We start from the raw sequence: 45,157 nt of genomic DNA on the forward strand, positions 1-45,157 counted from the left end.
CCATCCTGCCGCTGCTGCGCAATGCGATCAAAATCATCCTGGTGGTGATCTGCGCTATCACCACCATGGCTAACCTTGGGATCAACGTTGCGCCCTTTCTGGCCGGTGCCGGTGTCGTGGGGCTGGCCATCGGTTTCGGTTCCCAGCAACTGGTGCAGGACGTGATCACCGGGTTGTTCATCATCATCGAAGACACGTTGTCGATTGGCGATTGGGTGGTGCTCGACTCCGGCCACGCCGGCACTGTCGAAGGCCTGACCATCCGCACCTTGCGCCTGCGCGACGGCAAGGGGTTTGTACACTCGGTGCCGTTCGGTCAGATCAAGGCCGTGACCAATCAATCGCGGCAATTCGCCTATGCGTTCTTTTCAGTGCAATTCACTTACGACACCGATGTCGACAAGGCTATCGAGTTGATCCGCGAGGCCGGGGATTCCATCCGCGACGACGCATTCCTCAAGTACAACCTGCAAGGGCCGCTGGATGTGTTTGGTGTCGACAAGATGGACCTTAACGGCGTGGTGTTGACGGCACAGTTCCGCACCGTGTCGGGTGGGCAATACGCAGTGAGTCGGGCGTTCAACCAGCGTTTGAAAAAGCTTGTGGATAACAGTCCGTGGGTGCATTTCGCGCAGACTTATCCACAGCAGGTGTTGATGCCTAGACAGGCTGTTGAGTCGCCGCAAAGCGATGGGCTTGCATCGGAGCATTCATCGGTGTTCCTGCCGGATCAGCCGAGGACTCAATGATTTGTGTTGGGGCTGATGGCCTCATCGCGAGCAAGCTCGCTCCCACAGGGGAATGCGATCAAATGTGGGAGCGAGCTTGCTCGCGATGGGGCCGGCCCAGACAACATCAATGCCTGATCAGTTTGTTGTGTAATTCAGCACTGGCTTGCTGATCCAACTCCAGCCAGAAAGTCTGCTTGCCGGCGATCTCGGCAGCGGCGGGCAATCCATCGCGATACACCAATCGATTACTCGCTAACGCCGGCACCTTCGCACCGGGTAAAAGCGTCCCCGCGAGGTTCAGCGGATCAACCCCGCACACGGCAATCAAACTCCCGTCATGCGGCCGTCGCCGCACCTCGCGCAGTAATGGAATGGCCTCGGGCAACGCAAACTGTTCCCCGGCCAAACCACTGACAAACCGCCCACCGCGAATCTCGCCTCGAGCTTCCAGCCGATGGAACGTGCGCAGCAATTCCCGCCAGCTCGGCAACCAATCCGCTTCACGTTCAAGCAAGCGCCAGAACACCACGCCGTAGCGCCGGAGCAAGGTCATCGCGATATGTTCAAGGGTGTCGGTCGGCGTCGGGGCCGGTCGTTTGTTATCCACAACCGGAGCTTGCGCCCCGCGTCGCAGCAAGGCCCAGCGCCCGGCATCGTCCATCCCGCCGACAAACGCTCCGCGCCCGCGTCGGCTGCTGCGATTCTGTCGCTTGCTGGCCGGAGTGATCAGGGCTCGCAGACCGGCGAAGCTGTCGGCGTTCACTAGCCCGGCGCCTACGAGTTCCTGCAAGGCGATTTCCAGTTCCGAGCGCAGCAGGTGGGCTTCGTGAGTCAGTTCATCGAAAAACAGCGCGCCGTGTTGGCTCAGGGCTTCGTAGACTTTTTGCGTTTTGGGCGAGAGTTCGCTGACCGGCGTTTGCTCGGTCAACCCGCTCCACAACCCGACCTGACTGCGCGGCAATAGCAGAATCGGTGTGCTGCGCAATGCCGTGCTGGCGCTCTTGTTGCGCGCGGTCAGGCGAGTCCAGACCAGTTTGCCGCTGCGACACAGGTCATCCAGCCAATTCGCTGAATAGTCTTTTATTCGCGCCGGCAAAATATCGCTGTCCCAGGCTGAAGCGGCGGCGGGGTAGCCTTCGAACTGACCGACTATCGCGGGCAATACTGCGCTGCCCTGACCCTGGGTCGCGGCGGACAGATGCTGCCAGTCGAACAGGAAACGCATGAAATCCTGTAACGCCACGGGCTCGATTTCCCGCCGCAGACGCTTGACGGTGTAGCGGTGAATCCGCGCCAGCAGATGCCGCTCGCACCATTCTTCCTCCGCCGTGCCGGGCGTGAATTGGCCACGCAGCACATAGCCTTCGCGTTCCAGTTGCGCCAACGCCTGGGTGACTTGAGTCGCCGCCAATCCGAGCGGTTTGGCAATCGCGTTCAGCGGCAGCGGACCGAACGCGCTGAGCCGCGCACGAATCACTTCCAGCACCGCTTCGTCGGGCGCCCAGACTTCATCGAACCCGGGCAACGCCTCCAACGGTGGCTGCAAAATCGCCTGTGGATAAATCGCCTGCAAGCAAGTCAACCGCTCCAGTGCCAACCATAGCGCTTGCCCAGCATTGACTTGCAAGCGGCTGGCGCGACCGCTGTCGGCCAGGGCGTTCAGCCAATCGAGCCAGTCTGGATGGGCCTTGGCCTCGACGTCGCTGATGCACGCGAGGCTCATCAACGCCTCATGCATTTCATCGACGCCAGTCGGCGTTGGCCAGGCTTCCTCGCGCACGGCTTGAATCGCGTCCGCATCCAGCGCGCCGAGGTCGTCGGTGGACTGCGGATCGCTCCAGCGGCGGTTGAGTACTGCTTGAGTGCGGCGTTCTTCCAGCGGCGCATCGTCGAGAAAGGTGTAGGGTCGGGCACTGAGAATTTCCGCGGCCAGCGGTGAGGGTGCCGGCAGGTCGCGGCTGATCAAGCGGATGTCGCCACGTTCCATGCGCCGCAACAACGCCAGCCAGCCTTCGCTGTCCATGGCTTCGTGCAGGCAGTCGTCGAGGGTTTGTTCCACCAGTGGATGGTCGGGAATTTCCCGTTCGCCGGCGAGGTTTTCCACGCAGGCCATCTGGTCGGGAAACACGCTGGCGATCAGGTCTTCGCTTTTCATCCGCTGGATCTGCGGCGGGACTTTGCGTCCGCCACTGTAGCGCGGCAGCGCCAGAGCGACCCCGGCATTCCAGCGCCAGCGCACACCGAACAGCGGCGCATCGAGCACGGCTTGAATCAGGGTGTGCTCGGCGCTGTTGCTGTGCAAATAGCGCCAGACATCATCGAGTTCAAAACTGTGGCTGGCCGACAGCGACAGGACGATGGCGTCTTCGCTGGCGGCAGCCTGCAATTCGAAGTTGAAGGTGCGGCAGAAACGCTTGCGCAGGGCCAGGCCCCAGGCACGGTTGATGCGGCTGCCGAACGGCGTGTGAATGATCAATTGCGTGCCGCCGGACTCGTCGAAAAATCGCTCCATCAGCAGTGTGTCTTGTGACGGCAGGGCGCCCAATGTCAGGCGCGCACGGGCCAGGTAATCGACCAATTGTTCGGCACTGGCCAGGTTCAGACCGAGGGTGTCGGTCAGCCAGTCGATTGCGGGCTGCAAGTGACCGGGGGTGGCGCCGAGTAGCTCATCGAGTTGCGCTTGCAGGCGGGCCACGGCAAACGACAGTTCAGCGCTGCGCCCCGGCGCTTCGCCGAGCCAGAAGGGAATGGTCGGCGGTTGGCCCTGAGCATCTTCGACCCGGACCTTGCCGGTTTCGACCCGCAGAATTCGGTAGGAGGTGTTGCCCAATTGGAAGACATCCCCGGCGATGCTTTCCACCGCAAAGTCTTCGTTGACGCTGCCGATGTTCAGCCCTTGGGGTTCGAGTAAAACGCTGTAATCGGCGTTGTCCGGGATCGTCCCGCCGCTGGTCACAGCGGTCAGTTTGGCGCCCCGGCGACCGCGCAGGGTGCGGGTCACGGCGTCGCGGTGCAGGTAAGCGCTGCGGATGCCCAGGCGACCGTTGTAGCCTTCGGCGAGCATCTGCAGCAGCGCTTGATAGTGTTTTTCGTCGAGTTCGCTGTAGGGCGAGGCGTTGCGGAACACCTCCAGCAGCGCCTGCTCCTGCCATTCCTGGCAGCTGACCTCGGCGATGATTTGTTGCGCGAGGACATCCAGCGGTGCCTTCGGAATCTGCAAAGTGTCGAGTTCGCCGCGCCGCACACAATCGAGCAGGGCGGCGCATTCGATCAGGTCGTCGCGGGTGGTGGCGAACAAACGGCCCTTGGGTGTGCCGCCGACCTGGTGCCCGGAGCGGCCGACCCGTTGCAGAAACCCGGCGATCGAGCGTGGCGAGGCAATCTGGCAGACCAGGTCGACATCGCCGATATCGATCCCCAGTTCCAGGGACGCCGTGGCAATCAGCACTTGCAGTTCGCCGCGCTTGAGACGCTGTTCGGCGTCGAGACGAAACTCCTTGGCCAGACTGCCGTGGTGGGCGGCCACCGCCTCCTTGCCGAGACGCTCGCTCAAGTGACGGCTCAGGCGTTCGGCGAGGCGTCGGGTGTTGACGAAAATCAGCGTGGTGCGGTGTTCGCGGGCGAGGGCGGCGAGGCGGTCGTAGACCAGCTCCCAGATGTCGTTGGCCATCACCGCCGACAACGGCACGGGCGGTACTTCGATGTCCAGATCCCTCGGGCGGGCGTGGCCGATGTCGATGATTTCGCACGCGCGATCACGGCCAACCAGAAACTGCGAGACGGCTTCGATGGGTTTTTGCGTGGCAGACAGGCCGATTCGCATCAGCGGTTGCGCGCACAACGCTTGCAGTCGCTCAAGGCTCAGGGCCAGGTGACTGCCGCGTTTGCTGGCGGCGATCGCGTGAATTTCGTCGACGATCACCGTGCGGGCAGTGCTGAGCATTTGTCGGCCGGAGTCGGAACCGAGCAATACGTAAAGGGATTCCGGGGTGGTCACCAGAATGTGTGGGGCGGTCTTGCGCATCGCCGAGCGGTCTTTTTGCGGTGTGTCGCCGGTGCGCACGGCGGTGTTGATCTGCAATTGCGGCAAGCCCATCGCGCTTAACTGCTCGGTTATGCCGGCCAGCGGGTCTTGCAGGTTGATCTGGATGTCGTTGGACAGGGCTTTTAGCGGCGAAACGTAGACCACCAGGGTTTCATCCGGCAGATGGCCGCCGTTGGCCATTGCGCGGTGGACCAGGTCGTCGATGACCGCGAGGAACGCGGTGAGGGTCTTGCCGGAGCCCGTGGGTGCGGCGACCAGGGTCGAACGGTGCTGGCGGATCAACGGCCACGCCCGGGCCTGGGCGGCGGTGACCGTCGGGAAGGTGCTGCTGAACCAGGCGCTGACGGCGGGGTGGAAGCCTGCCAGGGCGCTGTCCGTCGGGATTGGCAGATTCATGGAACAATTTATGCGGGCGGGGTGAGGAAGATGCAAGTACCGCTGGAGATCTCTATTGATCCTTATGGCCCCTTCGCGGGCAAGCCCGCTCCCACATTGGATTTGTGTACGCCGCAGATCCCTTGTGGGAGCGGGCTTGCTCGCGAAGGGGCCGGAACAGGCAGCACAGATCCAAGGTATCTACACTTTACGGATGACGGTTGCGCACTAAACCCGCAAAATGCAACGATTCCGGCAACTATCGACGGCATCGCCCGCGAGCGGTGTCGATAAAGCCATTGTTTCAATCAGACTGGGCCTGCTGACTCTATGCGAATGCGCCTTATGTTACTGGGCGGCGGAAATGCCCTTGGGCAGGCGCTGATTCGCCTCGGTGCGGAGGAAGACATCGGCTTCCTCGCCCCCCGCCCACCGCAAGACGGCTGGGACGCCGCGACCCTGACGCAACTGCTCGACGACACCCGTCCAGACGCGTTGATCAACCTCGCCTATTACTTCGACTGGTTTCAGGCGGAGACGGTCAGCGAACAACGTCTGGCCGGGCAGGAGCGGGCGATCGAGCGTCTGGCCGAACTGTGCCAGCATCACAACATCGTGCTGCTGCAACCGTCGAGCTATCGCGTGTTCGATGGCTCCCGGGCGACGGCCTACAGCGAAAAAGACGAACCGGTGCCCTTGGGCCTGCGCGGTCAGGCCTTGTGGCGAATTGAACAAAGCGTCCGCGCCACCTGCCCGCAACACGTGTTGCTACGATTCGGCTGGCTGCTGGATGACAGCCCCGACGGCACCCTCGGTCGTTTCCTCGGTCGCGCCGAACTACCTGAAGAGTTGCTGATGGCTGATGACCGCCGGGGCAATCCGACGCCGGTGGATGACGCTGCGCGGGTGATCATCTCGGTCCTCAAGCAACTCGATTGCTCGGCGCCGCTGTGGGGCACCTACCATTACGCCGGGCATGAGGCGACCACGCCGCTGGCGCTTGGGCAGGCGATCCTCACCGAAGCACGCGCCCTGCACCCGCTGGCCATCGAAGCGCCGACCGCCCAGGCTCACGCCGCCCGGCCCGACGCCGCCGAAGAACCGCAACACGCGGTGCTGGCCTGCAAGAAAATTCTGCACACTTTCGGGATCAAGCCCCGCGCCTGGCGTGCGGCACTCCCGGGCTTACTGGATAGGTTTTATCGCCATGGCTGACGGCCCTGTTTTAATCACCGGCGGCGCCGGTTTCATTGGCTCGCACCTCACCGATGCCTTACTCGCCAAGGGCCATTCGGTGCGCATTCTCGATGACCTCTCCACCGGCAAACGCAGCAACTTGCCGCTTGACAATCCTGGCGTCGAACTGATCGTGGGTGATGTCGCCGATGCCGCGCTGGTCGCGCAGGCGATGGTCGGTTGCAGCGCTGTGGCGCACCTGGCCGCAGTGGCGTCGGTGCAGGCGTCGGTGGATGATCCGGTGAAGACTCACCAGAGCAATTTCATTGGCTCGCTGAATGTCTGCGAAGCCATGCGCCAGACCGGCGTCAAGCGGGTGCTGTACGCGTCCAGCGCAGCGGTCTACGGCAACAATGGCGAAGGCGAGTCGATCGACGAAGACACGCCCAAGGCACCGTTGACGCCCTATGCTTCGGACAAATTGGCGAGCGAACATTACTTCGATTTTTACCGTCGCCAGCATGGTCTGGAGCCGGTGATTTTCCGCTTCTTCAACATCTTCGGCCCACGCCAGGATCCGTCCTCGCCGTATTCCGGGGTGATCAGCATTTTCAGCGAGCGCGCGCAGAAGGGCCTGCCGATCACTGTGTTCGGTGACGGTGAGCAGACTCGCGACTTCGTCTACGTCGAAGACCTGGTCGACTTGTTGGTGCAAGCGATCGAGAAACCGCAGGTCGAAGTCGGCGCGGTTAACGTCGGCTGGAACCAGGCCACGACCCTCAAGCAAATGCTTGAAGCCCTTGAAGCGGTGGTCGGTCAATTGCCGCCGGTGAGCTATGGCCCGGCGCGCGCCGGTGACATCCGCCACTCGCGAGCGAACAATCAGCGTCTGCTGGAGCGCTTTACCTACCCGGAGCAGACACCGATGCGTGTCGGCCTGGCGCGGTTGTTGGGACGCTGAATTTTTCGCGGCCCATGAAAAAGGCGCCTTTCGAGGTAATGCCGGTCAGTTAAGGAACGACACAATCCGTAGCAGCTGGCGAAGCCTGCGTTCGGCTGCGCAGCAGTCGTAAAACCTGAGTTTGCGGTCTTCCTGAAACACCGCATCGTCTGATTTCACGACTGCTTTGCAGCCGAACGCAGGCTTCGCCAGCTGCTACGGATCGCGTTTTGGCTTAACTGACCGGCATTAGCCTTTCGAGGCGCCTTTTTTTGTGCGGAAATTTTAGAACTTGTAACCCAGGCCAACCATGTAGATGAACGGGTCTACGTCCACATCGACCTTGGCGCGAGTGCCCTGCGCCACTGCGTTATTTTGCACTGTCGCGGTGGTGTCGATGTCGATGTAGCGCACTTGGGCGTTGATCATGATGTTGTCGGTCAGCATGTAGTCGGCGCCGACCTGGAACGCCATGCCCCAGGAGTTATCCGCCTTGAAGTTGCTGAAGCCGTTGGCGCTGGCTTCGCTGCCAACGTGCTCGTCGTAGATCCAGGTGTAGTTGATACCGGCGCCGACATACGGCTGGAACGCGGACTTCGCGTCCAGTGGGTAGTACACAACGCTCAGTGTCGGTGGCAGGTGTTTCAGCGTACCGAGTTTGCCGTTGGCTGCGCCCAGGGCGGTGCCTTTGATCTTCACGTCATGCTCGAACGGCGAGGCCGCCAGCAGCTCGATCCCCCAGTGGCTGTTGAGCATGTAAGCGAAGTTCAGACCCAGTTGCGTGTCGCTGCTCATGGTGGCCTTGCCACCCAGATCGGCACCCTTCAGCGGACCTTGATCAACCTTGACGCTGGAGCTGTCGGCTTTCGGGTTGACGGTGATTGCACCGGCACGAACGATGATATCGCCGGCTTCGTGGGCGTAGGCTAGCGGTGCTGCGAGCGCGAGGGCAAACAGCGAAGCGCTGAGCAATGACTTGTGCATGGAGAGCTCCAAAGGACGTTAAAAATTTCGATGTCCAATGGTACGGAGGTGTCTGATACGGTCTTTTGACTCAGCTCAATGAAACAGCGATGGCCCCAAAAGATCGCAGCCTTCGGCAGCTCCTACATTGACCGCGTGCAAACCCGATCCTGTAGGAGCTGCCGAAGGCTGCGATCTTGGCGATATCAACGGTAAGAAAAATGACCGGGTTCACTCTGGCAATTCATACACATAAATCTTGTCCGCCTCCATCTGATACCCGGCATCCGCCAACTCGCTGGTCGACGCTTTAACCTGCAATGCCCCTTCGATCCAGTACGGCTGATACAACTCGTCGAGCTTCACGCCCACCTCGCTTTTGACGTGCACGATCTGGTTCGACGGCGGTGGCGGCACGTGGATGCAGGCGCCGAAATATGGCACCAGCAGAAACTCGGTGGTGCGACCTTCTTCACTCACTTCCAGCGGCACGATGTAACCCGGTAAACGAATGTTCTGACCGTCGAGGCTTTTCACCACCGGTGCATTAGGCATGTCTTGCTTGGCCGCTGGCGCCGATTCGGCGGCCAACGCGCTGCCCATCTGTGACAGGTCGTGCAGCGGCGTCATGTTCGGCACTTCCGGTGCGGCGTCCGGCGGGATCATTTCTGACCAGGTCAGGTCTTTCGGCTCGGCCGCCCACAGGGGCAAGGCGACCAGCATCAACAGCGCAAGCACAGCGCGGGGCATGTTTAACGTCCTCATAAACGGATCGACAGGCCATCGGCCAGGGATTGGCGATACGCGCGCCAGGCCGGCACGCTGCCCATCAGCAACGCGGCGATCAGGATGCCACCGAGCAGCGTCCATTCATATTCGCTCGGCCAGGCCAGTGGCAGGTACAAGCCGTAATTCGCTTGCACATAACCCTGAGCCGCCGCTATGCCCACATACAGCAGCGCCACACCGGCAATCACGCCCGACAGTGCCAGGGCAAACGCCTCCAGCACCAACAACGTCGCGATGTGCCACGGTCGGGCACCCACCGAACGCAGAATCGCCATCTCCCGGCGTCGTTCGTTGAGGCTGGTGAGGATCGCCGTGAGCATGCCGATCAACCCGGTCAGCACCACGAACAGTGAGACCACGAACAAGGCTTTTTCCGCCGTGCTCATCAAACTCCACAGTTCTTGTAGCGCCACGCCCGGCAGGATCGCCAGCATCGGTTCATCCCGAAATTCATTGATCTCACGCTGTAGTGCGAAGGTCGAAATCTTGCTGTTGAGGCCGAGCATGAACGCGGTGATCGCTTGCGGCGTCAGGTCCATGTTACGTGCCTGATCGGCACTGATCCGACCGTTGCCGCGCGCCGGCACGCCGTTGTGCCAGTCGATGTGAATCGCTTCCATGCCACCGAGGCTGATGTGCAACGTGCGGTCCACCGGGGTGCCGGTGCGTTTGAGAATGCCGACCACGGTGAACGGCTTGTCGTCGTGCTTGACCAGGCTGATCACTGCCACACCGTGGGCCAGCACCAGTTTGTCGCCGAGTTTGTAGTGCAGCGCATCGGCCACTTCGGCACCGAGTACCACTTCAAACGGATCAGTGGCGAAGGCGCGGCCGTCGGCCAGTTCCAGGTGTTGCTGATGACCGTATTGGTAATGCTCGAAGTACGCCTCGGTGGTGCCCATCACCCGGTAACCCCGATGGGAATCGCCCAGGGACATGGGGATCGCCCACTTCACTTTCGGGTTGTTGGCAAAGTGCTCGAAGCTGTCCCAACGGATGTTGTTGGTGGCGTTGCCGATGCGAAACACCGAGTACAGCAACAGGTTTACCGAGCCGGAACGTGCGCCGACGATCAGGTCGGTGCCGCTGATGGTGCTGGCGAAACTGGCCTTGGCTTCGGTGCGCACCCGTTCCACCGCGAGCAGCAGGCAGACCGACAGAGCAATGGCGAACGCGGTGAGGATCGCGGTGAAGCGGCGGTTAGCCAGGCTGGCCATGGCTAGACGAAACAAATACATCTCAGACCTCGGACGGGGTGGCGGCGCGATTGAGATCGGCCAGCGACAGGTGGCGATCGAACAGCGGCGCGAGGCTTTGGTCATGGCTGACGAATAATAGGCTCGATCCGGCTTCGCGGCATTCGGCGAACAGCAAGCGAATGAAGTTCTCGCGGGCGTCGTAATCCAGGGCCGAGGTCGGTTCGTCGGCGATCACCAATTCAGGCTGACCGATCAATGCGCGCGCAGCGGCAACCCGTTGTTGCTGGCCGATGGACAGTGAATCGGCGCGGCGGCTGAGCAGGTTTTGATCCTTCAGACCCAAGTGGGCGAGGAGGGTGGCCGCCGCCTGATCGACACTGCCGTGACGCAGGATCGCCCGTTCAGCGCGCAGCTTGGAGAAGTGGCAGGGCAACTCGACGTTCTCGCGCACCGAGAGAAACGGCAGCAAGTTGAACTGCTGGAAGATGTAGCCGGTGTGATCGACCCGGAAGCGGTCGCGAGCACCGGCCGAGAGTTCGGTCAGCTCCTGGCCCAGCAATCGGATGCTGCCGCGATTGGGCTTCTGCACACCGCCGAGCAAGCCGAGCAGGGTGGTCTTTCCACTGCCGCTGGGGCCTTTGAGGAACAGGGTTTCGCCAGGTTCCAGGCGAAACACCGGGATATCCAGCAGCGGCGGATGACCGGGCCAGCTGAAGCCCAGGTCGGACAGTTCGATGAGTGCTTGGGTCATGTGAAACCGGTCAGGTGAGTGGTGGCCCCCTGTGGGAGCGGGCTTGCTCGCGAAGAGGACGTGTCAGTCGACATTGATGTTGCCTGACACACCGCATTCGCGAGCAAGCCCGCTCCCACATTGGTTTTGCGGTGGGTCAGAATTTCAGGGCGGCAGCCTTGGCCGTCACTTCAACCCCTTGCTGGCCGCTCGGGCTGATCAGTTGTACCTGAATCTTCTGGGTCGCCGGGAAGGTGTTGAAGATGTTCGCCAGGTCCAGGTTTTTCAGCGCGCCCGGTGCCGAGCAACTGAATTGGTAATGAGCGTGGATTTCGCTGTGGTCGTGGTGATGCTCGCCCTTGGCCTCTTCGTCGTGATCATCATCGGCATCCGGCTTGTCGCCGAACAACGGGCTCTCCAGTTCCTGAGTCGCAACCACGCAACCAGCGGCTTTCGGCAGGTTGAACAATACCAGCGGTTTCTCAAGCTGCGCACGAACGGCGGCGACTTTGGCCTTGTCGGCGTCGGTGGTGGCGGCGTGTTCGAAACCCACTAGGTTCATCGCCGGGCTTTCCAGTTCCAGCTCCAGGGTCTGACCGTCCAGTGCTGCGTTCAGGCGACCGACACCATGTTCGTGGGCGCCGAGGCTGCCGTGCTCATGATCATGTTCATCGGCAGCGTGGGCGACAGCGAGCGGCAACAGGGCAAACGGCAGAGCGAGAAGCAGACGGCGCATGGCGGGTCTCCGAAAAGTAAAATGAAGAGTTTGTTATGTAATCTTATAACGTAAGTGGCGAGAGTTTGACCGCCTGCTTGGCGTTGCACAAGTCCCATGGGAGCATGCAAGTCAGAAATGTGCAGGAGCAGACTTATGTTGCGTATACGCGGAAGCATCGGCGACTGGCCGGTGGATTTGAGGCTGGAGATGGATGACGGCGACTGGGCGCGGCTCGGTGCGCAGTTGCAGGTGGTGAAACCGGAGGCCAGTGCAGCGCCGGCAAAACCGATCAATCAGGATGATGCGCTGTGGCAGATCGCCAAGGATTTGCTGCGCAAGGCCGGGCAATTGAGCGGGCCGGATTTGCTGGATCAGTTGGAAGGATTGACCGGCAGTGCGGCGTCGGCCAAGCGGTTGCTGGTGCGTTTGCGCCATTGCTCGGATGTGAAGGTGATGAGCGGCGGAGATACGCCGCTCTACAGATGGATCGAGTAAAACGCAAAGATCGCAGCCTCGCTTCGCTCGACAGCTCCTACAGGGAAACAACATCCCATGTAGGAGCTGTCGAGCGAAGCGAGGCTGCGATCTTTTGATCTTTCAATAAAGAGCAGCAAACAACTTGCGGCGGTACGTGGTCACCAGCGGGTGATCGTTGCCCAGCAGTTCGAACACCTGCAGCAAGGTCTTGTGCGGCAAGCCTTCGCTGTAGCTGCGATTGCGCACGAACAGCTTGAGCAACGCATCCAGCGCCGCATCGTACTGCTGACGGGCCAGTTGCTGGATCGCCAGCTGATAAACCGCTTCATCGTCCTGCGGATTTTTCGCCAGGCGCGCTTTCAGATCCGCCGCATCCGGCAAATCCTTGGCCTGGCCGAGAAACTGGATCTGCGCCTTGGCGCCGGCCAGGGCGGCCTTGTGCTCATCGCTCTTGACCGCGTCGAGTACGGTTTGCGCTTCACCCAGCTCTCCACGTTCGGTGAGGCAGCGGGCGTAGAGAATCAGCGCCTTGGCATTGGTGTTGTCTTCGCCCAGCAGCACTTTCAGTGTGGCTTCGGCGTCGGCGAAGCGGTTGTCATCAAACAGCGCCTGAGCCTGTTCGAACGGGTCGGCAGCCGCCGGTGGCGGCATTTGCACGTGAGGTTCGAGCATCGCGCGCACGGCGGATTCCGGCTGTGCACCGGCAAAACCATCCACCGGCTGACCGTCCTTGAACAGCACCACCGTCGGCAGGCTGCGAATGCCAAAGCGCGAAACGATGTCCGGCTCGACGTCGCAGTTGACCTTGGCCAGCAGCAACTCGCCCTGATAGCTCTCGGCGATGGTTTGCAGCATCGGCATCAACGCCTTGCAGGGCGCACACCATTCGGCCCAGAAATCCACCAGCACCGGTTTGTGGAAAGAGTTCTCGATCACCGACTGCTCGAAATCGGCAGTCGTGGCGTCGAAGATGTACGGCGTTTCCTGACTCATGGGGGATCTCGTAAAAGCGTGAATGGGGCAACTATAAGGCTTGGTGGGGGCTGGCCGGAAGCGGTGTGGTCGTTGGAGATGTGTTGGCTGACAGGGCGCCTTCGCGAGCAAGCCCGCTCCCACAGGGGAATGCAGTCAACTGTGGGAGCGAGCTTGCTCGCGATGCTTTTAGCCGCGCCGCGCGTGGTAGAGGCTCACATGCCGAAACTCTTCGGGCTCGGCCAGATCGGGCAAGGTCATCGCTTCCAGCATCTCGATGCGTCTATACAACGGGTGGCGAAAATCCCTCACGCGCGAATCGGCCACCAGGGCTTCCTGGCCGCGACTCAAGAATTCATCGAGCAACGGCAGATTCGCCCGGTCGTACAGAACGTCGGCCACCAGAATCAGATCAAACCGATCCGCTTCGGCGAAAAAATCCGTCGAGTAGTTGAGGTGTACGTCATTGAGTTCGGCATTCGCCCGGCACGCCGCAATCGCCAGCGGGTCGAGGTCACAGGCCACCACTTCCAGCGCTCCGGCCTTCACCGCCGCAATCCCCGCCACCCCGGAACCGGCGCCGAAATCCAGCACCCGTTTGCCCTCGACCCAGTGTGGGTTCTGGGCGAGATAACGGGCGACCGCCAGCCCACTGGCCCAGCAAAAACTCCAATAAGGCGGCTCATGGAGAATCCGCCGGGTTTCTTCCGGGCTGAACGCGCGGTCCATGTTGTCGCCGTCGATCAGCCAAAGCTTCAGGTCGGTATCGGGTAATTCACAGGCAACCAGCTGCGCATCACCGAGCAGTTCCCCTAACGCCTGTTGCAGGTCAAACGGTGCAGTCATGGCGCTTTGACGAATTGCAGCTGACCCAGCACTTGCGTCGTTGGCTGGCTGATGACTTGCGACGGCAGATGCAAAATCAGCTGGCCGGACTGGCTGACGCGGCCCCGCAGTTCAACGCGGGCACCGACCGGGAAGGATTCCGGGTTGAAACGCAGGTGAAACGGCAGAATCTGATTGGTACCGATCAGGCTGGAACTGGCCAGCAATTGTTGCGGGCGGCCCTTTTCGTCGATCACCAGCAGCGCCAGTTCGACTTCGGCGCCGGCCGGCACGCCTTGCAGGGTGCCGCTCAATTCACGCTGATACGCGGGCAGCGGGCCGAGGTTGGCCGATTCCTTGGCTTTCTTCTGAGCCTGTTGTGGCGCGGGGCCTGGCGTCGGCGGCTGGGGCTTGGGCGCATCGCTGCTGCAGGCCACCAGCAGGCTGAAAAGACTGAGCAAAACGAGCGGTCTTAGGGACATTTTCGGCTCCAGCAAGGTGAAATCCATGGATCTAGCTCTATAGCCCGTCTGTATACCGCAAACCCTATGGCTTGTCTTGCCACGGGGATGCGCTACCATGGCCCTCCCTTTTTTTGTTGCCTGCCACCATGCACTGTCCCTTCTGCGGTGCCAACGACACCAAGGTCATCGACTCGCGTCTGGTCGCCGAGGGCGAACAGGTGCGCCGCCGGCGTGAATGCCTGGCCTGCGGCGAGCGTTTCACGACGTTCGAGACGGCCGAGCTGGTGTTGCCGCGCCTGATCAAAACCGACGGCAGTCGCCAGCCGTTCGACGAAGAAAAACTCCGCGCCGGCATGCAGCGTGCGCTGGAGAAGCGCCCGGTGAGTGTCGAGCGCCTGGAATCGTCGTTGGTGCACATCAAACACAAACTGCGCGCCACCGGTGAGCGAGAGGTCAAATCCCTTGTCGTCGGTGAACTGGTGATGGCCGAGCTGCAAAAGCTCGACGAAGTCGCCTACATTCGTTTCGCCTCCGTGTATCGGCGCTTCCAGGACCTCAACGAGTTCCGCGAAGAGATCGATCGCCTGGCCAGAGAGCCGGTGAAAGAATGACCACCTCTGTAGAACTTGCCATCCTCGACGCCCATTACATGGCCCGTGCCCTGGAACTGGCGCGCAAAGGTCATTACACGACACACCCCAACCCTCGGGTTGGCTGCGTGATCGTGCGTGACGGGCAGATTGTCGGCGAAGGCTGGCATGTGCGCACCGGCGAACCCCACGCGGAAGTCCACGCCCTGCGCGCCGCCGGCGATAAGGCCCGAGGCGCAACCGCTTACGTGACCCTCGAACCTTGCAGCCACCACGGACGTACGCCGCCTTGTGCGGATGCGCTGGTACATGCCGGTGTGGCTCGGGTCGTCGCGGCGATGCAAGACCCGAACCCGTCGGTTGCCGGTCGTGGCATGCAGCGCCTCGCCCAGGCCGGTATCGCTACCGAAAGCGGCGTGCTGGAAGGCGAAGCGCGAAAGCTCAATGAAGGTTTCCTCAAGCGCATGGAGCACGGCTTGCCATTCGTGCGGGTCAAGTTGGCCATGAGCCTCGACGGTCGCACGGCGATGGAAAGCGGCGAAAGCCAATGGATCACAGGTACAGCGGCGCGTTCGGCGGTGCAACGCCTGCGCGCTCAGGCTAGCGTGGTGCTGACCGGTGCCGACACGGTGCTGGCAGACAACGCCCGTCTCACTGTGCGTGCGGATGAACTAGGCCTGGATCCTGAGCAAACGGCCCTGGCCATGAGCCGTCCGCCGCTACGTGTGTTGATCGACGGTCGCCTGCGAGTGCCGCTGGACGCGCCGTTCTTCAAGGCTGGCCCGGCGCTGGTCGCCACGTGCATGGCGATCGAGGAGCAATACGCCAACGGTCCGGAATGCCTGATCGTGGCGGGCGAGGATGGCTTGGTCGACCTGCGCAAACTGCTGGTCGAACTCGCCGCCCGTGGGGTCAACGAAGTGTTGGTCGAAGCGGGGCCGCGTCTGGCCGGGGCTTTCGCTCAGCAAGGGCTGGTGGACGAGTTTCAGATTTTCATCGCTGGCAAGTTTTTAGGTTCGTCTGCGCGCCCGCTGCTGGATTGGCCGCTCGCGCAAATGAAGGATGCGCCTGAACTCAAAATCACCGAAATTCGCGCGGTTGGCGATGACTGGCGAGTCATCGCCATTCCTTCGCCAGCGGCGAGCGTATAATTCCGGGCCTGCGCCACGCGACGGCCCTGTTCTCGAGGAGGACTCCATGTTTACCGGCATCATCGAATCCATCGGCAGTATTCGTGCATTGACCCCAAAAGGCGGAGATGTGCGGGTACACGTAGAAACCGGCAAGCTCGATCTGAGCGACGTCAAACTGGGCGACAGCATCGCGGTCAACGGCGTGTGCCTGACAGCGGTTGAATTGCCAGGCAACGGCTTTGCGGCGGACGTCAGCCGCGAAACCCTCGACTGCACTGCCATGAATGATCTGAAAAGCGGCAGCCCGGTGAACCTGGAAAAAGCCCTGACCCCGACCACTCGCCTCGGCGGGCATCTGGTCAGCGGCCATGTCGATGGCGTGGGCGAAGTGGTTGCCCGTACCGAGAATGCTCGCGCTGTGGAGTTTCGCATCCGCGCTCCAAAAGAGCTGGCCAAGTACATCGCCCATAAAGGCTCGATCACCGTCGACGGCACCAGCCTGACCGTGAACGCGGTCGATGGCGCCGAGTTCTTGCTGACGATCATTCCGCACACCCTGAGCGAAACCATCATGGCGTCTTACCAGCCAGGTCGCCGGGTGAATCTTGAAGTTGACTTGCTGGCACGTTATCTGGAGCGCCTGCTTATGGGCGACAAGGCCGCAGAGCCAAGCGACTCTTCGCAAAGGCCAGGTAACATCACCGAAAGCTTTCTGGCCCAAAACGGCTACCTCAAATCCTGAAGCTCAAATTTCGAAAGAAGGGGGGTGCCTTGTGGCGCTCAATAGCATCGAAGAACTGGTTGAAGATATCCGCCAAGGCAAGATGGTCATCCTCATGGATGACGAAGACCGCGAGAACGAAGGCGACCTGATCATGGCCGCCGAGTGCTGCCAGCCTGAACACATCAACTTCATGGCCAAGCACGCCCGTGGCCTGATCTGCATGCCGATGAGCCGCGAGCGCTGCGAACTGCTGAAGCTGCCCTTGATGGCGCCGCGCAACGGTTCCGGCTTCGGCACCAAGTTCACCGTGTCCATCGAAGCGGCCACTGGCGTGACCACCGGCATTTCTGCCGCCGACCGTGCGCGTACCGTGCAGGCCGCTGCCGCAAAAGACGCCAAGGCTGAAGACATCGTTAGCCCCGGCCACATCTTCCCGTTGATGGCCCAGGCTGGCGGCACCCTGGCCCGTGCCGGCCACACCGAAGCGGCGTGCGACCTGGCGCGCATGGCCGGTTTCGAACCGAGCGGCGTGATCTGCGAAGTGATGAACGACGACGGCACCATGTCCCGCCGGGCGGAACTGGAAGCGTTTGCTGCCGAACACAACATCAAGATCGGCACCATCGCCGACCTGATTCACTACCGGATGATCCACGAACGTACCGTTCAGCGGATTGCCGAGCAGCCGCTGGACAGCGAACTGGGCCAATTCAACCTGGTGACCTATCGTGATTCCGTGGAAGGCGACGTGCACATGGCCCTGACTCTGGGCACCGTGTGCGCCGAAGAGCCGACCCTGGTTCGGGTGCACAACATGGACCCGCTACGCGACCTGTTGATGGTCAAGCAGCCTGGCCGCTGGAGCCTGCGCGCCGCGATGGCTGCGGTTGCCGAGGCGGGCAGTGGCGTGGTGCTGTTGCTCGGTCACCCGCTCGATGGCGACGTGTTGCTGGCGCATATCCGTGAAACCGCGGAGCACGTACCGGCGAAAAAACCGACCACCTACAGCATCGTTGGTGCCGGTTCGCAGATCCTTCGGGACCTGGGCGTGCGCAAAATGCGCCTGATGAGTGCGCCAATGAAATTTAATGCGATATCCGGTTTCGATCTGGAAGTTGTAGAATACGTGCCCTCCGAATAATGACCGGTTGTTTCCAGTCCTTGATTCGCGGTTAACACATCACTGAGGGACGCGTAGAAAACGCGTCCCGGCTCTTTAAGAGATCTAACGAATGACCCTGAAGACCATCGAAGGTACCTTCATCGCCCCTAAAGGCCGCTACGCTTTGGTAGTAGGCCGTTTCAACAGCTTCGTCGTTGAAAGCCTGGTCAGCGGTGCAGTTGATGCCCTGGTTCGCCACGGCGTGAGCGAAAGCGACATCACCATCATCCGCGCACCTGGCGCCTTCGAAATCCCGCTGGTTGCGCAGAAAGTCGCTCAGAAGGGCGAATACGCGGCAATCATCGCCCTGGGTGCGGTCATTCGTGGCGGTACTCCGCACTTCGAATACGTGGCTGGCGAATGCACCAAGGGCCTGGCCCAGGTGTCCATGGAGTTCGGCGTTCCAGTCGCATTTGGCGTGCTGACCGTTGATTCCATCGAGCAAGCCATCGAACGTTCCGGCACCAAGGCCGGTAACAAAGGTGCTGAAGCTGCCCTGTCCGCTCTGGAAATGGTCAGCCTGCTGGCGCAGTTGGAGGCCAAGTGATTAGCGACGAAAGCGATCGTTTCAACCCGCGCGATCCAAAGCCTGCGGATGCCGGCAAGCCATCGAAAAGCGTCAAGCGTCGCGAAGCCCGTCAGCTTGCGACTCAGGCGCTGTACCAATGGCACATGGCCAAGCAGTCGCTGAACGAGATCGAAGCGCAGTTCCGGGTCGATAACGATTTCAGCGATGTCGATGCCGCTTACTTTCACGACATCCTGCACGGCGTTCCGGCTCACAAGCCTGAGATCGACGCTGCACTGACGCCGTGCCTGGACATCACCATCGAAGAGCTGGACCCGGTTGAACTGGCCGTTCTGCGCCTGTCTACCTGGGAACTGCTCAAGCGCGTCGACGTGCCGTACCGCGTTGTGATCAACGAAGGTATCGAGCTGGCGAAAGTCTTCGGTTCCACCGACGGCCACAAGTTCGTCAACGGTGTACTCGACAAGCTGGCCCCGCGTCTGCGTGAAGCCGAAGTGAAGGCGTTCAAGCGCTAATCGGCGCTTGCAGTGTCCTGTCTCGCCGATACGTTCGTTTTTTAGCGAGTGGCTGGTGTTGCCAGACAAGGCGCCGCGACGAGTCATAGCGTGCTATGGCGAGGAGCGGCAACGCAGTATGGCGACACCAGACGCCGCTTAAAAATGAACAGTATTGGTGAGAGAGGACACCCCTATGGGTGAGTTTGAGCTGATCCGCAATTTCTTCGCCACCGCGCCTTGTGCGCAGGGCGGCGAAGGCGTTGCCCTTGGGATCGGCGATGACTGCGCCTTGCTGGCTGTTCCCCCCGGGGAGCAGTTGGCCATTTCCACCGACACACTGGTTGCCGGTGTGCATTTCGCAGATCCTTGCGACCCGTTTCTGCTCGGTCAGCGCTCGCTGGCCGTGGCCGTCAGCGATTTGGCTGCCATGGGCGCCACTCCCGTTGCCTTTACCCTTGCCCTGACTTTGCCGACGGTGACCGCCGATTGGCTGGACGCCTACGCCCGTGGTTTGAACCTCATGGCGCAGAACTGTGGTGTGGCGCTGGTGGGCGGTGATACCACCCGTGGACCATTGAGCCTGACGATGACCGTATTCGGTCGTGTGCCGGCAGGTTTGGCGTTGACCCGAAGCGGTGCGCAGCCAGGCGATTTGCTGTGCGTTGGCGGTGAACTTGGTAACGCGGCGGGGGCATTGCCGCTAGTACTCGGTCAGCGGACGGCTGAAGCCGCCATCGCCGATCCGCTGCTGGCACATTACTGGTCGCCGCAACCGCAACTCGCGTTGGGCCAGGCGCTGCGCGGCAAAGCCACCTCGGCGCTGGACATCTCCGACGGCCTGCTCGCGGACTGCGGGCATATTGCCCTCGCGTCACAGGTCGGCATTCAGGTTCAACGGGACACGCTGCCATTGTCGAAAGCTTTAGTGGCCTTCCTCGGTCAATCGGGTGCCGAAAAAGCGGCCCTGAGCGGCGGTGATGATTACGTGCTGGCCTTTACCTTGCCGTCCGTCGAGTTGCCGCAATTGTTGAGCGACGGCTGGCCGATCCATGTGGTCGGCCGTGTTGTGACGGGGCAGGGCGTGGTGCTGCTGGACGCCGACGGACAAGACATCACCCCGCAAGCCCGGGGCTATCAACATTTTCGGGAGACACCGTGACAGATCATCCCAAACAGGTCCCGGCGGAATTCGTACCGCCCTCGGTCTGGCGCAATCCGTGGCATTTCCTGGCGTTCGGCTTCGGCTCGGGCACCTTGCCAAAAGCACCGGGCACCTGGGGTTCGTTAGTTGCGCTACCCTTTATCCCGTTGTGGCAGATGCTGCCCGATTGGGGTTACTGGCTGATGCTCGGCATCACCATGCTGTTCGGCTTCTGGCTGTGCGGCAAGGTTGCCGACGATTTGCGGGTACACGACCACGAAGGCATCGTCTGGGATGAAATGGTCGGGATGTGGATCACCTTGTGGCTGGTGCCGGAAGGTTGGTACTGGCTGCTGGCGGGGTTTTTGATGTTCCGCTTCTTCGACATCCTCAAGCCGTGGCCGATTCGCTGGATCGACCGGCATGTGCATGGCGGCGTCGGGATCATGCTCGATGACGTATTGGCCGGGGTGTTTGCGTGGTTGGCGATGCAGGGGCTGGTATGGATTTTTGCCTGACGGGCAAAACAGGGGACTAGGGATGGCTCGACGCTGGTTGGCTGTGATGATTTTCGCGATGTTTTGCTCGCTCGCCCAGGCGGGTGACGGGGCGACGACGCCGTCGGTGATTCATCTGGCCAGCGAAGACTGGGAAGACTACACCGCCGCCGATGGCCACGGTCTGGGCTGGGACGTGTTGCGGGAAGTCTTCGAGCCGGCGGGGGTCAAGCTGGACATCCGTAGCGAACCCTACGTCCGCTCCATGGGCCTGGCCCAGCGCGGCGAAGTGGATGCCTGTGTCGGCTCCTATCTTGATGAGTCCAGCGATCTGCTCTATCCGCGCTGGAACTTCGATACCGATCACATCTATGCCCTGGGGCTGGCCAGCAACCCCGCACCGACCCCGGAAACCCTGGGAAACTATCGACTGGCCTGGGTCCGCGGTTACGACTATCAGGATTACCTGCCCAACATACGCCGCTATAACGAAGTCATGCGGCGCACCGGGATTTTGTCGATGTTGACCCACAACCGCGCCGACTTTTACATCGACGCGCTGACCGAGGTTGACTACGTCATCAGGCGGGCCAAGGATCCGTCGCAGTTCCGTCGCACCCACATAGCAGAATTGCCGCTGTATCTGTGCTTTGCCAAGACTCCCAAGGCCCGGACACTGATGGCGCTGTTTGATCAACGCATGGAACAACTGGTGAAAAGCGGCCAGCTGAAACCGATCTTCGAGCGCTGGAAACAACCCTATCCATTCGATTCAAACTGAACACGGTCAATGTAGGAGCTGCCGAAGGCTGCGATCTTTTGATCTTTGTGCCTTCAAAGGCACCGCACATCAAGATCAAAAGATCGCAGCCTTCGGCAGCTCCTACATTGATCGCAGGGGACCTGATATCTAACTTTTTGATTGTTATGCCCCATAATTCAGCCTAAGCGTCTGTCGGAACGTGCTGTTACAATGCCGCGTCTGCGAATCTCCAGTACTTATTGATCAGGAGCACACCGGTGCCTGTCGTTTTTGTCGCCGCTTCCAAGCTGCCAACGCCTTTTGCGCAATTCACCATGCACGGCTTTCTCGATGAAGAAAACGGGCGCGAGCACGTTGTGCTGAGCCTGGGTGAGTTCGTCGACGGTGCCCCGGTACTCGGCCGGTTGCATTCCGAATGCCTGACCGGCGATGCCTTGTTCAGCCAGCGTTGCGACTGCGGCTCGCAACTCGAGGCTGCCTTGCAGGCCATCGCCCGTGAAGGCCGTGGCGTGTTGCTGTACTTGCGTCAGGAAGGTCGTGGCATTGGCCTGCTGAACAAGATCCGCGCCTATGAATTGCAGGATGGCGGCGCCGATACCGTTGAAGCCAACGAACGTCTGGGCTTTGCCGCCGACCAACGTGACTACGCCATGTGCCTGCCGATGCTGGAGCACTTGGGCGTGAAGTCCCTGCGTCTGATGACCAATAACCCACGCAAGGTCAAAGCCTTGACCGACATGGGCATCGTGGTCGCCGAGCGCGTGCCGCTGCACACCGGCCACAATCCGCACAACAAACTCTACTTGGCCACCAAGGCCAGCAAGCTCGACCACATGATGGGCAACGAGCATCAGGGTGAGGCTGACCGGGCGTGACCCGCGGTCAGGTTCGGCGGCGACTGTCCGTCAATTGGTGGCAATACCTGGCGCTGGCCTTGGTGCCGCTGTTCGTGATCAACGGCGTGTTTGGCCAGAGCGAGGCGATCCTGCCGGTGCTGGCGATGCCGTTGTTCATCGCGGGCGTGGCGTCGATGTTTGTCAGCCTGAAATTCTTTGGCGGCTACAAACACGCGTTGATAGCCACTCAAAAAGCCCTCGATACCCCTGAAGAACCGGCTGCCTGGATCGCCCTGGCCGCCAAGCGTCGCACGGCATTCCTGGCTGCCGGCCTACCGGCCTGGATCGGCGCGCTGGCGGTATTTGTCGGCCTCGAAGCCGTGCCGTTGATGCTGCTGGCGCTGTCGACCCTGGTGCTGTTCTACCTCTACCGTATCCCGCGTCAACTCGGCTGATGCGACCCGTCTGGCTGGCGGTTTTGCTGCTGGCCGTCAGTGGCCCGGCGGCTGCGGTCGAACGCGTTGTCAGCCTCGCGCCATCGCTCTCTGAAATCGTTGTTGAGCTGGGTTCTGCTGACCTGCTGGTGGGTGTGCTGGATGCCGGTGAGCGTCCTGCCGAGCTCAAAGACCTTCCTTCGGTTGGCCGCTATGGCCAGCTGGACATGGAACAGTTGCTCAGTCTCAAACCCGATTTACTGCTGCTCTGGCCCGGCAGCGTTGGCCCGGCTCAGCGTGAACAGCTCAAGCGGTTGAACATCCCCACCTACATTGCTGAACCCCACAACCTCGAACAACTCACTTCGCAGATTGAAGCGATTGCCTCACAGCTCGGCCGTCCGGGGCGTGGCGCTTCATTGGCTGAAAATTTGCGTCAACGGCTGGGTTCTCTGCGCCAGCGTTATCGTCGGGATGTGCCATTGCGGGTGTTTTATCAGGTCTGGGATCGACCGCTGTACACCGTTGGTGGCGGGCAGATCATCAGCGATGCGCTTGAAGTGTGCGGGGCGCGCAATGTGTTTGCCGACCTGACCCTGCCGGCGCCGCAGGTCAGTATTGAGGCGGTATTGCAGCGTAATCCAGACGTGATTCTGGCCAGCGATCAGGCGCAACTCGATGCGTGGAAAGCCTGGCCGCAGGTTGCCGCAGTGGCGCAGGGGAAATTGCTGTTGGTGACGGATAAAGGGCTGGAGCGGCCGAGTGGGCAGATGATCGAGGCGACGGCGAAGTTGTGCCATGTGATCGCGCCTGATCGCTGATACCGAGGTGTAGCCATCGCGAGCAAGCTCGCTCCCACATTGGATCTCTGTGCGACACACCCCCCCTGTGGGAGCGGGCTTGCTCGCGAAGAGGCCAGTTCAAATACCACAGTTTTCAGATCAGAGCTCCGGCATCCAGGTCACCCCAAACATCCACGCCCGACCCTCCTCGCGATACCCATACTGACTGCCATCATGGCTGTACAGCGCCCGGCTATAACCCTTGTCCAACAGGTTATCGACCTTCAACGCAAGCTTGATCTCACGATTCAATTCCCAGCTACTGCGCAACCCCAGCAACGCATACCCGCCCAACGGCTGCTGATTGTTCTCATCGTCATAGCTGCTGCTCACCGCCTGCCAGCTGGCGCCGAGCCCTAGCCGGTCGAACTGCCGATCCAGATCCAGACTCAAGGTCCGCCGCGCGCGACGAGCCAGGGTGTGCCCACTGTCACGATCCCGCGGGTCGATGATCGCCACGCCGAGGTTGCTCTGCCAGCCGAACAGTTCCTGTTTTAAAGCCGCTTCGAAACCATTGATCCGTGCCGAAGCCACGTTCTGCGGCCGTGAGTTGCTACCGAAAATAATCGCGTCTTCCAGGTCCGTACGGTAAAGCGAAGCTTCCAGGCGAGCGGTGTCGGTCAGCTGACTGCGCCATTGCAGCTCATAGCTTTTCGAGGTCTCGGGTTTCAGATCCGGATTACTGAAGTCGGGGTAATACAGATCATTGAACGTCGGCGCGCGGAACCCTTCACTGTAGGTCAGCAGCACATCGTTATCCGGATTCAGCGGCAGGGTGAAGGTGCCGCTCCAGCTGTTCTGGCCGCCGAACTGTTGGTTCTGATCGCGGCGCAGGCCCAGCTCGGTGGAGAAGCTTTCTGCCTGGTAATGATGCTGAATGAACGCCGCACGGTTCCAGCGGCTGTCCTCGTCGAATGGCGTGCTGCTGTTGATCCGGTCCTCGTACCAGTCGCCGCCGAGGATCAGACTGTTGCGCTCGTCGAGGGTCAGGTCGTTCTGCCAGTTCACCGAGTCGCGATACGTGTTGAACACACTGCGTTCGTCACTGAGCTTGTCCAAAGTCTTTTCGCGGTTTTCGCTGTGGCCGAACTCGACGCGGGTTTTCCACAGGTCACTGATACGCGCATCGACATAATTGCTGACGCTGCTCACCGCAAAGTCGCTGTAGGGCTGCTGCTGGACTGAGCCGAACGTGTCCATGTCGAAGCGGCCGAACGGATTGTCGAACTCGCTTTTGCCACGGTTATCCAGCAGGTTGGCGCCGATTTCGATGTCATCGGTGAGGGCGTGACTCAGGCTCAAACTCATCGATTTGTTGCGGTATTCGTCATGATCGCCGTCGCTGGGATACGACTCGCGGGTGCGATTGATTCCGGCGGTTTCATCGAGGCTGGCGCCGAGGTTGAATCGGGTCTGCTCGTCACCTCCGGACAGCCCGAGGCTGCGCTCCCAAGTCTGGTTGCTGCCAAAGCCCACGTGCATTCGCGGTTGCAAGCCTTGCTCGTCGCCGCGACGAGTGAAAATCTGGATCACCCCGCCAATCGCATCGCTGCCATAAATCACCGAGCGGGAACCGCGCAGCACTTCCACGCGCTCGACCTGTTCGATGTTGATGTGTTGCAGGTTGCTGTCGCCGGAGGTGGCGTTGCCGATGCGCTGGCCGTCGACCAGCACCAGGCTTTGGGCCGACTTGGTGCCGCGAATGTAAATCCCCGGCAGGCTGCCGCGCCCGCCGGTTTGTCCGACCTGCACACCCGGCACACGACGCAGCAAGTCAGTGACACTGCCCGGTTGCAGACGATCGATGTCTTCGCGGGTGAACACGGTATTGGCGGCGCTGCTGTCATTGCGCGCTTCGACCTGACGGTTGGCGCTGATCAGCACGTCGGGAAGTTTCAGGGCCTGGTCGCGCTCGAAGGTGTCGGCCAGCAGTTGACCGGCCGGCAGCAGGGTCAGCGTCAGGGCGAGGCGGGAGAGTTTCATGGATGATCCGGGGCGAATTCAGACACGACGCATGCCCCCTGTAGGAGCTGCCGAAGGCTGCGATCTTTTGATTTTGCTTTTTTCAGATTTGAAGCCGCCGAAGGTCAAGATCAAAAGATCGCAGCCTTCGGCAGCTCCTACATGGGGATCGCGTTTAGAGGCTCAGCAGTTGCAGACGCTCACGAACCGAAGCTTCGATCCCGGCCTCATCCAGCCCGCACTCGGCCAGCATTTGCGCAGGCTTGGCGTGCTCGACGTAACTGTCCGGCAAGCCCAGGTGCAGCATCGACTTGAGGATGTTTTCGCGAGCGAGAAATTCGCTGACTGCGCCACCGGCACCGCCCATGATCGCGTTCTCTTCGATGGTCACCAGCAGCTCGTGGCTGCCGGCGATATCGCGAACCAGTGCTTCATCGAGCGGTTTGACGAAACGCATGTCGACCACGGTGGCATCCAGCGTCTCGGCGACTTTTAGCGCCTCGGCCAGTTGCACGCCGAACACCAGCAGGGCGACGTTGCTGCCCTGACGGCGAACCACACCCTTGCCGATTTCGATCGGCTCGAGGTTTTTCTCGATCGTCGCGTTCGGGCCAGTGCCGCGCGGATAACGCACCGCCGCCGGGCCGTTAAACAGGTGGCCGGTGGTGAGCATTTTGCGCAGTTCGTTTTCGTCGCTCGGGGTCATCACCAGCATGCCGGGGATGCAGCGCAGGAACGACAGGTCGAAGCTACCCGCGTGAGTCGGGCCGTCCTCGCCCACCAGACCGGCACGGTCGATGGCGAACAGCACGTCGAGGTTTTGCACCGCGACGTCATGAATCAATTGGTCGTAGCCACGTTGAAGGAACGTCGAATAAATCGCCACCACCGGTTTCGCGCCTTCGCAGGCCATGCCGGCAGCAAGGGTCACTGCGTGTTGTTCGGCAATCGCCACATCGAAATAGCGAAGCGGGAAACGCTCGCTGAAGGCCACCAGGTCGGAGCCTTCTTTCATCGCCGGAGTGATCCCGACGAGACGCGGATCGGACGCGGCCATGTCACACAGCCATTCACCGAACACGCCGGAATACTTCGGTCCGCCAGCTTTCTTCGGCGCGGCGGCCGGCGCGTCCAGCGGGTCGAGTTTGGTGATCGCGTGGTAACCGATCGGGTCGACTTCTGCCGGAGCGAAGCCTTTGCCTTTCTTGGTGACGACGTGCAGGAACTGCGGGCCTTTCAGATCGCGCATGTTGCGCAGAGTGGCGATCAGGGTCGGCAGGTCGTGGCCATCGATCGGGCCGATATAGTTCCAGCCCAGCTCTTCGAACAGCGTGCCGGGAACCAGCATGCCTTTTGCGTACTCTTCGGTACGACGGGCGATTTCCCAGGCGCCGGGCAGGCGCGACAGGACCTTTTTGCTGCCTTCACGCATGCTCGCGTAAGTGCGGCTGGAAAGGATCTTCGCCAGATAGTTCGATAGCCCGCCGACGTTGCGCGAGATCGACATGTCGTTGTCGTTGAGGATCACCAGCATGTTGGCGTTCACTTCCGGCGCATGGTTCAGCGCCTCGAAGGCCATGCCGGCAGTCAATGCGCCGTCGCCGATCACGGCAATGGCCTTGCGATCACTGTTCTGCAGGCGGGCGGCAATGGCCATGCCCAGCGCTGCGCTGATCGACGTACTGGAGTGGCCGACGCCAAAGGTGTCGTACTCGCTCTCGGAACGACGCGGGAAAGCCGCGACGCCGTCCTTTTGGCGCAGGGTGCCCATGCGCTCGCGACGGCCGGTGAGGATTTTGTGCGGATAGGCCTGATGACCCACGTCCCACACCAGCCGGTCGTCCGGGGTGTCGAAGACGTAATGCAGCGCGATGGTCAGCTCGATGACGCCCAGGCCGGCACCGAAATGCCCGCCGGTCTGACCGACCGTGTAGAGCAATTCCAGGCGCAACTCATCGGCCAGGGTTTCCAGCTCGGCTTCGCCTAACCGGCGCAGGCCGTCCGGCGTGTTGGCACGGTCGAGCAGGGGCGTGGTCGGGCGCTTGCGGGGAATCTCATGAAACGTCGTGGGCATCAGGCGAATCGTTATAGGTATAAAAGATGCGGCAGTTTACCTGATGCATCGCCCCCTGCCCACGCGTAGGTCTTTTTTGGCGGATACGCCGTCAGCTGCGCCGATCGACGATATAACGGGCCAGATCGCGCAACGGCTCGGCTGCCGCGTCAAACGGTCGCAGCGCATGCAGGGCCTGATCGCGCAGCTCCAGGGCGTAGGCCTTGGCTGCATCGAGTCCGAGCAGGGCCGGATAGGTCGGCTTGTCGCGTGCGATGTCGGCCCCTTGGCGTTTACCGAGGGTTTCGGTATCGCTTTCGACGTCGAGAATGTCGTCCTGCACCTGGAACGCCAGGCCGATGGCCTGTGCATAAGTCTGCAAGGACTTGAGTTCGTCTTTCTCGGCACGGCCACTGGCCAGGGCGCCGAGTTTGACGCTGACCTCGATCAGCGCGCCGGTCTTGTGCCGGTGCATGTATTCCAGGGCTTTTTGATCGAGTTTCAGACCGACCGAACCAAGGTCGATGGCCTGACCTCCGACCATGCCGGCCGGGCCTGCGGCCAATGCGAGAGCACTGACCATTTGCAGGCGGATTTCAGCGTCCGAGGTGCTCAGGCGAGGGTCGAGCAGGGCGCTGAAGGCCAGACTCTGCAAACCGTCACCGGCCAGAATCGCGCAGGCTTCATCGAATTTTTTGTGAGTGGTCGGCTGGCCGCGACGCAGATCGTCGTCGTCCATCGCCGGCAAATCGTCATGCACCAGGGAATAAGCGTGAATCAGCTCCACCGCGCAAGCGGCACCGTTGGCCTGCTCAGCCTTGCCACCCAGCGCTTCGCACGCGGCGTAGGCCAGCAGCGGGCGGACCCGTTTGCCGCCATTCATCACGCTGTAGCGCATGGCCTCGTACAGACGCGCGAGCTCAGGGCTCGGTGCGTTGAACAGGGTTTCCAGTGCAGCGTTGACGCGGGCCTGGCTGGTCGCCGAATACGCTGCAATCATTCTGGTTGATCCGCTTCGAAGGGTTCCTCGGCCAGCTCGCCATCACGCTCGAGCAGCACCTGAACCTTTTGCTCGGCCTGGGCCAGCGCCGCCTGGCAATCGCGGGTCAGACCGATGCCCTGCTCGAAAGCCGTCAGCGAGTCTTCCAGCGACAATTCGCCGTTCTCCAGACGCTCCACCAGCGTTTGCAGGTCAGCGAGAGATTGTTCGAAATCCAGTGCAGCTTTTTTGCGGGCCATGGCGGCTATTTCCGGTTGACGTTAAACCGGCGCGACACTAGCAGACATGGGGGGTATGGGCAAATGAGCAGCCCGTAAAAGCCCTGCTGCGACGTCGGAAAAACCGGACTCAGGATGCTGCGTCATCGGGATAACTGATCCGGTACCGAGTACTGCGCCCTCCGCCGGGCAGGCGTTCCAGGCAGCCCTTCTCCAGCAGTTCGGCCAGATGACGGGTCGCGGTGGCTTTCGAAACCTTGGCGACTGCCTGGTATTGAGCCGCGCTGATGCCCGCCTCGAAACCTCGTTCCCCACCATCAAGCAGGCGATTCAGTACCTTTATCTGGTCAACCGACAGCGATGACATCCTGTGCGCCTGCCAGAAACGCGCCTTGCCCAGCACGCTTTCGATCCGGGCCATGGCTTGCTGCAAGCTGCGCAGCAGGGTTTGCAGAAACCATTCCAGCCACTCGGTGATATCCAGCGTGGCTTTCTGGCAGGTTTCGAGCACTCGATAATAGCCGGACCGGTCTTCGAGAATGCTCGCCGACATGGCATAGAAACGGATGGCTTGATCTTCACCCTGAGCCAATGCCAGATCGGTGATCGTGCGCGTCAGGCGCCCGTTGCCATCGTCGAAAGGGTGCAGGGTGACGAACCAGAAGTGCGCGATGCCGGCCCGCAGCAATGGATCGAGTCCCGCCTGATTTCGGCTGGCGGTAAACCAGGTGAGGAAAGTGTCGAGCTGTCGCTCAAGGCCCTGACGAGGCGGGGCTTCGAAGTGAACGATTGGCCTGTCGAGGCGGCCGGACACCACTTGCATCGGATCATCGCCGCGTAGCGCACCGACGCGGATCGGCCGGGCAGCGAGATCGGTCTCTTGCTCGGGAAACAGCCATTCGTGCCAATCCAGTAATCGCTCCAGCGTCAGCGGTTCAGCGAAATGCTGAGTGGCGTCGAGCATCAATTGCGCCAGCCCTTCACTGCGCTGGCTGACATTGTTGCCATCGACCAGCTCCATCCCCAACCGCCGCGCCAATGACGAGCGAACCGAGCCGACATTCAGCTGCTCACCCTCAATGGCGGATGAGGTCACGATGTTCTGCAACAGTGCATCCAGTTCGCTCTGAGCACTCAGCGAACTGCCCACTGAGCTGGCCATGCCCATCAACCGACCTTGGGCCTGCACGCACTCGCGCAATAGCGGCGTCAGGCGCTCTGCTTGCCAGTTGAAATTGGGCCAATCGGGCTGCTGCCAGATCCAGTCAGGTGCCATGAACTCAGTGCTCTTGGAGAGGGTGAGCCGAATAAAAACGTTATTCGGCTCATATGGTGAGCCGAATATGACGCCTATTCGGCTCACCGTCCACCTGCCAGCGTGAATCCCCCCGCAAATATAGAGGTATCCGATTGTTAAAAAACCGCCGAATGGCTAATCTTCGCGCCTTCTACGACCCGATAGTCATGGGTCTTTTTGACGAAACGCAGTTTTTGGATCTGTAACGCGCCGAGGATCGGGCGCAAGGTTTCGTTATGCATGGCAGGAGGCGTCACATGCGTTCATTTCTTCTATTGCTGATGGGGCTCGTCTGCGCGACCGCGGCGTTGGCCGAGCCTTCGGCTGAGGTGTCGGAACCGCTGGGTGGCTGGCGTTATTCCGGCCTGCTGGACCGCAGTGAAAATCCTCAAGTCGCCTATCCCACGCCACCGATCGATCGCGGTGTGCAGCGCAATCGCACCATGATCCAGGGCCAGCTCAAGGCCATCGGCACTCAGCGAGGGCCGCACACCCTGGCCGTCAACGGCAATCCTCTGAATCTGTACACCGACGACCAAGGGCGTTTCGCCCGGCCGTATGCGTTCGGCGCCGGCTCCAACAGCGTCGAAGTGCGCAGCTCCGAAGGCCAATCGCTGAAGCGCGTTCAATTCTATGAAGCCAACAACCTGCGCACTCCGGCGCGGATTCGCGTGGTGTTGGGCTGGGATGACCCGAAAGCCGAACTCGATCTGCACATCATTACCCCCGACGGCCAGCATGCGTTCTGGGCTCGCCCGGCGATGAGCAACGGCGGCGGCCTGGACCCGGACGGCGTCGATGGCCCCGGCCCGGAAATGTTCACCATGACCGCGCCGATGCATGGCACCTATCTGGTTTACGTGAACTATTGGGGCAACTTCGGCAGTGGCGGCTATAACTTCGATGAGACCAGCAACCAGAACGAGGTGATCACCTCGCAGATCAACCTGGTGCTCAACGAAAACACCGTCGACGAAAAACGCGAGACCTTCATCGTGCCCCTGCGGGCCATCGGTGACCTGCTGCTGGTCAAGACTTTCAACTATTAAGCATCCCGCTCCACGGATGACATCGGGTTTTGTGAACATGAGCGATAACACTGTTTCTCCGGCCGCCGAAACGCCAGCAGCCAAAACTCCTCGCCGCTGGCCGGTGCTGCTGGTCGGGCTGCTTCTGGTGGCTGGCGTGGCGGGCGGTTTGGGCTGGTTCATGCACAAACCCAAGGCGCCCCCAGCGGCGTTGGCCAGCGACAAACTGGGCATGAGCCGGCCGGACGGTCTGCTCGAAACCCACTCCTTGAGCCAGTTGCCCAAGGATTTGCTGGCGGTGCCGTTCCTCAAGGAAACCCTGACCGAAGATTTCGTCTTCTATTACGAAGCGCACGCCGATCGCCTCGGCTTGATCGGCAGTCTGCGGCGGATCATTTACGAACATGACCTGAAATTGCAGGACAGCCTGATCGAGCAGCTCTTCGATCAACCGGCGGACGTGGCGCTGTGGCGTGGAGCGGATGGTCGCCTGAAAGACTTTTTGTTGGTGATGGATCGCGGTGGTCTGGCCAAGGTGCTGGAGCCGCTGGCGAAAGTGGCGCTGGATGATTCGCAGCTGAGCAAAATCGGCGATGTGAAAGTCGGCGCCGACGATGTGGCGCTTTATCAACTGAGCTACAACGCCAGCAAAGCGCTGGTGTTCGCCTCCCATGGCGACAAACTGGTGGTGCTGTCCAACCCGACCAAACTCTACGATCCGGAAGGCGGCTCATCGGAAGAGCCAGGCAGTGTTTCGACCAAGGCCATCGCCGCCTTGCTTAACGGCGACAAACTGTTCCCCGAAGCCTTCGGCCTGCAACCGCGCACGCCTGAGGTGAAACAACGCCTGTCGGTCAATTCCAGCGTTCTGGCCATGGGTTATCAGCGCTTCATCCCGAACTTCGCCGGGCTGCGTTTCGACATGGACGACAAGGGCTGGCACAGCTTCCTCGCCATGGATGAACTGGACAACCAGCCGGACTTCGATTTCAAGCCGATCTGGCAAGCCATGCCGATGGGCGCCAGTGCCTGTGTCGCCTTGCCGCTCGCTGCCGAACAACAGAAACCGCTGCTGGTGAAACTCGGCGCCGAAGAGTCTGTGGCCCAGGCCCTGACCGATCACATGGCTGGTGCCGCCGGCCTCTGCTGGTACGCCGATTCGCGGTTGTACACGCCGCTGTTAGTGGCCAGCCTGAACGATGACGACAGCGCCAAACTCGACGGCGACCTGGGCAACCTGTTCGGGTCGATGGTCGGTGCCTACGAAGGCAACGTCGAAGAACACGCGTTCCCGGTCGTGGAAAAACAGGAAGGCCAATCCCATCAGTGGCAGCGTCAGGTCAGCTCCAACTTTGGTCCTTACAAAGCCAAGGATGCCGAGAACCCGGACGCGATCACCGGCAAGGCGTTCATGAAAGTCAGCCTGGCGCGCCACGGTTCGACGCTGCTGTTCTCCCTCGACGACAAGCTGGTGGACAAGGCCCTCGGTGCTCTCGACAAACGCTTCCCGCCGATGGCCGACGTGGTACCAAAAGACTTGTTGATGCCGGTCTACTTCGGCCCGGATTCCATGGCGCAACTGATGCAGCAGGAAACCCTCGACAGCCTGCCGCAAGACATGGAGCCGGTGTTCTACAACGCCGCGCAAACCTACCTGATCCCGAAACTGCGCAAACTCGGCGGTTACGGCAAGTACGCCCTGACCTTGCCCGAAGGCAGCGAACCCGACGGCCACTGGCAATGGCTGCCGCTGGAATGGAAAGCCCTGTGACAGCACTCATCCGAGGCCTCGGCCTGCTGGCGTTGCTGCTGGGGACCCGGGCATTTGCCACTGAGGCGCCGCCGCTGGACGTGCAGCAATCCCAGGTATTCCGTGCCTGGTTCGTGCGCATCGCCCAGGAACAACTGACCCAAGGCCCGAGCCCGCGCTGGTATCAGCAGGACTGCGCGGGCCTGGTACGTTTCGCCGCCAACGAAGCGCTGAAAGTTCATGACGACAAATGGCTGCGCAGCAATGGCCTGTCCAACCGTTATCTGCCGCCAGAGCTGCAACTGAGCGAGGCCCAACGCGGCCTCGCCCAGCAATGGCAGCAGGGCGGCGGCAAGGTCGGGCCGTACGTCAACGCGATCAAACTGATTCAGTTCAACAGCCATTTGGTCGGCCGCGATCTGGCGCAAGCCCGGCCCGGCGACCTGATGTTTTTCGATCAGGGCGACGACCAGCACCTGATGATCTGGATGGGCCGCTACATCGCCTATCACACCGGCACCACCACCCCGACTGACAACGGCATGCGCTCCGCAAGCCTGCAGCAACTCATGACATGGAAGGACACCCGATGGATACCCGACGCAGCCAACCCCAACTTCATCGGCGTCTATCGACTGAACTTTCTCTCCCAATGATCGGTGCCCGCATGTTGCGTTTTCTGCCTCTGCTGTTGGTCTTTGTGCTGCCTTTTTCGGCGGTCAATGCCGAAGACACCGTCGAGCCGAGTGGCTACACGCCGGTGGCCGGTGAAAGCTTTTTCCTGCTGGCCGACAGCAGTTTTGCCAGCGACGAACAGGCGATGGTTCGCCTCGAAGCGCCGGGTCGCGATTATCGTCGGTTCCGCATGGAGCCTTACGGCGGCGCCGACATTCGCGTGTACCGCATCGACAAGCCGCTGGATTTCCTCAAGCGCCAGAAGAACCTGCACCGCGTGGTCAGCGACGGCCAGTTCAAGGGTGAAGGCCTGTCGAACACCCTCGCGTACTTGTGGGACAACTGGTACCGCAAATCCCGTCGGGTGATGCAGCGGGCGTTCTCCTACGAATCGCGTAAACAAGTCACCGAGGAAGTGCCAGAGCTGAAGATGGGCACCGCGATGGCCGCGCCAACGCCCTATGACGCTCAACCTCAATTCGCGCTGATTCCGGGCTTGCCGGTGGTCAGTCAATTCCGTTATCCGCTGTGGCAAGCCAAACCGATCCAGCCGCCCGAGGGCGTGAACCTCGCCGGTTCTTCCAGCGAATTCGTCAGCGTTGCGCCGGGTAACGTTTACATCCCGTTGGGCAACCTGAAGCCGGGTCTGTACCTGGTCGAAGCACTGATTGGGAAATACCGTGCGACCACCATGGTCTTCGTTTCCAACACCGTGGCCGTGAGCAAGATTGCCGGTGATGAATTGCTGGTATGGGCGGCGCGCAAACACGAAGGCAGTTCGGTGCCGAAGGTCAACGTGCTGTGGACTGATGGCCTGGGCGTGATGAGCAGCGGCGCCACCGATGCCGATGGTTTGCTGCGTCTGAAACACGTCAGCCCGGAGCGTTCGTTCGTGATTGGCGAGGACGAAGAGGGCGGGGTGTTTGTCTCCGAGAACTTCTATTACGACAGCGAAATCTACGACACCAAACTCTATGCCTTCACCGACCGGCCGCTGTACCGGCCGGGGGATTGGGTGTCGCTGAAGATCGTCGGGCGCGAGTTCAAGAACGCCCGCGACTCTGTGCTGCCGACCGCTGCCGACGTCAACGTGACCGTGCTCGATGCCACCGGCACGGCGCTGCAATCGTTGGCGCTGAAACTCGATTCCAAGTCGGGCACCCAAGGTCGTTTCCAGTTACCGGACAACGCGGTGGCGGGTGGTTATGAACTGCGTTTCAGCTACAAGGATCAGGCCTACAGCAGCGCTTTCCGTGTCGCCGAATACATCAAGCCGCACTTTGAGATCTCGCTGAACCTGGCCAAACAGGATTACCGCACCGGCGAACCGGTGAAGGGCAGCCTCGTCCTGCTGTACCCGGACGGTAAACCGGTGGCCGACGCCAAGTTGACCCTGAGCCTGCGGGCCCAACAACTATCGATGGTCGACAACGAGCTGCAATACCTCGGGCAATTCCCGGTGGAGCTGACCAGCACCGAACTGACCACCGACTCCAAGGGCAACGCGACGCTGGATCTACCGGCTACCGAGAAGCCGAGCCGTTACATGCTCACCGTGTTTGCCAGCGACGGCGCGGCGTATCGGGTCAAGACCACCAAGGAAATCCTCATCGACCGCGGCGCGGCGAGTTTCAGCCTGCGCGCGCCTCAGCGTTTTAGCGCGGTGGGCGACAAGGTTGCGTTCAGTTATTTGAATGAAGGCGGCAGCGAGCAGAGCAAATCGGTTACGCCGAGCAGTTATAGCTGGGTGCGCCTGGAAGACCAGACGGTTGGCGAAGGCAAACTCGCCGCGAAAGACAAAGGCTTCACCTTGGCCTTCGACCGTCCGGGCACTTACAACCTGACGTTGAAGGATGACCATGGCCGCGTCGTCGGCGCCACCGGTCATTCGGTCACGGGCGAAGGTGTCAAAGCCGTGCCGGGCACCGTGGAAATCGTCCTCGACAAACCCGAGTACAAGGCTGGCGACGAAGCCCTGGCTTTGATCACGTTCCCTGAGCCGATCAGCGATGCGCTGCTGTCGCTCGAGCGCGACAAGGTCGAGGCCACAGCGCTGCTGTCCAAGGGCGGCGACTGGCTGAAGATGGAAAAACTCAGCGAGACCCAGTACCGCGCGCGGATCCCGGTGAAGGACAATTTCGCACCGAACCTGACGTTCTCCGTGCTCTACACCAAGGGCGGTCAGTACAGCTTCCAGAACGCCGGCATCAAGGTGATCGCGCCGCAGATTGACGTGGCCATCGTCACCGATAAAGAGGCGTATCAGCCGGGCGATACCGTGTCGGTGGACTTGACCACGCAGTTCGCTGGCAAGCCTATTCCAGCGCACCTGACGGTCAGCGTGGTGGACGAAATGGTCTACGCGTTGCAACCGGAAGTTGCGCCGACCATCGACCAGTTTTTCTACCACCCGCGCCGCAACAACGTGCGCACCAGCGCCAGTCTGTCGTTCATCAGCTACGACGTGGCATTGCCGGGGAGCCCTGGCGCGCCAGGCAAAGCCAATCGCAGCGAGCGAGGCGTGAAAGTGCTGGAGCGGCCGCGTCGTGAAGACGTCGACACTGCCGCGTGGCAGCCGGAATTGATCACCGACGCCAACGGCAAAACCCGTTTCACCTTCAAGATGCCGGACTCGCTGACCCGCTGGCGCATCACCGCCCGGGCCATCGCCGATGACGGTCAGGTCGGGCAGAAAAAGCAATTCGTACGCTCGGAAAAACCGCTGTACCTGAAGTGGAGCGGACCCACCAAGTTCCGCGCTGGCGACAAACCGGATCTCGGTGTGTTTGCTTTCAGCCAAGCGGAAAAACCGGCCAAGGCTGAGTTGGTGATTCATTTCGGCGGTACCGAACAACGCGTCCCCGTGACGCTGAATAACGGCATCAACTACATCGCGCTGCCAGCGTTCGCGTTGGCCAGTGGCGAGTGGACAGCTGAGTTGGTGCAGGACGGTAAAACGGCTGATGCGTTGGCTGTGCGACTGACCGCGACCGGCGAAGGCTGGCAGGTGACCCAAAGTCAAAGCCTGGACGTGGCCAGCGGTGATACGCCGCTGACCTTGCCGGTGGACGCGACGGATATTCGCCTGCGTCTGGACGACAGTCCGCAAGCGCTGTTCCGCTCGGCACTCGACGATCTGTTGAGTTATCCATACGGCGGCGTCGAACAAACGGCCAGTCGTTTGCTGCCGCTGAGCATTGCGTATCCGACGTTGTCGTCGAATCCGCAGATTCGCGATCGCTTGCGCCTGATCATGCAGAACAGCCGTCTGCGCCTGGTGCAAATGGCCGGGCCTTCGGCGAGCTTCACCTGGTGGGGCATGGACGGTGAGCCGGATGCATTCCTCACTGCTTACGCTTACTACGCCGACTGGCACGCCAGCAAAGCGCTGGAGTTGAGTCTGCCGCCGGAGCATTGGCAGCGGGTGCTGGAGGTCTATTCGAAGCAGGCCAAAAACACGCCGCTGTTGCAGCGCGCGCTGATCCTGTCGTTCGCCAAGCAAATGCAATTGCCGGTGAACACCTTGCTCAGCGGTTTGATGGATGATCTGTCGAAAGCGGGCGAGGGTAATGCGGCGAACCTGATGGACGATGGCGAGGACAGCATCGTCATGAGCGATCCGGATTCGGCGCTGGGTCTGGCGGCCGCTCGTGCGCTGACGGCCTCTTTGGCGAAGCAATCGAAGGTGATTCTGCCGGACGCATTCAATCGTCAACTGGCGGATGCGCAACAGCGTTTGGCCGTCAGCTCGCAGCCGTTTGCCGAAGCCTTGAACCTGTCACTGCAAGCCTTCGATCAGGCTCACGCGCAAGCGTTGTTGCAACGTCTGCTGCCACAGCAATCGACCCTGGAACGTGCGTTGGCGCTGACCTGGTTGCAACGCAGCATCGAGCAGGCTTCGCCCACCATTGCACTGGCACCGGGTGAAGGCTGGAAGAAAAAATACGGTGATACCGGTGAGACTTATTGGACGTGGCAGGGTGCTGCGCCAGTGCCTGCGGTGCTGTCGCTGACCGGTGCGCAAGAGCGTCCGCTGCGAGCGGCGTTGAGCTTCCAGACCAAACAACCGCTGGTTGATCCGATGGCCGTGACCATCACCCGTCGTCTGTCGCGTCTGGTGCCGGGCGACGAAGCCTTCACCTTCAAACTGGAAGCGGTCGGCACCCAACCGTTGTCCAGCGACAGCCTGTATCTGGACGAAGTGATCATCACCAGCAAAGCGGCCAAACCGCTGCGCTACGGCATGCTCGAAGTGCCGCTGCCACCGGGCGCCGATGTCGAACGCACCACGTGGGGCATCAAGCTCATGGGCAAGGCCGGCACCGAACCGTCCACGTTGGAGAAGGCGCGTTTCGAGCCGGGGCAGATGGCCTATGCCATTCCGGTCGATGCCTTGAGTGGTGAATTGCGTCTGCGTCATTTGGTGCGTTTCTCGCAGAAAGGCCAGTTCAACCTGCCGCCGGTGCGTTTCACTCAGGTTTACGCGCCGCAGCATCAGGCTCAGGAACAGAAACCGGCCCTCGGCCAGGTCACGGTCAACTGACATGACCCGACCTCTGGTCTGGTTGCTGCTGTGCTTGATCCCTGCGCTGGCGACAGCGCAGGAGGAGCCGCTACGACTGGCTTTTAAAGGTGAGTTGCTGTCGTTGAGCCGGACTCAGGTGATGTCTCGCGAGCCGTTGCCGGCTGATTTGCAGACTCCGCTGGGCAGTGTGTGGAAGTTGTTTGTCTACGGCTGGCTGGCGGATACCGGTGCACATGAATCGCCTTACGAATGTCGCGGTCAGTCGAAAGATGAAGTTTACTGCTGCACGGCGGGCGGCAAGATTGAGCGCGATCAGGCGTTGGTGAAGTCGTGCGGGTTGTACTTTGAGCCGCAGCGGTTGGGCATTGCTGGCGCTGACTGGCGCACGTATTGGCAGGCGCGGCAGGCACCGGAGTGGTTGCTGGATTTGGCTTCGTTGCAGCCTTCCACGCGCGTTTCAGTGGCTGAGTTGCTGCGAATGCTGGCCGTGATGCCGGCGCAGGATCAGGCGCGGCGGGTGTTGCTGGATGTGGTGTTGAATGCGGCTGACGGCAATGTTGTGGGCGAACTCGGTGGCCGGTTGCGAGTGAAAACCTGGAGCTGGTTGGGGGACCAGGACCCTTCGTCGCGTCAGGGTGGTTTTGCCGGGTGGACAGTGGATGGCACGCCGGTTTGGGCTGGTGGGCGGGGGACCAGTCAAATGGTCTTGCGTAACTACGGTGGGGCGTTGGCTTCGGTGTTGCCGGTGGATTGGCCTTTGGATGCGGGACGCTGTGTCGAGGTGGGGCTGTTTTCACGCTATCCCATCGGGCGCGTTCTGGCGGGGGATCGTGTTGTTGAGTCCGGGCCCTTGCAGGGCGACTACCGCGTCGAATTCACCAACGGCAATCAACTCGATATCCACAGCGACGGCGAACTCTTTCTGCTCAAAGACAAGCTGGTCGCCCGTATTGACCGCGAAGAATATGTCGCCCGAGTCCTACAGCGCGAAGCCAAACCCGAACCCGCCGAAGCCGCCAAAGCCCTGGCCGTCGCGATCCGTACGTACCTGCTGCAAAACGCCACCCGCAACGGCGACTGCCTGAGCATCGACGACAGCAGCAGCCGGCAACGCGTCGCCCCACGCCCTGCCACCGCCGAATCACGCCACATCGCCGCCTGGACCAGCGACCTGGTCCTCGCCGGCAGCACCGTCACCTACCACTCCGACCAACCCGGCCCGGACAAACTCTCCTGGCAGCAAGCCGTCGAACAAGCCAACGCCGGCCAACGCTACGACGCCATCCTGCTCCACGCCTACCCCCGCGCCAGCCTCAGCCGCTGGGACAACCCCGTCGCCTCCTGCGAAGCACTCCCCGCTGCGCAAGACTGGCTGCAAAACCAACGCCGCGGCTGGCGTCCGCGGTTGGAAAGCGAGGTTGGCTACAACGAAGTCAGCACCTTCGCCGTCTGCCGCCTGGCCTTCGGCCGCCCCTACGTCGACCGCGAACGCCAGCGCCTCTATGTGCGCGGCGTGTTGTCGCTGCAAGACCGCCTCGACCTGACCCACGAATACCTGCACCTGGCCTTCGAAGCACACCCCAACGGCCAGGATGAAACCTACATCGAAGGGCTCGCCCGCCACCTCTTGCTGGAATAGGCCATGAAACTCCGTTATCCACAGGTCTTCCTGTTCCTTTGTTCTGTTTGCGTACTGCCGACAGTTCTTGCGGCTGAGAGCACCGTGAAACTCGATACGCCCGTTGGCGGCTGGCGCACCGGCGCACCTGAGGGTGAAGGCGAAAGCTTCCGTCAGACCGTTAACTACCCGGCCTCCTCGGTGAATACACCGGTGGGCCAAGCCAATACCGCTCGCATCACTGGGCAGATCAAAGCCATGCCCAAGCCCGGTGAGCCGGGCCGGTTGATCGTCAACGGCGTCAGCATGCCACTGAAGATTGACCCCGCTGGTCGCTTTGATCGTCCGTTCTCATTCCCCAATGGCAGCAACAGCGTCGAAGTCCGCAGTCCCGATGGCCAGCAACGGCATCGCACGCAGTTCCTGAGCGCCAGCGGCGGCGCGACACCTGCCAAATTGCGAGTGCTACTGGCCTGGGACAGCGACGGTACGGACCTGGATTTGCACCTCATCACCCCCGACGGCTCACACATCTGGTACGGCGATCGTGCTGCGCCCAATGGCGCGGCGCTCGATGTTGACGTGACGACGGGCTACGGCCCGGAAATCTTCGCTATGCCGGCGCCGATCAAGGGGCAGTATCTGGTGTACGTGAACTACTTCGGGGGCGGGTATCGCAGTGATGAGGAAGGACAGGAGGACGCGGTTCAGCCGCTGACGACGGCGCAGGTGACGGTGATTACGGAGGAAGGGACGCCGAACGAGAAGATGGAGACGTTCCTGGTGCCGATGCGGGCGGTGGGGGAGTTGACGTTGGTTAAGGGGTTTAGTTATCCGTGAGGGTGAAATAAAGCGACCGCAGCGTTTTTACGTAGCTGCAGTCCCCGATCCTTGGTTGTCCGATTATTGCGATTCGTCCTCCATGAAGGCGTCATCACTGGCCAGCTCGCGCTCAATCTGTTCGATGCTGGGCAGGCTGGTTTGAAGCTCTGCCGGCAAGGACTCCACCAACTGGTACTCGGCCACGCCGATAGGTCGGGCGTTATCACGCAGGGCATATTCGGCCACTACCTTGTTCTTGCTCTTGCATAGTAGAAGGCCGATGGTCGGGCCGTCCTGCGGATGTTTGAGTTGCGCATCCACTGCAGTGAGGTAAAAACTCAGTTGCCCCAAATGCTCTGGTTTGAACTTGCCAGCCTTGAGTTCGATCACCACATAGCAACGTAGCTTGAGGTGATAAAACAGCAGGTCTATGAAGAACTCGTCACCGCCTACGTCTAGCAGCACTTGCTTGCCGACGAAGGCGAAACCCGCACCCAGTTCCAGCAAGAAGTCAGTAACGTGTTTAACCAGAGCGTTTTCGATCTCGCGCTCCTGGGCATCAAGAGTCAGGCCGAGGAAGTCGAAACGGTAAGGGTCTTTCAGTGATTCGCGGGCAAGGTCGGATTGCGGTTTGGGCAACTGGCTATCGAAGTTGCTGACTGCCTTGCCACTACGCTCCAGCAGACGGGTCTCGATCTGCATCACCAAAATGTTGCGCGACCAGTTGTGCTCGATGGCCTGGGCGGCATACCAACGGCGGGTTTCAGGGCCATGAAGCTTGTCTAGCAGCACCAGATTGTGACCCCAAGGCAATTGTGCAGCAGCTTGTTGCACAAATTCCGCGTCCGGCCACGCGCCAGCAAAAGCGCGCATGTATTTGAGGTTGCGTGGGGAAAACCCTTTCATATCCGGAAAAGCCGCGCGTAAATCCTGAGCCAAGCGGTCGATGACCTTAGTCCCCCAACCCTGCTGTGTTTGGCGGGTCAAAATATCCTGACCGATCTGCCAGTACAGCAGCACCAGCTCGCGGTTCACCGCCAGAGTGGCGCGCTGCTGAGCGTAATGGATTCGGGATTTCAGGTCGGCCAGCCAATCACCATAGCCTTCGGGTGGCGTGCTCAGGCTAGCGGGGGTGTCGCTCATGCATTTTTCCCTGATGGCTTTTTTTCGGCGCGGCCTTCGCCGCGTGTGCCGTTATCTCGGTTTAGAGGTCAGTGGCGACGGTCGAAGATTAGTCAGCCCATTTGTCAGGCGCAAGCAGGTTGGGCTTTCTAGGAACTTTCCTTCAAAAGACAGCGAAGATGCTTACTTTTAGGCCGTTGTTGCTCAATGCACGAAAATAAATCTGTCCCTTTTTATCGTGAGAGGGCATTGCTGCATTTTCACGGGCCCTGTCTGAAAAATAGGTTACAAGAGGGGGCGTTTAACCATCCATAGTGAATGATCGACAAAAGAATTTTATGTGGTACTGGCAATACTGAATTGACAGGCGGAGGAGTGATGCCTATTCTTGCCGCACACACAGTGACAGTATGGCCAGTACTCACGTTCTGGTTGCCACTGATTCTCTCAATCGATGGGTGGAGCAAAAAATGAAAAAGAAACGATCTAAGAAATTTTCTACTCACGCCCTGACGGTGGCGATTTTTCTTGTTCTAAGCCCGAACATCAGTTTCGACTTCAGACAATCCTTGTCAACCGCGATCGACGGCTCACACATCAACAGCATTGAGGTCGCTCTAAAAAAAGACGCTGTCGACCAAAGCGGACTCTTCAAAAAATGATTCAGAAAAAGAAACTTTCATCGATTGCAAAGATTTCACTCGGGCAGACTTTCAGAGAAAAAGCAGAAGCAACGAACGATGAGAGTGGCATACGTTTAATTCAAATAAAAGATATTCGTGAGGGTGCTTTTTTTGATGCTGACGAATTGCCATTTGCGGAAATTGATCCCGCCAAGGCTAAAACACCCTTGGCTTTTGGTGATGTCCTATTGCCTTTGAGAGGGAATAGGAGTGAAGCTATGATTTATAGCGTGGATAATTCTGATGTTTTAGTCACTACGACGAATCAAGTGGCAGTTATAAAGTCGGAAGATCAGGGTGTTAGTTCTGCATATTTTCATTGGTATTTGAATTCGCCTTTTGGTCGTAGAGCTCTAGACTCAATTCGTGGTGGTGCTACGATTCCAAACATAAGTATTAAAAATTTATCTGAAATAGAGATTCCGATTCCGAGTCCTGAGGATCAGGCAATGATTCTGAAAATCTATGATAATTGGTGCAAGCAGAAATCAGCATTGCAGGCCCTTTTGGTAAATGGTGAAAACCTGATGGCCAGTGCTTGTGTGCAAGTGTTGGGGGGTAAGTAAAGTGATAAATAGCTTGCGGCAGGGCTTTGTTAATGTTGTCGCTCCCTCGATTGAGCGGCTGCGCTCACGCTTGAGTGGCTCAGAGTTGGTTGAGCAAATAGTACTGTTTATGGTTCTGAGGTTTTACTTTTTAGATTCTGATTATTTTAAGAGCGCACCTTTGTTAGATGGGCGGGAGAATTTTGATCGATGGTTGAAAATTGTCGTTGAAAGCAGTGGGGACGTCTCAAGTGATTTTAGAGAGTACTTTGTTTCGGTGTGTCAAAAGTCCGTTGCTTCTATGAGGACAGACGCAGGTCTAAAAATGGACCTGTATGAGTTGTGGCAAGGGTTGAGCCAGTTGCCATTCGAGGGTGTCGGTGGTCGAACAGCGCTTGGAGAGTGTTTTGAGTTACTCCTCTTCATGTTTGCAGAAAATAGTATCGATGGTGCTGGCTATTCTTACACCCCGCGCGGTGTGGTGAATCTAGTGACGGAAATGCTAAAGGCTCAAGAGTCGGAGAGTATGTATGATCCTGCGTGCGGGTCTGCTGGGTTTTTGATAGCGGCGGCTAAACATGTAAATGAGAACTCAAGTGGTGCTCAGTTAAAGCTATACGGACAAGAGATTTCGTCATCCTCACTTTTTATTGCTAAGTCAAATATGCTCCTGCATGGGTTAGATGAAGAAAGTGTTGAGCTTTCCAATAGTATATTCAGCGCTCATGGAGGGGAGGGTAAATTTGGGCGATTTGATGTGGTTACCGCGAACCCTCCTTTTTCCCTTCGCTGGGACGACTATGCAACTGACGTTTTTTTTGAATACGGTATTCCGCCAAAATCTAATGCGGATTATGCGTTTCTTCAAAGAGCATTGTTTAGCTTGAAGGAGAATGGTCGTGCTGCCATTGTTGTTCCTACTGGCGTTCTCTCTCGGCAGGGTATAGAGAAGGCTATTAGAGTAAATTTTTTAAATAATCATCATATTGAAACGGTTGTAGCATTACCGTCAAATACTTTTTACGGTACTGCTGTCCCCGCGAATATTTTAGTTCTCCGTCGGACTCGAAATGAAAGTGATGTTCTTTTTGTTGACGCTTCTAGCTTTTTTTCGAAAGACCGTAATCGGAATGTTATTGTCGGCGAGGCAGTGAGTAAGGTCGTTGCTCTGTGCGATGCAAGAGCAGATGATGGGGTCTTTTCTAAATTGGTGCCGTTGGTCGATATAGAAAATAATGATTGGAATTTGACCGTTTCCAAATACCTTCTTCGTGAAGTGCTCGAAGATGTTGAACCTTTGGAAACATTGGTTGAACGTCAAATTGGTCTTGAGGGACAGTTGGAAGATCTACAGAAAGAAATGTTTGGGCTCATATCTGGCTTGAAAAAGAAATCTTGATTTATAAGTAAGATAAAAAGCCAATGGTCTGATCGGTTGGGGCGAGGGTGTCCCTGATTTTGTGTAAACGGGATTTCTATTAAACCGTTAACAGCCGGTCTTCAAACTGGATACTGAAGCGATTCAAAGCCGCTTTCCAGTCCCGGATCGGCATTGTCCACTTCTTGCTGATGTTGTTCAGCGCCAGATAAAACAGCTTCGTCACGGCCTCATCGGTCGGAAATGAGGCACGCGTTTTGATCACTTTGCGCAGGCTCATGTTGATCGATTCGATGGCGTTGGTGGTGTAGATCACCTTGCGAATTTCGGCTGGATAATCAAAAAACGGGATCACCCGAGCCCAGTTTCGCCGCCATGACAGACTGATCGACTGGTACTCGGCGTCCCATTTGGCTTCAAATTCGCAGAGCCGTTGTTCAGCCAATTCAGCGGTGGCCGAGGTGTAAATCAGCCTCAAGTCAGCCGCGACTTCCTTCTGCCGTTTCCACGATACGAAGTTCAAGCTATTGCGCACCATATGCACGATGCACAGCTGAACGACAGCTTTCGGGTAAACCGTTTCAATCGCCTCAGGGAAGCCTTTGAGGCCGTCCACGCAGGCGATGAAGAGTAACCGATCCACGAACTACACCTACCTCAAGATGAGGCAGTCGTTTACCGTGGCATCTCTGGCGAGCAGTTCCATGGCAGCAAGGCTTCGTAGTCCCCAACCGATTGTGCCTGCGGTAGTCTTTCCAGTACGTGGCGCAGCCACGTATAAGGCTCCTGGCCGTTGACCTTGGCGGTCTCGACCAAACTGTAGATCTGCGCACTGGCGGTGGCACCCTTGGGCGTGTCGCTGAACAGCCATGCCTTGCGCCCGATTACAAACGGCTTTATCGCGCGCTCCGCCGCGTTGTTGTCGATCG

At 59.9% G+C, this 45,157-nt stretch carries 41 protein-coding genes and 1 pseudogene (1 of these 42 only partly in view); 25 read left to right on the plus strand and 17 right to left on the minus strand.

Annotated features, from left to right (window positions below):
- Nucleotides 1–749: the 3' end of a mechanosensitive ion channel family protein gene (locus CUN63_RS16180; RefSeq protein ID WP_129440792.1), read on the plus strand. It extends 1,381 nt beyond the left edge of the window; the window shows 749 of its 2,130 coding nt (coding positions 1,382–2,130); its start codon lies beyond the left edge, outside the window; its stop codon occupies nt 747–749.
- 106 nt (nt 750–855) lie between these two features.
- On the opposite strand, the gene CUN63_RS16185 is transcribed toward CUN63_RS16180, so the two are convergent.
- Nucleotides 856–5,172: a DEAD/DEAH box helicase gene (locus CUN63_RS16185; RefSeq protein WP_129440794.1), complete on the minus strand. Its 4,317-nt coding sequence runs from the start codon at nt 5,170–5,172 to the stop codon at nt 856–858.
- A 309-nt stretch (nt 5,173–5,481) separates the two neighbouring features.
- On the opposite strand from CUN63_RS16185, the gene CUN63_RS16195 reads away from it, so the two are divergent.
- Nucleotides 5,482–6,366, plus strand: coding sequence for a sugar nucleotide-binding protein (locus tag CUN63_RS16195; RefSeq protein ID WP_046053235.1), 885 nt, complete (start codon nt 5,482–5,484; stop codon nt 6,364–6,366).
- A complete protein-coding gene (locus CUN63_RS16200) occupies nt 6,359–7,288 on the plus strand; it encodes an NAD-dependent epimerase/dehydratase family protein (RefSeq protein ID WP_129440795.1) in 930 nt (309 codons plus the stop codon). Before CUN63_RS16195 ends, CUN63_RS16200 begins: the two co-directional genes overlap by 8 nt.
- 264 nt (nt 7,289–7,552) lie before the next feature.
- Here the strand turns inward: CUN63_RS16200 and CUN63_RS16205 are convergent, their stop codons facing one another.
- The 5 genes from CUN63_RS16205 to CUN63_RS16230 form a co-directional block, all read right to left on the minus strand.
- Nucleotides 7,553–8,251, minus strand: coding sequence for an OmpW family protein (locus CUN63_RS16205; protein WP_129440797.1), 699 nt, complete (start codon nt 8,249–8,251; stop codon nt 7,553–7,555).
- A gap of 210 nt (nt 8,252–8,461) precedes the next feature.
- Nucleotides 8,462–8,980, minus strand: coding sequence for a DUF3299 domain-containing protein (locus CUN63_RS16210; RefSeq protein ID WP_129440799.1), 519 nt, complete (start codon nt 8,978–8,980; stop codon nt 8,462–8,464).
- An 11-nt stretch (nt 8,981–8,991) separates the two neighbouring features.
- On the minus strand, nt 8,992–10,257 hold the full coding sequence (locus CUN63_RS16215) for an ABC transporter permease (protein WP_129440801.1): 1,266 nt from the start codon (nt 10,255–10,257) through the stop codon (nt 8,992–8,994).
- Between the two features lies 1 nt (nt 10,258).
- Nucleotides 10,259–10,969 (minus strand): ABC transporter ATP-binding protein, encoded by a 711-nt coding sequence (locus tag CUN63_RS16220; RefSeq protein ID WP_129440803.1) that lies wholly within the window; start codon nt 10,967–10,969, stop codon nt 10,259–10,261.
- Nucleotides 10,970–11,105: 136 nt separating this feature from the next.
- Entirely contained in the window at nt 11,106–11,684 is a 579-nt protein-coding gene (locus CUN63_RS16230) for a DUF2796 domain-containing protein (RefSeq protein ID WP_129440805.1), read from the minus strand.
- 135 nt (nt 11,685–11,819) lie between these two features.
- Here CUN63_RS16230 and CUN63_RS16235 point away from each other — a divergent pair, with 135 nt between their 5' ends.
- Complete coding sequence (locus tag CUN63_RS16235; RefSeq protein WP_129440807.1) at nt 11,820–12,161, plus strand: hypothetical protein; 342 nt, start codon at nt 11,820–11,822, stop codon at nt 12,159–12,161.
- A 102-nt stretch (nt 12,162–12,263) separates the two neighbouring features.
- Here the strand turns inward: CUN63_RS16235 and trxA are convergent, their stop codons facing one another.
- The 3 genes from trxA to CUN63_RS16250 all read right to left on the minus strand — a co-directional run bounded on the left by trxA (nt 12,264) and on the right by CUN63_RS16250 (nt 14,422).
- Entirely contained in the window at nt 12,264–13,136 is an 873-nt protein-coding gene (trxA, locus tag CUN63_RS16240) for a thioredoxin (protein ID WP_129440809.1), read from the minus strand.
- 168 nt (nt 13,137–13,304) lie between these two features.
- Nucleotides 13,305–13,961, minus strand: coding sequence for a methyltransferase (locus CUN63_RS16245; RefSeq protein ID WP_129440811.1), 657 nt, complete (start codon nt 13,959–13,961; stop codon nt 13,305–13,307).
- Nucleotides 13,958–14,422, minus strand: coding sequence for a YbaY family lipoprotein (locus tag CUN63_RS16250; RefSeq protein WP_129440813.1), 465 nt, complete (start codon nt 14,420–14,422; stop codon nt 13,958–13,960). Before CUN63_RS16250 ends, CUN63_RS16245 begins: the two co-directional genes overlap by 4 nt.
- A gap of 128 nt (nt 14,423–14,550) precedes the next feature.
- Here CUN63_RS16250 and nrdR point away from each other — a divergent pair, with 128 nt between their 5' ends.
- The 12 genes from nrdR to CUN63_RS16310 all read left to right on the plus strand — a co-directional run bounded on the left by nrdR (nt 14,551) and on the right by CUN63_RS16310 (nt 23,531).
- Complete coding sequence (nrdR, locus tag CUN63_RS16255; protein ID WP_003228656.1) at nt 14,551–15,015, plus strand: transcriptional regulator NrdR; 465 nt, start codon at nt 14,551–14,553, stop codon at nt 15,013–15,015.
- On the plus strand, nt 15,012–16,145 hold the full coding sequence (ribD, locus tag CUN63_RS16260) for a bifunctional diaminohydroxyphosphoribosylaminopyrimidine deaminase/5-amino-6-(5-phosphoribosylamino)uracil reductase RibD (RefSeq protein WP_129440815.1): 1,134 nt from the start codon (nt 15,012–15,014) through the stop codon (nt 16,143–16,145). The genes nrdR and ribD overlap by 4 nt, the downstream gene beginning before the upstream one ends.
- 46 nt (nt 16,146–16,191) lie before the next feature.
- Nucleotides 16,192–16,869: a riboflavin synthase gene (locus CUN63_RS16265; protein ID WP_129440817.1), complete on the plus strand. Its 678-nt coding sequence runs from the start codon at nt 16,192–16,194 to the stop codon at nt 16,867–16,869.
- A gap of 31 nt (nt 16,870–16,900) precedes the next feature.
- Nucleotides 16,901–17,992, plus strand: a complete 1,092-nt coding sequence (gene ribBA / locus CUN63_RS16270; RefSeq protein ID WP_033059428.1) for a bifunctional 3,4-dihydroxy-2-butanone-4-phosphate synthase/GTP cyclohydrolase II — start codon at nt 16,901–16,903, stop codon at nt 17,990–17,992.
- A 91-nt stretch (nt 17,993–18,083) separates the two neighbouring features.
- A complete protein-coding gene (ribE, locus tag CUN63_RS16275) occupies nt 18,084–18,560 on the plus strand; it encodes a 6,7-dimethyl-8-ribityllumazine synthase (protein WP_003185938.1) in 477 nt (158 codons plus the stop codon).
- Nucleotides 18,557–19,057: a transcription antitermination factor NusB gene (nusB, locus tag CUN63_RS16280; protein ID WP_008153530.1), complete on the plus strand. Its 501-nt coding sequence runs from the start codon at nt 18,557–18,559 to the stop codon at nt 19,055–19,057. The genes ribE and nusB overlap by 4 nt, the downstream gene beginning before the upstream one ends.
- Nucleotides 19,058–19,232: 175 nt before the next feature.
- Nucleotides 19,233–20,198 (plus strand): thiamine-phosphate kinase, encoded by a 966-nt coding sequence (gene thiL, locus CUN63_RS16285; protein ID WP_129440819.1) that lies wholly within the window; start codon nt 19,233–19,235, stop codon nt 20,196–20,198.
- Complete coding sequence (locus CUN63_RS16290; protein WP_003228639.1) at nt 20,195–20,698, plus strand: phosphatidylglycerophosphatase A; 504 nt, start codon at nt 20,195–20,197, stop codon at nt 20,696–20,698. Before thiL ends, CUN63_RS16290 begins: the two co-directional genes overlap by 4 nt.
- Nucleotides 20,699–20,720: 22 nt before the next feature.
- Nucleotides 20,721–21,458, plus strand: coding sequence for an ABC transporter substrate-binding protein (locus tag CUN63_RS16295; protein WP_129440821.1), 738 nt, complete (start codon nt 20,721–20,723; stop codon nt 21,456–21,458).
- 239 nt (nt 21,459–21,697) lie between these two features.
- Entirely contained in the window at nt 21,698–22,315 is a 618-nt protein-coding gene (ribA, locus tag CUN63_RS16300) for a GTP cyclohydrolase II (protein ID WP_033059420.1), read from the plus strand.
- Nucleotides 22,312–22,731, plus strand: coding sequence for a hypothetical protein (locus tag CUN63_RS16305; protein ID WP_033059418.1), 420 nt, complete (start codon nt 22,312–22,314; stop codon nt 22,729–22,731). Before ribA ends, CUN63_RS16305 begins: the two co-directional genes overlap by 4 nt.
- On the plus strand, nt 22,731–23,531 hold the full coding sequence (locus tag CUN63_RS16310) for a cobalamin-binding protein (RefSeq protein ID WP_129440823.1): 801 nt from the start codon (nt 22,731–22,733) through the stop codon (nt 23,529–23,531). Before CUN63_RS16305 ends, CUN63_RS16310 begins: the two co-directional genes overlap by 1 nt.
- 120 nt (nt 23,532–23,651) lie before the next feature.
- Here the strand turns inward: CUN63_RS16310 and CUN63_RS16315 are convergent, their stop codons facing one another.
- The 5 genes from CUN63_RS16315 to CUN63_RS16335 all read right to left on the minus strand — a co-directional run bounded on the left by CUN63_RS16315 (nt 23,652) and on the right by CUN63_RS16335 (nt 30,061).
- Nucleotides 23,652–25,535 carry a TonB-dependent receptor domain-containing protein gene (locus CUN63_RS16315; RefSeq protein WP_129440825.1) on the minus strand — a complete coding sequence of 628 codons (1,884 nt, stop codon included), beginning with the start codon at nt 25,533–25,535 and terminating at the stop codon, nt 23,652–23,654.
- A gap of 154 nt (nt 25,536–25,689) precedes the next feature.
- Entirely contained in the window at nt 25,690–27,588 is a 1,899-nt protein-coding gene (dxs, locus tag CUN63_RS16320; protein WP_129440827.1) for a 1-deoxy-D-xylulose-5-phosphate synthase, read from the minus strand.
- A gap of 91 nt (nt 27,589–27,679) precedes the next feature.
- On the minus strand, nt 27,680–28,567 hold the full coding sequence (gene ispA, locus CUN63_RS16325; RefSeq protein ID WP_129440828.1) for a (2E,6E)-farnesyl diphosphate synthase: 888 nt from the start codon (nt 28,565–28,567) through the stop codon (nt 27,680–27,682).
- Nucleotides 28,564–28,806, minus strand: coding sequence for an exodeoxyribonuclease VII small subunit (locus CUN63_RS16330; protein WP_056743654.1), 243 nt, complete (start codon nt 28,804–28,806; stop codon nt 28,564–28,566). Before CUN63_RS16330 ends, ispA begins: the two co-directional genes overlap by 4 nt.
- 109 nt (nt 28,807–28,915) lie before the next feature.
- Nucleotides 28,916–30,061, minus strand: a complete 1,146-nt coding sequence (locus CUN63_RS16335; RefSeq protein WP_129440830.1) for a Fic family protein — start codon at nt 30,059–30,061, stop codon at nt 28,916–28,918.
- 278 nt (nt 30,062–30,339) lie between these two features.
- Between CUN63_RS16335 and CUN63_RS16340 the strand changes: the two genes are divergently transcribed.
- Genes CUN63_RS16340 through CUN63_RS16365 form a run of 6 tightly spaced genes read left to right on the plus strand, consistent with a single transcriptional unit; the run spans nt 30,340 to nt 40,518 of the window.
- Nucleotides 30,340–31,131 (plus strand): YfaP family protein, encoded by a 792-nt coding sequence (locus CUN63_RS16340; protein WP_129440832.1) that lies wholly within the window; start codon nt 30,340–30,342, stop codon nt 31,129–31,131.
- 37 nt (nt 31,132–31,168) lie between these two features.
- Complete coding sequence (locus CUN63_RS16345) at nt 31,169–32,881, plus strand: DUF2138 domain-containing protein (protein ID WP_129440834.1); 1,713 nt, start codon at nt 31,169–31,171, stop codon at nt 32,879–32,881.
- Nucleotides 32,866–33,516 carry a DUF1175 domain-containing protein gene (locus CUN63_RS16350; RefSeq protein WP_095131398.1) on the plus strand — a complete coding sequence of 217 codons (651 nt, stop codon included), beginning with the start codon at nt 32,866–32,868 and terminating at the stop codon, nt 33,514–33,516. The genes CUN63_RS16345 and CUN63_RS16350 overlap by 16 nt, the downstream gene beginning before the upstream one ends.
- Nucleotides 33,513–38,078: an alpha-2-macroglobulin gene (locus CUN63_RS16355; RefSeq protein ID WP_129445109.1), complete on the plus strand. Its 4,566-nt coding sequence runs from the start codon at nt 33,513–33,515 to the stop codon at nt 38,076–38,078. Before CUN63_RS16350 ends, CUN63_RS16355 begins: the two co-directional genes overlap by 4 nt.
- Before the next feature lies 1 nt (nt 38,079).
- The gene (locus CUN63_RS16360; RefSeq protein ID WP_129440836.1) at nt 38,080–39,699 is read left to right on the plus strand and encodes a DUF2300 domain-containing protein; all 1,620 of its coding nucleotides are present in this window, start codon (nt 38,080–38,082) and stop codon (nt 39,697–39,699) included.
- A 3-nt stretch (nt 39,700–39,702) separates the two neighbouring features.
- Nucleotides 39,703–40,518, plus strand: coding sequence for a YfaP family protein (locus tag CUN63_RS16365; protein ID WP_129440838.1), 816 nt, complete (start codon nt 39,703–39,705; stop codon nt 40,516–40,518).
- Nucleotides 40,519–40,581: 63 nt separating this feature from the next.
- Here CUN63_RS16365 and CUN63_RS16370 read toward each other — a convergent pair whose 3' ends face one another.
- Nucleotides 40,582–41,643: a YhcG family protein gene (locus tag CUN63_RS16370; RefSeq protein ID WP_129440840.1), complete on the minus strand. Its 1,062-nt coding sequence runs from the start codon at nt 41,641–41,643 to the stop codon at nt 40,582–40,584.
- A gap of 449 nt (nt 41,644–42,092) precedes the next feature.
- On the opposite strand from CUN63_RS16370, the gene CUN63_RS16375 reads away from it, so the two are divergent.
- Genes CUN63_RS16375 through CUN63_RS16385 form a run of 3 tightly spaced genes read left to right on the plus strand, consistent with a single transcriptional unit; the run spans nt 42,093 to nt 44,249 of the window.
- Nucleotides 42,093–42,284: a hypothetical protein gene (locus tag CUN63_RS16375; RefSeq protein ID WP_129440842.1), complete on the plus strand. Its 192-nt coding sequence runs from the start codon at nt 42,093–42,095 to the stop codon at nt 42,282–42,284.
- Nucleotides 42,281–42,871: a restriction endonuclease subunit S gene (locus CUN63_RS16380; RefSeq protein WP_129440844.1), complete on the plus strand. Its 591-nt coding sequence runs from the start codon at nt 42,281–42,283 to the stop codon at nt 42,869–42,871. Before CUN63_RS16375 ends, CUN63_RS16380 begins: the two co-directional genes overlap by 4 nt.
- A 1-nt stretch (nt 42,872) precedes the next feature.
- Nucleotides 42,873–44,249 (plus strand): class I SAM-dependent DNA methyltransferase, encoded by a 1,377-nt coding sequence (locus CUN63_RS16385; protein WP_129440846.1) that lies wholly within the window; start codon nt 42,873–42,875, stop codon nt 44,247–44,249.
- Nucleotides 44,250–44,328: 79 nt separating this feature from the next.
- On the opposite strand, the pseudogene CUN63_RS16390 reads toward CUN63_RS16385, so the two are convergent.
- Nucleotides 44,329–44,859 (minus strand): annotated as a pseudogene (locus CUN63_RS16390) (transposase); the annotation flags it as partial.
- Nucleotides 44,860–44,903: 44 nt separating this feature from the next.
- Nucleotides 44,904–45,157, minus strand: a 254-nt coding sequence (locus CUN63_RS16395; RefSeq protein ID WP_165353237.1) for a transposase domain-containing protein, incomplete at its 5' end; no start/stop codon positions are given.

Source organism: Pseudomonas sp. ACM7, from assembly GCF_004136015.1.
GTDB classification, from domain to species: Bacteria; Pseudomonadota; Gammaproteobacteria; order Pseudomonadales; family Pseudomonadaceae; genus Aquipseudomonas; species Aquipseudomonas frigoris.

What these genes read in the sequence shown, in the direction of transcription:
- CUN63_RS16185 (WP_129440794.1), bottom strand. Translation starts at nt 5,172, where the DNA reads ATGAATCTGCCAATCCCGACGGACAGCGCCCTGGCAGGCTTCCACCCC.
- CUN63_RS16195 (WP_046053235.1), top strand. Translation starts at nt 5,482, where the DNA reads ATGCGAATGCGCCTTATGTTACTGGGCGGCGGAAATGCCCTTGGGCAG.
- CUN63_RS16200 (WP_129440795.1), top strand. Translation starts at nt 6,359, where the DNA reads ATGGCTGACGGCCCTGTTTTAATCACCGGCGGCGCCGGTTTCATTGGC.
- CUN63_RS16205 (WP_129440797.1), bottom strand. Translation starts at nt 8,251, where the DNA reads ATGCACAAGTCATTGCTCAGCGCTTCGCTGTTTGCCCTCGCGCTCGCA.
- CUN63_RS16210 (WP_129440799.1), bottom strand. Translation starts at nt 8,980, where the DNA reads ATGCCCCGCGCTGTGCTTGCGCTGTTGATGCTGGTCGCCTTGCCCCTG.
- CUN63_RS16215 (WP_129440801.1), bottom strand. Translation starts at nt 10,257, where the DNA reads ATGTATTTGTTTCGTCTAGCCATGGCCAGCCTGGCTAACCGCCGCTTC.
- CUN63_RS16220 (WP_129440803.1), bottom strand. Translation starts at nt 10,969, where the DNA reads ATGACCCAAGCACTCATCGAACTGTCCGACCTGGGCTTCAGCTGGCCC.
- CUN63_RS16230 (WP_129440805.1), bottom strand. Translation starts at nt 11,684, where the DNA reads ATGCGCCGTCTGCTTCTCGCTCTGCCGTTTGCCCTGTTGCCGCTCGCT.
- CUN63_RS16235 (WP_129440807.1), top strand. Translation starts at nt 11,820, where the DNA reads ATGTTGCGTATACGCGGAAGCATCGGCGACTGGCCGGTGGATTTGAGG.
- trxA (WP_129440809.1), bottom strand. Translation starts at nt 13,136, where the DNA reads ATGAGTCAGGAAACGCCGTACATCTTCGACGCCACGACTGCCGATTTC.
- CUN63_RS16245 (WP_129440811.1), bottom strand. Translation starts at nt 13,961, where the DNA reads ATGACTGCACCGTTTGACCTGCAACAGGCGTTAGGGGAACTGCTCGGT.
- CUN63_RS16250 (WP_129440813.1), bottom strand. Translation starts at nt 14,422, where the DNA reads ATGTCCCTAAGACCGCTCGTTTTGCTCAGTCTTTTCAGCCTGCTGGTG.
- nrdR (WP_003228656.1), top strand. Translation starts at nt 14,551, where the DNA reads ATGCACTGTCCCTTCTGCGGTGCCAACGACACCAAGGTCATCGACTCG.
- ribD (WP_129440815.1), top strand. Translation starts at nt 15,012, where the DNA reads ATGACCACCTCTGTAGAACTTGCCATCCTCGACGCCCATTACATGGCC.
- CUN63_RS16265 (WP_129440817.1), top strand. Translation starts at nt 16,192, where the DNA reads ATGTTTACCGGCATCATCGAATCCATCGGCAGTATTCGTGCATTGACC.
- ribE (WP_003185938.1), top strand. Translation starts at nt 18,084, where the DNA reads ATGACCCTGAAGACCATCGAAGGTACCTTCATCGCCCCTAAAGGCCGC.
- thiL (WP_129440819.1), top strand. Translation starts at nt 19,233, where the DNA reads ATGGGTGAGTTTGAGCTGATCCGCAATTTCTTCGCCACCGCGCCTTGT.
- CUN63_RS16295 (WP_129440821.1), top strand. Translation starts at nt 20,721, where the DNA reads ATGGCTCGACGCTGGTTGGCTGTGATGATTTTCGCGATGTTTTGCTCG.
- CUN63_RS16310 (WP_129440823.1), top strand. Translation starts at nt 22,731, where the DNA reads ATGCGACCCGTCTGGCTGGCGGTTTTGCTGCTGGCCGTCAGTGGCCCG.
- CUN63_RS16315 (WP_129440825.1), bottom strand. Translation starts at nt 25,535, where the DNA reads ATGAAACTCTCCCGCCTCGCCCTGACGCTGACCCTGCTGCCGGCCGGT.
- dxs (WP_129440827.1), bottom strand. Translation starts at nt 27,588, where the DNA reads ATGCCCACGACGTTTCATGAGATTCCCCGCAAGCGCCCGACCACGCCC.
- ispA (WP_129440828.1), bottom strand. Translation starts at nt 28,567, where the DNA reads ATGATTGCAGCGTATTCGGCGACCAGCCAGGCCCGCGTCAACGCTGCA.
- CUN63_RS16330 (WP_056743654.1), bottom strand. Translation starts at nt 28,806, where the DNA reads ATGGCCCGCAAAAAAGCTGCACTGGATTTCGAACAATCTCTCGCTGAC.
- CUN63_RS16335 (WP_129440830.1), bottom strand. Translation starts at nt 30,061, where the DNA reads ATGGCACCTGACTGGATCTGGCAGCAGCCCGATTGGCCCAATTTCAAC.
- CUN63_RS16340 (WP_129440832.1), top strand. Translation starts at nt 30,340, where the DNA reads ATGCGTTCATTTCTTCTATTGCTGATGGGGCTCGTCTGCGCGACCGCG.
- CUN63_RS16345 (WP_129440834.1), top strand. Translation starts at nt 31,169, where the DNA reads ATGAGCGATAACACTGTTTCTCCGGCCGCCGAAACGCCAGCAGCCAAA.
- CUN63_RS16350 (WP_095131398.1), top strand. Translation starts at nt 32,866, where the DNA reads ATGGAAAGCCCTGTGACAGCACTCATCCGAGGCCTCGGCCTGCTGGCG.
- CUN63_RS16355 (WP_129445109.1), top strand. Translation starts at nt 33,513, where the DNA reads ATGATCGGTGCCCGCATGTTGCGTTTTCTGCCTCTGCTGTTGGTCTTT.
- CUN63_RS16360 (WP_129440836.1), top strand. Translation starts at nt 38,080, where the DNA reads ATGACCCGACCTCTGGTCTGGTTGCTGCTGTGCTTGATCCCTGCGCTG.
- CUN63_RS16365 (WP_129440838.1), top strand. Translation starts at nt 39,703, where the DNA reads ATGAAACTCCGTTATCCACAGGTCTTCCTGTTCCTTTGTTCTGTTTGC.
- CUN63_RS16370 (WP_129440840.1), bottom strand. Translation starts at nt 41,643, where the DNA reads ATGAGCGACACCCCCGCTAGCCTGAGCACGCCACCCGAAGGCTATGGT.
- CUN63_RS16375 (WP_129440842.1), top strand. Translation starts at nt 42,093, where the DNA reads ATGAAAAAGAAACGATCTAAGAAATTTTCTACTCACGCCCTGACGGTG.
- CUN63_RS16380 (WP_129440844.1), top strand. Translation starts at nt 42,281, where the DNA reads ATGATTCAGAAAAAGAAACTTTCATCGATTGCAAAGATTTCACTCGGG.